At 68.1% G+C, this 47,278-nt stretch carries 37 protein-coding genes and 1 tRNA gene; 17 read left to right on the top strand and 21 right to left on the bottom strand.

Annotated features, from left to right (window positions below):
- Positions 1-156: 156 nt before the first annotated feature.
- Positions 157-561, bottom strand: a complete 405-nt coding sequence (locus ON23_RS06735; RefSeq protein ID WP_030512691.1) for a globin — start codon at positions 559-561, stop codon at positions 157-159.
- Between the two features lie 344 nt (positions 562-905).
- Here ON23_RS06735 and ON23_RS06730 point away from each other — a divergent pair, with 344 nt between their 5' ends.
- Both ON23_RS06730 and ON23_RS06725 read left to right on the top strand, forming a co-directional pair.
- Complete coding sequence (locus tag ON23_RS06730; protein WP_174372269.1) at positions 906-1,625, top strand: HNH endonuclease; 720 nt, start codon at positions 906-908, stop codon at positions 1,623-1,625.
- A gap of 116 nt (positions 1,626-1,741) precedes the next feature.
- Entirely contained in the window at positions 1,742-2,683 is a 942-nt protein-coding gene (locus tag ON23_RS06725) for an NAD-dependent epimerase/dehydratase family protein (protein WP_039776981.1), read from the top strand.
- A 15-nt stretch (positions 2,684-2,698) separates the two neighbouring features.
- Here ON23_RS06725 and ON23_RS06720 read toward each other — a convergent pair whose 3' ends face one another.
- The 7 genes from ON23_RS06720 to ON23_RS06690 all read right to left on the bottom strand — a co-directional run bounded on the left by ON23_RS06720 (position 2,699) and on the right by ON23_RS06690 (position 14,555).
- Positions 2,699-3,352: a DUF8185 domain-containing protein gene (locus ON23_RS06720; RefSeq protein WP_039776980.1), complete on the bottom strand. Its 654-nt coding sequence runs from the start codon at positions 3,350-3,352 to the stop codon at positions 2,699-2,701.
- A gap of 32 nt (positions 3,353-3,384) precedes the next feature.
- Positions 3,385-3,858, bottom strand: a complete 474-nt coding sequence (locus ON23_RS06715; protein WP_262985033.1) for an acyl-CoA thioesterase — start codon at positions 3,856-3,858, stop codon at positions 3,385-3,387.
- A gap of 143 nt (positions 3,859-4,001) precedes the next feature.
- Positions 4,002-8,903: an NAD-glutamate dehydrogenase gene (locus ON23_RS06710; protein ID WP_039776979.1), complete on the bottom strand. Its 4,902-nt coding sequence runs from the start codon at positions 8,901-8,903 to the stop codon at positions 4,002-4,004.
- A gap of 247 nt (positions 8,904-9,150) precedes the next feature.
- Positions 9,151-10,827: an energy-dependent translational throttle protein EttA gene (gene ettA, locus ON23_RS06705; RefSeq protein ID WP_036499326.1), complete on the bottom strand. Its 1,677-nt coding sequence runs from the start codon at positions 10,825-10,827 to the stop codon at positions 9,151-9,153.
- Between the two features lie 75 nt (positions 10,828-10,902).
- Positions 10,903-11,412 carry a single-stranded DNA-binding protein gene (locus tag ON23_RS06700; RefSeq protein ID WP_051042141.1) on the bottom strand — a complete coding sequence of 170 codons (510 nt, stop codon included), beginning with the start codon at positions 11,410-11,412 and terminating at the stop codon, positions 10,903-10,905.
- Positions 11,413-11,571: 159 nt separating this feature from the next.
- Positions 11,572-12,522, bottom strand: a complete 951-nt coding sequence (locus ON23_RS06695; RefSeq protein WP_039776978.1) for a threonine/serine dehydratase — start codon at positions 12,520-12,522, stop codon at positions 11,572-11,574.
- On the bottom strand, positions 12,519-14,555 hold the full coding sequence (locus ON23_RS06690; protein WP_039776977.1) for a bifunctional copper resistance protein CopD/cytochrome c oxidase assembly protein: 2,037 nt from the start codon (positions 14,553-14,555) through the stop codon (positions 12,519-12,521). The genes ON23_RS06695 and ON23_RS06690 overlap by 4 nt, the downstream gene beginning before the upstream one ends.
- A gap of 181 nt (positions 14,556-14,736) precedes the next feature.
- On the opposite strand from ON23_RS06690, the gene ON23_RS06685 reads away from it, so the two are divergent.
- The 3 genes from ON23_RS06685 (at position 14,737) to ON23_RS06675 (ending at position 18,089) form a co-directional block, all read left to right on the top strand.
- A tRNA-Arg gene (locus tag ON23_RS06685) sits at positions 14,737-14,810 on the top strand.
- A gap of 317 nt (positions 14,811-15,127) precedes the next feature.
- On the top strand, positions 15,128-16,954 hold the full coding sequence (locus ON23_RS06680; RefSeq protein ID WP_039776976.1) for a glycoside hydrolase family 15 protein: 1,827 nt from the start codon (positions 15,128-15,130) through the stop codon (positions 16,952-16,954).
- Positions 16,955-17,273: 319 nt separating this feature from the next.
- Positions 17,274-18,089, top strand: coding sequence for an enoyl-CoA hydratase/isomerase family protein (locus ON23_RS06675; RefSeq protein ID WP_039776975.1), 816 nt, complete (start codon positions 17,274-17,276; stop codon positions 18,087-18,089).
- Here ON23_RS06675 and ON23_RS06670 read toward each other — a convergent pair.
- From ON23_RS06670 to ON23_RS06660, 3 genes are all read right to left on the bottom strand, one after another.
- Positions 18,071-18,490 carry a PPOX class F420-dependent oxidoreductase gene (locus tag ON23_RS06670; protein WP_039776974.1) on the bottom strand — a complete coding sequence of 140 codons (420 nt, stop codon included), beginning with the start codon at positions 18,488-18,490 and terminating at the stop codon, positions 18,071-18,073. The genes ON23_RS06675 and ON23_RS06670 overlap by 19 nt on opposite strands.
- Positions 18,491-18,539: 49 nt before the next feature.
- A complete protein-coding gene (locus tag ON23_RS06665) occupies positions 18,540-19,100 on the bottom strand; it encodes a DUF2165 domain-containing protein (RefSeq protein ID WP_039776973.1) in 561 nt (186 codons plus the stop codon).
- Positions 19,101-19,211: 111 nt separating this feature from the next.
- On the bottom strand, positions 19,212-20,441 hold the full coding sequence (locus tag ON23_RS06660; RefSeq protein WP_039776972.1) for a cytochrome P450: 1,230 nt from the start codon (positions 20,439-20,441) through the stop codon (positions 19,212-19,214).
- A 171-nt stretch (positions 20,442-20,612) separates the two neighbouring features.
- Here ON23_RS06660 and ON23_RS06655 point away from each other — a divergent pair, with 171 nt between their 5' ends.
- Positions 20,613-22,112 (top strand): aldehyde dehydrogenase family protein, encoded by a 1,500-nt coding sequence (locus ON23_RS06655; protein ID WP_039776971.1) that lies wholly within the window; start codon positions 20,613-20,615, stop codon positions 22,110-22,112.
- Between the two features lie 102 nt (positions 22,113-22,214).
- On the opposite strand, the gene ON23_RS06650 is transcribed toward ON23_RS06655, so the two are convergent.
- A complete protein-coding gene (locus ON23_RS06650) occupies positions 22,215-23,855 on the bottom strand; it encodes an N-acyl-D-amino-acid deacylase family protein (protein ID WP_039776970.1) in 1,641 nt (546 codons plus the stop codon).
- A gap of 43 nt (positions 23,856-23,898) precedes the next feature.
- Positions 23,899-25,056 carry an aromatic ring-hydroxylating oxygenase subunit alpha gene (locus tag ON23_RS06645; RefSeq protein WP_039776969.1) on the bottom strand — a complete coding sequence of 386 codons (1,158 nt, stop codon included), beginning with the start codon at positions 25,054-25,056 and terminating at the stop codon, positions 23,899-23,901.
- Positions 25,057-25,277: 221 nt separating this feature from the next.
- Between ON23_RS06645 and ON23_RS06640 the strand changes: the two genes are divergently transcribed.
- On the top strand, positions 25,278-25,988 hold the full coding sequence (locus ON23_RS06640; protein WP_223273172.1) for a TetR/AcrR family transcriptional regulator: 711 nt from the start codon (positions 25,278-25,280) through the stop codon (positions 25,986-25,988).
- Complete coding sequence (locus ON23_RS06635; RefSeq protein ID WP_039776968.1) at positions 25,972-26,400, top strand: nuclear transport factor 2 family protein; 429 nt, start codon at positions 25,972-25,974, stop codon at positions 26,398-26,400. The genes ON23_RS06640 and ON23_RS06635 overlap by 17 nt, the downstream gene beginning before the upstream one ends.
- A gap of 10 nt (positions 26,401-26,410) precedes the next feature.
- Here ON23_RS06635 and ON23_RS06630 read toward each other — a convergent pair whose 3' ends face one another.
- A complete protein-coding gene (locus ON23_RS06630; RefSeq protein ID WP_039776967.1) occupies positions 26,411-27,589 on the bottom strand; it encodes a thiolase family protein in 1,179 nt (392 codons plus the stop codon).
- 111 nt (positions 27,590-27,700) lie between these two features.
- Positions 27,701-29,407 carry an N-acyl-D-amino-acid deacylase family protein gene (locus ON23_RS06625; RefSeq protein WP_039776966.1) on the bottom strand — a complete coding sequence of 569 codons (1,707 nt, stop codon included), beginning with the start codon at positions 29,405-29,407 and terminating at the stop codon, positions 27,701-27,703.
- A 180-nt stretch (positions 29,408-29,587) separates the two neighbouring features.
- Between ON23_RS06625 and ON23_RS06620 the strand changes: the two genes are divergently transcribed.
- Together ON23_RS06620 and ON23_RS06615 are read left to right on the top strand one after the other, a co-directional pair.
- Positions 29,588-30,388, top strand: a complete 801-nt coding sequence (locus ON23_RS06620; protein ID WP_210743813.1) for an SDR family NAD(P)-dependent oxidoreductase — start codon at positions 29,588-29,590, stop codon at positions 30,386-30,388.
- A 25-nt stretch (positions 30,389-30,413) separates the two neighbouring features.
- Complete coding sequence (locus ON23_RS06615; protein ID WP_039776964.1) at positions 30,414-30,602, top strand: ferredoxin; 189 nt, start codon at positions 30,414-30,416, stop codon at positions 30,600-30,602.
- A 103-nt stretch (positions 30,603-30,705) separates the two neighbouring features.
- Here ON23_RS06615 and ON23_RS06610 read toward each other — a convergent pair whose 3' ends face one another.
- Positions 30,706-31,914 (bottom strand): amidohydrolase family protein, encoded by a 1,209-nt coding sequence (locus tag ON23_RS06610; RefSeq protein WP_039776963.1) that lies wholly within the window; start codon positions 31,912-31,914, stop codon positions 30,706-30,708.
- Between the two features lie 123 nt (positions 31,915-32,037).
- Positions 32,038-33,117, bottom strand: a complete 1,080-nt coding sequence (locus ON23_RS06605) for a Zn-dependent alcohol dehydrogenase (protein ID WP_039776962.1) — start codon at positions 33,115-33,117, stop codon at positions 32,038-32,040.
- Between the two features lie 265 nt (positions 33,118-33,382).
- Here ON23_RS06605 and ON23_RS06600 point away from each other — a divergent pair, with 265 nt between their 5' ends.
- The gene (locus ON23_RS06600) at positions 33,383-34,558 is read left to right on the top strand and encodes an amidohydrolase family protein (protein WP_039776961.1); all 1,176 of its coding nucleotides are present in this window, start codon (positions 33,383-33,385) and stop codon (positions 34,556-34,558) included.
- A 69-nt stretch (positions 34,559-34,627) separates the two neighbouring features.
- On the opposite strand, the gene ON23_RS06595 is transcribed toward ON23_RS06600, so the two are convergent.
- Both ON23_RS06595 and ON23_RS06590 read right to left on the bottom strand, forming a co-directional pair.
- Positions 34,628-36,907 carry a CaiB/BaiF CoA-transferase family protein gene (locus ON23_RS06595; protein WP_039776960.1) on the bottom strand — a complete coding sequence of 760 codons (2,280 nt, stop codon included), beginning with the start codon at positions 36,905-36,907 and terminating at the stop codon, positions 34,628-34,630.
- Positions 36,908-37,061: 154 nt separating this feature from the next.
- Positions 37,062-38,015, bottom strand: a complete 954-nt coding sequence (locus ON23_RS06590; RefSeq protein WP_039776959.1) for an LLM class flavin-dependent oxidoreductase — start codon at positions 38,013-38,015, stop codon at positions 37,062-37,064.
- 119 nt (positions 38,016-38,134) lie between these two features.
- Here ON23_RS06590 and ON23_RS38780 point away from each other — a divergent pair, with 119 nt between their 5' ends.
- From ON23_RS38780 to ON23_RS06560, 6 genes are all read left to right on the top strand, one after another.
- Complete coding sequence (locus tag ON23_RS38780) at positions 38,135-38,554, top strand: Zn-ribbon domain-containing OB-fold protein (protein WP_039776958.1); 420 nt, start codon at positions 38,135-38,137, stop codon at positions 38,552-38,554.
- Entirely contained in the window at positions 38,551-39,732 is a 1,182-nt protein-coding gene (locus ON23_RS06580) for a thiolase C-terminal domain-containing protein (RefSeq protein ID WP_039776957.1), read from the top strand. The genes ON23_RS38780 and ON23_RS06580 overlap by 4 nt, the downstream gene beginning before the upstream one ends.
- A 36-nt stretch (positions 39,733-39,768) precedes the next feature.
- Positions 39,769-40,641 (top strand): SDR family NAD(P)-dependent oxidoreductase, encoded by an 873-nt coding sequence (locus tag ON23_RS06575; protein ID WP_039776985.1) that lies wholly within the window; start codon positions 39,769-39,771, stop codon positions 40,639-40,641.
- 110 nt (positions 40,642-40,751) lie between these two features.
- Complete coding sequence (locus ON23_RS06570; RefSeq protein WP_051042139.1) at positions 40,752-41,954, top strand: amidohydrolase family protein; 1,203 nt, start codon at positions 40,752-40,754, stop codon at positions 41,952-41,954.
- A gap of 83 nt (positions 41,955-42,037) precedes the next feature.
- Entirely contained in the window at positions 42,038-43,498 is a 1,461-nt protein-coding gene (locus ON23_RS06565) for an aldehyde dehydrogenase (protein ID WP_210743815.1), read from the top strand.
- A 50-nt stretch (positions 43,499-43,548) separates the two neighbouring features.
- Positions 43,549-43,896 carry a hypothetical protein gene (locus tag ON23_RS06560; protein ID WP_143859862.1) on the top strand — a complete coding sequence of 116 codons (348 nt, stop codon included), beginning with the start codon at positions 43,549-43,551 and terminating at the stop codon, positions 43,894-43,896.
- 20 nt (positions 43,897-43,916) lie between these two features.
- On the opposite strand, the gene ON23_RS06555 is transcribed toward ON23_RS06560, so the two are convergent.
- Positions 43,917-44,609, bottom strand: coding sequence for a hypothetical protein (locus tag ON23_RS06555; protein ID WP_039776955.1), 693 nt, complete (start codon positions 44,607-44,609; stop codon positions 43,917-43,919).
- The coding region (locus ON23_RS06550; RefSeq protein WP_051042136.1) for an indolepyruvate ferredoxin oxidoreductase family protein at positions 44,606-47,278 on the bottom strand (2,673 nt) is incomplete at its 5' end. The genes ON23_RS06550 and ON23_RS06555, both read right to left, overlap by 4 nt.

The following is a 47,278-nucleotide window of genomic DNA, read 5'->3' as shown; positions in this document are numbered from 1 at the left end:
GCATCGGCGAACGAGCGTGGATAGATCTGATAGAACACCGCCGAACGCCACCATGGCGGCGCCGATTCCTCCGTATGCCCGGCGGCGTCCCCCACTGCCGCGAGCTCAGCATGCTCCCTGGCCGACGACGCTGTCACAGTCGAATCCCCGGCCCGCTCACATGGGGGAATTCATCAGCGAATTCGCGGCCATCTCCAGGTAGTCGAGCAACGCACGCCGATGTTCGTCGTCGAGAACGTCCGGCTCGATCTCGGCAATCGCGATGTGCATACAGCGCAACCACGCGTCACGCTGGAGCGGTCCGATGCTGAACGGCATATGCCGCATGCGCAGCCGGGGATGTCCACGTTCGTCGGAATAGGTGCGCGGGCCGCCCCAGTACTGTTCGAGGAACATGCGCAACCGGCGCTCGGCCGGGCCGAGGTCCTGCTCCGGATACATCGGCCGCAGGATCTCGTCGGCGGCCACCTCCCGATAGAACGCCGCGACGATCCGCCGGAACGTTTCCGCCCCGCCGACCGCCTCGTAGAACGATGTCGCCGTCTGTTCGCCGGAAGTCATCGACCCTCTCGATCTGCTCGCCTGCCCGTATCCGCCCACCATTGTGCCCGCACCGCCCGCGGACGGCCCACCCGTGCGACAGCCGCCCGACGGTCACCGGCGGATCACGCGACGTTCAGACGACGGTCGCCGCGGGGACGGCAACACGGCAGATAATCGCCCCCGACACCGGTATCCGGGCACCGGATACCGAGCCGCACCGCGTCGACCACCGGCGATCCGTGCACCCGGCCCGAATTTCGGCACCGAAATCACTGTGCACACGGGCACGTTCCGTGGTCAACTTGGTGACAGTGTCTGCCGATCAGCACACGAACCGACCTAGCAGAATTCGGGGTCCATCCATGAAGCAGCGGCACGGCGCCCGGTCACACGAGGCGAGAACGCACCGACAACTCCAGCCCGCCGATGTCCACAATCGTGGGTCGGGGGCTACTCCGCTGCATATCCTCTCCGCATATTCCTCTCCGGGACATCCGTCCGCGTCACCGGGACATTCGTCCCCGGGTGCGATCACGCACCGAAATACCGAATCCGCAGCTACCGCCTGGTCCAAGAGCCGGGTACTGCTTCTGAATGCCACCTACGAGCCACTGACCGCACTGCCCGCCCGGCGGGCCATCGTGCTACTGGTCTGCGACAAGGCCGATACCGTTCATCACAATCCCGAGGGCCCGGTCGTCCACTCCGCCGGCGCCTCGGTCGCGCTGCCGTCGGTGATCCGGCTGCGCAACTACGTGCGAGTGCCCTACCGCGCTCGGGTCCCCATGACCCGCGCGGCACTCATGCACCGGGATCGTTATCGCTGCGCGTACTGCGGCGGAAAGGCCGAAACCATCGACCATGTCATTCCACGCAGTCGCGGGGGCGCGCATTCCTGGGAGAACTGCGTAGCCTCCTGCGCTCCCTGCAATCACCGCAAGGCCGACAAACTCCTGAGCGAGTTGGGCTGGACGCTCATGCATCCCCTGGTCTCGCCGACCGGGCCGCATTGGCGATTGCTGTCGACCACGTCGGATCTGGATCCGGTGTGGTTGCAGTACCTGGGCGAGGGCGCTGCCTGACCCATGTGACAGCGCTGATCACAATCGTGAGCGCTGCTCTTGAAATATTCACGGATGTGGGGCACACTCGTCCGTGAGCACCAGAGCAGTGCTCTCCAAAGTGATAGGAGCCCACCATGTCGGATCTGCATGTCGTCACCGGAGCCGGACCCGTCGGCACCACGATCGCCGAACAGCTCGCCGCCACCGGGGCGACGGTCCGCATCCTGACCCGGTCGGGCAGCGGACCGGACCATCCGCTCATCGAGCGACGCGCGGTGGACGTCAACGATCGGCACCAGCTCGCCGCCGCGGTCGACGGTGCCACCGCGATCTACCACTGCATCCACGCGTCGCAATACTCCGCGCGGACCTGGCGTGCGGAACTGCCCGGCGCCGAACAGACGATCCTGGACGTCGCGGGGCGCACCGGGGCAGTCGTCGTGTTTCCGGAGAGCCTGTACTCCTACGGCCCGGTCGACCGGCCGATGACCGAAAACATGCCGCGCACCGCCGATTTCGGCAAACCGGCGATCCGGGTGCACCTCCTGCGCGCTCGCGAGGCATCGCCGACGCCGACGGTCAGCGTGGCCGCCTCCGATTTCATCGGGCCGCATGTGCGCACCTCGCACGCCGGTGACCGGATGGTGCCGAATATCCTGGCCGGCAAGACCGTTCAGATTTTCGGCAAGGCCGATCTACCGCATTCGTTCACCTATATGCCCGATCTCGCCGCGGCCATGATCCGGGCGGCCGCGGACAGCACCCTGTGGAACACCTTCCTGCACGCCCCGACCGCCCCGGCGGTCACGATGCGCGAACTGGTGGCCGCACTGGCCGAGGCCGCTCGGATGCCGATGCCGAAAGTTGTTGCGCTGCCGGGCTGGACACTGCGCACGGCCGGCGTCGTGAGCTCGATGATGCGGGAACTGGCAGAGATGAACTACCAGTTCGAGCGGCCCTTCCGACTCGATTCCACCCACAGTGAGAGACTGCTCGGCCTGGCGCCGACACCACTGCCGGAGGTTGCGGCAGGCACCGTCGCGTGGTGGAAAACCGCTGTGGCGGAAGGGAAGTGACCTACCGGGCGCCGGTCATCCGGCCAGTAGCGGTCCACTGCGGCGTCGGGCGACCGAGCCGTACCGGGCATCCAGCCGCAGCCAGCTGCGGGTGGCCCGCACCCGCACCGTCTCGCCGGGCGCGATACGGCGAGAGTCGGCTTCGCCGCCGGCGTGCGGAATGAAATCCATTGCGGTGAGCGCGAAGACGACGCGCATCGGGACCTCGACCCGTTCGTCGCCGCCGGTGACGGTCAGCACGGTCTGCTCCAGCAGCGAGGCAGGCGGACCGTGGCCGGCACCGTGTTCGGCTGCCACCTGAGCGCCGCGTTCGGCGAGTTCGACCAGGCTCCGGGCCGGAACATCGTCGATATGCATGAATCCCACAGCCGGCGGCAGGGCGGTACGCCAGGCCGAATCCATCGAATACCCCACCTCGATGCGCCCGTCGGCGCCGGGCCGTTCGAGTCCGGACAACGCGGCGTCGCCGGCGACGGTGACGTCCACGACGTCCAGTTCGCCGACCACCGTGCGCGCGGCCAGTACCTCGAATCCGGTGGCCGTCCACGCGGTGACGTAGCGGTCGCCGCGGCGGTGCAACCGCACCACGGCAGCCGGATCCAGCCGGATCGCATGGGTGAGGAAGGTCGCGAGGTTCTCCCGCTCGGCGGGATCGGATATGCGCAGCATCGAACCGAGGTCGTCCGTAGGTGTCGTCGCCGCTATTCGGCCCGCCACAGGCTCAGATATTCGCGCTCCTCGTCGGTGAGCCGGCGCAGCCGCTGGGTGTCGATATCGAAGGCCGCGATCTGAGTGCTGGCGACCACTGCCGGCGGCGAATCCAGTGCCACGCCGTTCGCGCGGACCTCGTAGCCGATGGTGAAATCCACCGCGCGCAACTGTTCGATCCACATCGCCACATCCAGCGGCGTGTCCTCGTGCCGGAGTTGGCCGCGGTAGCGAACGTGCAGATCGGCCAGGACACAGCCGGTACGCAGCCCGGCAGTGGGCCGCTCCCCCTCGAACAGCCACGGAATACGCGCCTCCTCGAGCAACGTCACCATGCGGGCATGGTTGATGTGCTGAAAGACGTCCATATCCGACCACCGGACATCGACCTTCGCGTGGAAACGCTTAGGCAGGACGACGGTGCCTCCTGCCTTCACAGCCCCGTTCACCGAGCCGACACTGGTCACGCTGTTCACCTCCGATCGGATTCCGCCCGCGCACATCGTGCGGCGTGCCTGCGCGGGCGGACGAGCAAGCCGAAGCGGCGTGCGACTCCGATGTCGGGACCGCTTCGGCTAACCAGTATGCAGGTTCGGGGCTCGACCGCCGTTCAGCGAGGCACCTCCGACTGCGCTCCCACACCGCTGACCATGCTGCGGACCTGCCGCGCCGCGACCGAGAGCGTCGCCAGATCGTGTGCGCCGGAGGCGAACAGTTCCGACAGCGCCGCCCGCGCGCGGCCGAGCCGGGACTGGTTCTTCGACTCCCAGTACGCGATCTTCTCCTCCGCGGTCTCCTCCGGATCACCGGCGGACAGCACGTCGAGGGTGAGCGACCGCAGCGACCCGTACATATCGTCGCGCAGCGCGAGCCGGGCCAGGGCGTGCCAGCGATCGCCGCGCTCCAGATGGCTCACCGCCTGCAGCAGCCAATCGATCTTGAGGTGCTCGTTGAGCGCGTAGTAGAGCGCGCCGACTTCTTCGCCACTGCGGTCGGTGATATCCGCGATATCGACGACGTCGAGCAGCGGGAACAAGTTGAGCAGACCGAAGACCTCGGTGGCCAGATCCTCCGGTACACCACGCGAGACGATCTCGGCCGAGGCTTCGGTCAACGTGTCGAGGTGGTGGCCACGCAACCATCCCGGGACCTTCGGCGCGAGTTCGCGGACCGAACCGCTGTAGCGGTGGATTTCGGCGCCGACCGCGACCGGCTGCGGCCGGTTGCTCAGCAACCAGCGCGACGCGCGGTCCAGGGTCCGCTTGGTCTCCAGCTCCAATTCGTCCTTCACCGCCGTCGGGACGTCGGCGGCGCGAATGCGCTGCCACAGCGAATGCAGGTCGAAGATCTGGCTGGTGGCCGCGAAGGCGCGCACCACATCGGTTGCGCTGGCGCCGATTTCCTCGTTGAGCCGGTGCGCGTAGGTGATGCCACCGAGGTCGACCATCTCGTTCACCACCATCGTGGTGACGATCTCGCGGCGCAGCCGGTGACGTTTGATGGCACCGCCGAAGCGCTGGCGCAACGCGGCCGGAAAGTACTTCGGCAGCCGCGCGGCGAAGTACGCGCTGTCGGGCAGATCGCTGTCGAGGAGATCGGCCTTGAGCGACAACTTCACGTGTGCGAGGAGATTCGCCAGTTCCGGCGAGGTGAGACCGGTCCCGGCCTCCGCGCGGCGGGCGAGTTCCTTCGTCGACGGCAGGGCTTCCAGTTCCCGGTCCAGGCCCCGCCGCTGTTCCAGATCCTCGATCACGCGCATGTGCACGTTGAGCATGCGCGGCGCCTCGGTGCGCGACATCCCCATCAGGTAGTTCTGGGAGACGTTGTCCCGCAACACCATGTCCGAGACGTCGTCGGTCATCGAGGACAGCAGCGGGTTGCGGTCGCCGACCGGCAGTTCACCGGCGGAGACGACCCCATCCAGCAGCACCTTGATATTGACCTCGTGGTCCGAACAGTCGACGCCGGCGGAATTGTCGAGTGCGTCGGTATTGCATTTGCCACCGAGTTTGCAGAATTCGATTCGCCCCAACGCGGTGACGCCGAGGTTGCCGCCCTCTCCGATGACGCGCACGCGCAGATCGCTCGCGTTCACGCGCACCGCGTCATTGGACTTGTCGCCGACATCGCCGTTCGACTCGGTACTGGCCTTGATATAGGTACCGATTCCGCCGTTCCACAGCAATTGCACCGGTGCCCGCAGAATGGCCCGGATCATATCCGGCGGAGACAGCGATACGACATCCTCGTCGAGGCCGAGGGCGCGCCGGATCTGCGGGCTCACCGGAACGGCTTTCACGGTGCGATCCCACACACCGCCGCCTTCGCTGATCAACGAGGTGTCGTAATCCGCCCACGACGACCGCGCCAACCCGAACAACCGCTTCCGCTCCGCGAACGACGACGCCGCCACCGGATCCGGATCGATGAAAATATGCCGATGATCGAACGCCGCCACCAACCGAATATGCTCCGACAACAACATCCCGTTACCGAACACATCCCCCGACATATCCCCCACACCCACCACCGTGAACTCCTCACGCTGGGTATCGACATTCATCTCCGCGAAATGCCGCTTGACACTCTCCCACGCACCCTTCGCGGTAATCCCCATCGCCTTGTGGTCATACCCCGCCGAACCACCCGACGCGAACGCATCACCCAACCAGAAACCGTATTGTTTGGCGACATCGTTGGCGATATCGGAGAATGTCGCCGTCCCCTTGTCCGCCGCGACCACGAGATAGGTGTCGTCACCGTCGCGCCGCACCACCCGCGCCGGCGGAATCACCTCACCACTGGCGTGATCGACATTGTCGGTCACATCCAGCAGACCGCTGATGAAGGTGCGATAGCACTCCACCCCTTCGCCCTGCAGCGCCTGGCGGTCGGTCGCCGGATCGCCACTGGGCGCCGGCGGGCGCTTCACCACGAATCCGCCCTTCGCGCCCACGGGCACGATCACCGCGTTCTTCACCGCCTGTGCCTTGACCAGACCCAGAATCTCGGTCCGGAAATCCTCCAGCCGATCCGACCACCGCAGACCACCCCGCGCCACCGGGCCGAACCGCAGATGGACGCCCTCGACCCGCGGCGAGTACACGAAGATCTCGAACTGCGGCCGCGGACGCGGCAGCTCCGAAATCGCGTGCGGCTCAACCTTCATCGACAGATACTCACGCGGCCGGCCATCGGCGTCGACCACGTAGTAGTTGGTGCGCAGCGTGGCGGTGACGACACCGAGAATGGCTCGCAGAATGCGGTCGGCGTCCAGGCTCACGACCTCGTTGATCCGTTTCCGCACCGCGGCGCGCAGCTCGTCTGCACGGTCCGAGGAGGCCGAATCGGGATCGAACATCGCCTCGAACAGTCCGACGAACAGCTGCGCGATATCCGGTGAGGCGAGCAGAACGCGAGCGATATTGGCCTGACTGTACGGAAAGTCCGCCTGCTGCAGGTACTTCGAGTAGGCACGCAGAATCGACACCGACCGCCATGGCAGTCCGGCACGCAACACCAACTCGTTGAGCGGATCGCTTTCCGCCCGGCCGTGCCAGAGGGCGTCGAACGCCTCGGTGAAGCGCTCACGCAACCCGCGTTCCTGTGCGTGGAGGACATCGAGCCGGTCGGCGGTTTCCACCAATTCGGCGTCCATGTTGCGATCCAACGACATTCGCAGCAGATCGGGTCGCGCCTGCAAGCCGAAGTCGTAGATCCACGCCATCCTGCCGTCGCCGAATTCGACCTCGTAGGGCCGTTCGTCGACCACCTCCACACCCAGGCTCTGCAGCAGCGGCAGCACCTGGCTCAGCGAGATACCGCCGCCGACGTACAGGGTGAAGCGCCAGGACCCGGGCTCGGCACCCGGCCTGCGATACAGATGCTGATCGATGGCCCCGCCGTCGAGGCGCTCCAGCCGAACGATATCGGCCAGCGCCCGGGAGGGCTCGAAATCCTCCTTGTACCCGTCGGGCAGCGCGGCCGCATATCGTTGCACCACAGCGGGATCCAGCACCGTGGACCGGGCCACCTCGTCGCGCAGATGATCGTCCCAGGTGCGACTGGCCTCGGCGAGCAGATTCTGAATCCGCAACCGATTGGTTTCGGATGTATCCACCCGCGTCCCCGGTTCGGGGAGGTGCACAGTGAAATACACACTGGCGAGCTCGTTTTCGGACACCCGCGCGGAATAGTCGATCGATTCGCCGCCCAGTTCGCGCACCAGGATGTCCTGGATCTCCAGTCGTACCCGGGTGGTGTAGCGGTCGCGCGGCAGATACACCATGGCGGCCACGAAGCGGCCGTAGGAGTCCTGGCGGAGGAACAACCGCACCTGCCGCCGAATCCCCACGCTGAGTACGGCGCTGGCGGTCCGGCGCATCGTGTCGATATCGGAGGAGAACAGTTCGGTGCGGGGGAAGGACTGGATCACCTCGAGCATCGCCTGGCCCGAGAACGATTCCAGATCGAATCCGCACTGTTCGATCACGGTGCGCACCCGCCGCGCGATCACCGGGATGTCGAGCACGTTCTCGTGCAGGGCGGCGACGGTGAACACGCCGATGAACAGATGTTCGCCGACGACCGTGCCCGAGGCGTCGGATTCCGCGACGCCGACGAAATACGGATAGACCGAGCGGTGCACGGTCGCCGGTACCAGCCCCTGGGTGAGCATCAGCAGCGGGCGCCGGCCGCCGTTGCCCGGAACCTGGAAGTCGGTACCGACATTGGGCCGCAGCACACCGAGGCAACTGTCCGGCACGACAACGGATTTCGTTTCCGCTCCGGCCGCGGGGCGACGCTGGTAGCGGGCGTAGCCGAGGAGGGTGAAATGCCCGTCGGCCAGCCACTCCAGCAGATGCGCGCAGTCGACCAGGTCGACGACCGGATACGGCGAGGTGCCCGCGTCCGCCGTGCGGATCAGATCGTGGGCGAGTCGATCCTGTACCGCGCGCATCGCCTCGGTATCACCGATGACCTGCCGCACGTCGGTGAGCACATCGGGCACCTCGGACTCGATGCGTTCGAGAACGTCCCGGCTCGTGGACGGGTGCAGCTGTACGTGAATCCAGGATTCCCGCAGGCCGGTCACGCCGTTGCCGTCGACCTCGTGCGGTGCCGCGGAGTGCAACCGCCCTTCGTCGTCGCGCATCACCTCGAAGATCGGGTGGATCACTTCGCTGACGGTGACACCGATCCGGGTCAGGGCGGACGCCACCGACTCGACGAGCAGACGCATATCGTCGGTGACCAGTTGCACGGCCGCCCCGATACCGCTGCCGTCGTCCGGGTGGTAGACCCGCACGCGCGCCGTGCCCGCAGGACGCTGCAAGCCCAGTTCGAGATGCCTTCGGAAGACCAGCGCCGAACTTCCGGTGATCGCACAGTCCACGTCGCCGGCATCCACGTGACGGAAGTACGCCGACTCGAGCGTTGCGAGTTCTCCCCGCAGCGGCTCCGGCAGACTCTCCGCCCACGCGTTACTGGACAATTCGGACGAGACCGTCATTTTTTTCGCCAACTCCCTCGGATTCGGTTCCGCAACAAAGTGACGCCGGAGTCGAGAGTAGCTGCGCAGCCGAGGCGCCGGGGTGGATTCCTTCTAAACCCTCGGCGACGCTCAGCTACCTCGAACGGGCCGGTTGGTACGCCCGCGCTCGCAGCCTACGCCGGGACCGGGGTAGGGCGCGATGACGTTGCGCCCCAGAATGATTGACGCACGTCCGGGTGGTCGGCCGACTACGCGAGCCGCAAGATCAGTCGCGAGTCAGCTTACGGTGAGTAACGCGATGCGGACGGGCCGCCTCCGGGCCCAAGCGCTCGACCTTGTTGGCCTCGTAGGCCTCGAAGTTGCCCTCGAACCAGAACCACTGGGCCGGATTCGAGTCGTCGCCTTCCCACGCCAGGATGTGGGTGCAGGTGCGGTCGAGGAACCACCGGTCGTGGGAGATGACCACAGCGCAGCCGGGGAAGTTCTCCAGCGCGTTCTCCAGCGAGCCGAGGGTTTCCACATCGAGGTCGTTGGTGGGCTCGTCGAGCAGGATCAGGTTGCCGCCCTGCTTGAGGGTCAGCGCCAGGTTCAGGCGGTTGCGCTCACCACCGGACAGCACACCGGCCGGCTTCTGCTGGTCGGGGCCCTTGAAGCCGAAGGCGGAAACGTATGCGCGCGAAGGCATTTCCTGGTTGCCGACCTCGATGTAGTCGAGCCCGTCGGACACCACCTGCCAGACCGTCTTCTTCGGATCGATCCCCGCGCGGTTCTGGTCCACGTAGCTCAGCTTCACGGTGTCGCCGACCTTGACCTCGCCGCTGTCGGGCTGCTCGAGTCCGACGATGGTCTTGAACAGCGTCGACTTACCGACACCGTTCGGGCCGATCACGCCGACGATGCCGTTGCGCGGCAGGGTGAACGACAGATCCTTGATCAGCTGCCGGTCGCCGAAGCCCTTGTCCAGGTGCTCGACCTCGACGACCACGTTGCCCAGGCGCGGACCGTGCGGAATCTGGATCTCCTCGAAGTCCAGCTTGCGCATCTTCTCCGCTTCGGCGGCCATCTCCTCGTAGCGACCGAGACGGGCCTTGTTCTTGGCCTGGCGGGCCTTGGCGCCCGAACGCACCCAGGCCAGCTCCTCCTTGAGCCGCTTCTGCAGCTTCTGGTCCTTCTTGCCCTGCACCTCGAGCCGTTCGGCCTTCTTCTCCAGGTAGGTGGAGTAGTTGCCCTCGTAGGGGTAGGCCCGGCCGCGGTCGAGCTCGAGGATCCAGCCGGCGACGTTGTCCAGGAAGTACCGGTCGTGCGTGACGGCGAGGACAGCGCCCTGATACTGGGCCAGATGCTGTTCGAGCCAGTTGACGCTCTCGGCGTCGAGGTGGTTGGTGGGCTCGTCGAGCAGCAGCAGGTCCGGCTTGCTCAGCAACAGCTTGCACAGCGCCACCCGGCGGCGCTCACCACCGGAGAGGTTGCCGACCGGCTCGTCCGGCGGCGGGCAGCGCAGCGCGTCCATGGCCTGCTCGAGCTGGGAGTCGATATCCCACGCGTCGGCGTGGTCCAGGTCCTCCTGCAGCTTGCCCATTTCCTCCATGAGCTCGTCGGAGTAGTCGGTGGCCATGAGTTCGGCGATCTCGTTGAAGCGGTCCAGCTTCACCTTGATCTCGCCGAGGCCCTCCTCCACGTTGCCGCGGACGGTCTTCTCCTCGTTCAACGGCGGCTCCTGCTGCAGGATGCCGACCGTCGCTCCGGGCGCCAGGAACGCGTCACCGTTGTTGGGCTGGTCCAGTCCGGCCATGATCTTCAGCACGCTCGATTTACCGGCGCCGTTCGGACCGACGACGCCGATTTTGGCGCCCGGAAGGAAGTTCAAGGTCACATCGTCGAGGACGACCTTGTCGCCATGCGCCTTGCGAACTTTCTTCATCTGGTAAATGAACTCAGCCATGTAGGAAAGCCTATCGGTGTCGGAACCAGTGGGTCGAAACGGAGGACCGCGCGAGCGGAGCAGAGGTAACGGTAGTCATCCGGCGTCGGCGGCCGCCGCGGAGACCGGATCGACGGTAGTCGATACGACGCCCGCCGCGGGGCCGGACTCGCCCGGCGGCGCCTCGGGCACCGCGTCGTCCCCTCCGGGGACAACGTGTAGGTCCGGGCCGGAGTTCCGCGCACCGCCCCGCCGCATCACCGGAGCCGTGCAACGGCCCAGGTCGGGCCCCAGCGCGGCGGCTCGCATCTCGAGATCGTGGCGTTGCACACCTTCTCTGGTCCGGTACTCGTTGGTGCGCAGCTGACCGTAGGCGATGATCGGATCGCCGCGACGGATGGAGGCGTCGACCCCCTCCACCAGCCGCCGCCAGCAGGTCACCGTCAGGAACAGGGTGCCGCCGTCCACCCAGCCGCCGGTATCGCGATCGAAGCGGCGGGCATTGCTGGCCATCCGGAAACTGACCACCTGCTCCCCACCGGGCAGACTCCGCCGCACCGGATGTGTGACGACGGTGCCGATGACGGCGGTATTCGCCTCGTACATGGTTGTCCCCCTTCATGTTTCGACTGTCCCCGTCGTGGCGCCCGCGGCTGCCGTGACCTGTTCAGCGTCGCCGATTTCGCGGTTCGCCACCAGTGCCGAATGCGGATATGTGGACAACTCAGGTAGGTGTGAACAGATGTCGTTTCCGAATTCTCGTCGCTAGAGGTTGCTCACGTCCGTATTGGCGCCGCACAGCACGATCACCGGCCGCTCGCCGGGTTCGGGGACATAGGCCCCGCTCTGCACGGCGGCCAGTGCCACCGCGCCCGCCGGTTCCACGACCAGACGGAATTCGCGCCACAGATATTCGCGGGCCATCGCGATGGCATCGTCGCCCACCAAGAGCGAGCCGACGCCGTAGCGGATCGCGGTGTCGAGTGCGATGTCACCGATCCTGGTGGCACCCAGCGCGTCCGCCGCGATGCTGTCGACCGGCACGTCGACCGGGCGCCCCGCCGACAGCGCCGCGTACAGCGTCGGCGCGCCCTTGGGTTCGACACCGATCACTCGCGACCGTGGACCGAGCGCGATCGCGATACCGGCCATCAGTCCCCCGCCACCGACCGCCATCAGCACCGGCGGCCGCCCGCGCACCTGGCGTTCGATCTCGAGTCCGACCACACCGGCCCCGGCGACCACCGCCGGCAGATCGTAGGCGTGCAATTGCAGCGCGTTACGCTCCGCGGTCACCGCGTCGGCGTGGCGTTTGGATTCGGCATAGGTCGTTCCGTGCCACAGCACCTCCGCGCCGTATCCCCACATCGCCGCGACCTTGGTGTGCGGCGCGGTTTCCGGGACGACGACGGTACAGGGGCGCCCGCGCAGCGCACAGGCCAGCGCCGCGGCGATACCGGCATTGCCACCCGAGGCGATCACCACCGGACGGCCGTCGTCCGCCGACTGCAGCAACGCGTTCAGGCTGCCCCGCACCTTGAACGTGCCGCCGTGCTGCAGATGTTCGAGCTTCAGAGTGACCTTGACCGGCCCCTCGGGACCGGCCACCTCGGTGTGGAACACGGGCGTGACCCGCACGTCGTTACCCAGCCGCTCGCGCGCGGCCCGGATGTCGGCGCGAAAAAGGCGCGGAATCCGCGCGGGCGCCTCGGTCACGGTTTCACCTCGCGGTCGCGTTTCGCCAGTTCGGCGAACATGGCGTTGTGCGCGGCGAGTGCGGCGTCGTGGTCGCGGTCGGCGGCCCGGTCGAAGCGTTTGGCCGTGCGGTTGTCGCTGCGCGACCACTGCACCAGCAGGGCCAGCATCACGAGGACCAGGGGAATCTCACCGCTGGCCCAGGCCAGACCGCCGCCGGTGCGCTGATCACCGAGCAGATCGGTGTTCCAGCTCAATCCGAGCCCGCGATAGAACCACTCGCCCATCACCGTGGTCATGCTCATCAGCGCGACCCCGAAGAACGCGTGGAACGGCAGCGATCCGAACACCATGCCGACCTTCGTGAGCGGCTGCACCTGGCGTGGCTTGGGGTCGATACCGAGAACGACCCAGTAGAACAGGTAGCCCGAGACCAGGAAGTGCAGATTCATCGCCAGGTGGGCGCCGTGCTCGCCGACCACCGCATCGAAGATGCCGCCCAGGTACAGCGCGTAGAAACCGAGGATGAACAGCGCCGCGGCGACGGCCGGCTGAGTCAGGAAACGGGAGACCGGATTGTGCACCGCGGCCAGCACCCATTCCCGCGGTCCGGGCGGTGCGTCGCGACCGGCGGCAGGCAGCGCGCGCAGGGCCAGCAGCACCGGGCCGCCCAGCGCGAACAGCACCGGCGCCAGCATCGACAGCAGCATGTGCTGGGCCATGTGCACGCTGAACATCGCCGGGGCGTAGCGGCCCACACCGGAACTGGTGGCGATCAGCAGGACCGCACATCCGCACAGCCACGCCACGGTCCGGCCGACCGGCCAGGAGTCGCCGCGCGCGCGCAACCGCCGCACGCCCACCAGATACAGCACCGCCAGCACAATGGCGAGCGTGCCGAACATGATGTCGAACCGCCAGTCGAACAGGATGCGAGCGGCGGTCGGCGGCCCGGCGAGGTTGTACCCGAGTTCGACCTCCGCGGGCGAGGGCACCCGTTTCAGATCCGGCGGCGGGGTCCGGCCCAGCCCGACGGCCAGTCCGATCGTGGCCGCGAAGATCAGCACCTCGACTCCGGCATAACTGATCAGGGCGGAGCGGTCGCGGGGGTTGTCGGCCAGCGCCGGAACGGCGCGGCGGCGCTGCAGGAATCCGGCGACACCGAGCAGGCAGAGCGCGACCGTCTTCGCGATCACCAGCCGGCCGTAGGTGGTGGTGAACAGCTCGTCCCACGGCACCCGCACCCAGGCATTGAGCACGCCCGAGACCGCGACGACCGCGAACGCACACGTCGCCACCACGGAGAATCGCCGTGCGGCGAGACCGGTGTGTTTTCCGCCGCGCATCGCGTAGGCGAGGACCGCGAACAGGCCGCCGACCCACACCGCCATGCCCACCAGATGCAGGATCAGGCTGTTCGTCGCGACGTCGTGGGCGCCTCCCGAGGACGAATGTCCGGTCAGCGCAACCGGAATCAGGCACAGCAGCGACCAGGCGAACAACACCGGCGTCCAACCCCAGCGCAACGCCAGCCGGCAGCCGATGGCCAGCAGAATCGCCATGATCGCGGTGGCGCGCCAGGACCCCGCGACATCGACCTTGCCGATGGCATGCCAGATCTGATCGGGCCGCAACACCGAGCGCACCGGCTGGCCGGTGGTGTCCGACAGCGTCAACGGCACCAGCAGTGCCGAGGTCACCGCCCAGGCCAGCGCCGCGATACCGGCACGACGAAGAGCCCGGTAACCGCCGACATCCAGCAGGCCGTCGCGTTGCGGCGGGCACAGGAACGCCGCGAAGAGCAGCGATCCGACCGCGACCGCACCCGAGAAATCGGCCAGCGCCCGCACCGCGGGCAGGCCGTAGGTGGTCAGCGGTCCGGGGTCGGGAATGCCGAGCAGAGTCAGCGCCTGGGCCGCCGACAGACTGACCACGATCGGCGCGACCAGGGCGGTCAGACCGACAGCCACCACCGCCAGCACCGGGAACGCCGTCGCCTCCGGCCGCACGGCCTGGGGGTCGGAATCGGCGGGCGGGTCCTGCGGTGACGACATACTATTCAGCGTAGTTGGCGGCCCACCTCACAGCCTTCCGGCCCCGAATCGGCCCGCTCACTGTGACGAGGCCGACAGTCGCACACGGCGTTGTCGATGACCAGCACGGATCTGGACGCTCGCTATAATCAACTCGCTGGACACGCTGCCCCAAACCGGGCATGGTGTTTGGTACTGCCATGCCTCCGTAGCTCAGTTGGATAGAGCAAGGGCCTTCTAATCCCTAGGTCGCAGGTTCGATTCCTGCCGGGGGCGCTTTGTCGGTCCAACCTGCGCGCATTTCGGGTTGGGCTGTGGTTACCCAAACGGTTCAACGCTCAAACACAGAAGTTTCGTGCCGGATTCGGGACACACAGGCCGCGTCGGGCAGCTCGCCCCCGAGACCGTCGACACCCGGTCCGCGATCCCCCCGCGGCGCCTGCGACCACCGCTGCGTTTGCGTTAGCCAGCCGAGTGACAAGCTCGGCATTTCGAGCAGATATCGGCCGCTCGGTTCCGCTTTCCGAGCGGATGCCAGCTGATAGCCTCCCCTCTAGTTGTCGCCGGGCGTTCCATTCGTGGAAGGGGATGGCGTGCACGATCCCGATCCACCGTTCCGGCCGATCCACCGGAACGAGGGGTATCTCCCGCTGGAGGACTACGGGCTGATCGGAGACGGTACGACGGCCGCGCTGGTCGGGGTGGACGGTTCGATCCCGTGGCTGTGCCTGCCGCGCTTCGATGCCCAACCACTGTTCTGCGGGCTGCTCGACCGTGCGCGCGGGGGTCATTTCACCGTCGCGCCGATCGATCCGCTGGAAGGCCGCCAGCGCTATCAGCCGGACACCGGCGTGCTGGAGACCGAATTACGCAGCGCCACCGGCGTTCTCCGAGTGACCGATGCCATGGTGGTGCGCCCCGGCTCGGACCTCGGCGACGACGCGCCCGCCGATCGCTCGGAACTGGTTCGCTCCGCGATCGTCGTGAGCGGGCATGTGCGGGTGTCGGTGGAGATCGCCCCGCAGGGCGGTGCGCAGTTGCGGCCGGTGCTCAGCGGGCTGGAGATCCGGGTCGCGTCCCAGCCGAACCTGCGGCTGCATCTGCGCGCCGACCGGCCGCTGGACGGCGTGCACACCACCGTCGACCTGGCGCAGGGCGAGCGGCTGGAGCTGGTGCTGTCGTGGGGACGCTTCCACCGTCACCATCGCTTCGACGCCGAGGCGATGCTGCGCCACACCGCCGATGCATGGCGGTCGTGGATGCGGACGTGCACCTACGACGGCCCCGAACAGGCACTGGTCCGACGGTCCGCGATCACCCTCAAACTCTGCGATCACTGGGTGAGCGGATCCGTCGTCGCGGCACCCACCTCGTCGCTGCCGGCGCCGATCGGCGGGGTCCGCAACTGGGACTACCGCTACGTGTGGATCCGCGACGCCTCGTATGCCGTCTACGCCCTGCGCCGCATCGGTTTTCGCAACGAGGCCGACGCCTTTCTCGGCTGGGTGCTCGACGCGTTCGAGCGCAGCGGCGAGCCGCGCATCATGTACGACATCGACGGTGATCCGGTACCGGACGAGTTGGTCGACACCGGCCTGGAGGGCTACCGCGCGAGCGGCCCGGTGCGCTGGGGCAACGGCGCCACCGATCAGCGCCAGCACGACGTCTACGGCGAGATCCTCGATTGCGCCGACCAATGGCTGCGCACGGGCGGGGAGTTGCAGCCGGTGCTGTGGTCGAATCTGTCCGATCTGGCCGAGGCGGCGGGCCGATCGTGGCAGGAGCCGGATCAGGGGATCTGGGAAGTGCGCAGCGCGGGGCGGGTTTTCACCTATTCCGCGGCGCTGTGCCAGGTGGCACTGCATCGCGCCGCGTCGATCGGGGAACGATTCGACCTGCCCGGCCCCGTCGGGATGTGGCGCAGCACCGCGAACGAGATTCGCGAGGCCATCCTGAAGAACTCGTGGGACGAACGGGCCCAGACCCTGAGCGCCCATCTCGACGGTGGCGGCGAACTGGATGCGAGCCTGCTGGCGCTGCCGTTGCGCCGCGTCGTTCCCGCCGATCACCCTCGTATGACGGCGACGACCGCCGCGGTGGCGGATCGGCTGGGCGCCGGCGACGGTCTGCTGTATCGCTATCTGCACGAGGAATCACCGGACGGCCTGCCCGGAAACGAGGGCGCGTTCCTGCTGTGCAGTTTCTGGCTGGTCGACAACCTCACCGCTCAGGGACGGCTCGAGGACGCCGAGCGGCTCTACACCTCCCTGTGCGCCCGCGCGAGCACCGTGGGCCTGCTCGCCGAGCAGATCGACCCGACGACCGGCGCGTTCATGGGTAACTTCCCGCAGGCGTTCAGTCATATCGGCATCATTTCCAGCGGGGTGAAACTCGCGCGAGCGAAGGCGGGTGCGTCATGATCCCGCGTCTGGTTCTTCCTGACACGTGACGATCCAGCGTTCGACGCACGCCCCTCGAACGCCTGCGGCCCACCACATCCGTGATGTGGTGGGCCGGGGTGTGTCGTGATGGGTGGTCAGGCCGCGCTACCGCTGGCCCCCAGCGCAGCCAACATGTCCACGAGCACAGTCAGAAAGTCCATTCGGGTTCTTACCTTTCGATTCAGCGGAGGGGCCCAGCATGCATGTCGAATGTTGCCGCAAGGTTATGCGCCGGTGAAGTCGAATCGGCCCCGGCAAGAATCGGGTATCCGAAAAGGGAGATTGCTATTCTTCCACCATGAGCGACGATCTCGGGGCAGCGGGACTGCGATTCGAGCGTGACGGCGTGATCGGCTGGTGCGTGATCGACCGGCCCGCGGCGCGCAACGCGCTGACCCCGGCGATGTATTTCGGCATCAAACGCGCTGTCCACCTGGTCAATTCGGATCCGGACCTGGCGGCGTTGATCATCACGGGCACCGACGACGTGTTCGCGCCGGGCGGCGACCTGGGCGGGCGCGCCGAGCCCGGTGACGCCTTGCCGCCGGAATTGTCCGGCCAGGATGTGCTGCCCTTCCTCGCCATTCGGGACAGCCGCGCCCCGGTCGTGTCGGCGGTGAACGGCATCTGCCAGGCGGGCGGTCTGCTCATCGCGATGATGTCCGATATCGCGGTCGCCAGCGAGCGGGCGGTGTTCCGGGTGCCGGAGCTGTTGCGTGGCATTCCCGACGCCACCTACGCCGCGGTGCTGCCCGCCCACGTCGGTGTGGCGGTCGCTCGCGACCTGCTGTTGTCGGCGCGGCGGTTCGATGCCGCCGAGGCGCAGCGTCTCGGGGTCATCAGCCGGGTGGTGGCACACGAACGGCTGCGCGCGGAGGCCGTCGCGGCCGTCACCGAGATCCTGCAGACCGCGCCGCAGGCCCGCGCCCACGTGAAGCGCATGCTGAACGAGCGCTACGGCAGCATCGACTACCAGACCATGTTCCTGGCCCTGGAAACCTCGCCGGAACCGCGGGAGGGAATGCGCGCCTTCATGGAAAAGCGTGCGCCGCAATGGATTCCCGAGGCGCTAGCCACCTCCGGGGAACGCCGTCCTCAGGGCAGCATGCCGTAGGCGCGGGTGGGATGCAGACGCGCGATCACGCGGCGGTCGGCGACCATCGCGCGGCGGTAGTCCGCCCAGTCCGGGTGCTCGCCGCTGAGCGCGCGGTAGTACGCGATCAACTCCTCCACGGTGGCGTCGTCGGTGCTCGCGGCCACCGGGGTCAGTTCGACATCGGCCTCCAGGACGGCGTAGGCCCAGAAGTCGTCGCGCGTGACGTGCAGGGCCGCCCACGGCTCGCGGCGCAGATTGGCGTACTTGGCCCGATCCGCGGTGATGGAGATCCGGACGATGCCGTCCGGCGCGACCCAGTGCGTGACGTTGGACAGCTGCGGGCGGCCGTTGCGGCGCACGGTGGTCAGGACGGACCGCGAGGTCGTACGCGCGAAGTCGAGCGCGGTGTCGAGTTCCATACGGGCTGCAACCCGAGGTGGTGAGGCCCTGTTCCCGAACGGCCGCAGTTCATTCCGAGGGCGCAGCGGCCCGCGGCGGCGAGTCGGGCAGATGGACCAGCACCAGCCCGATCCCGGCGATCAGGAAGTTCTGCAACGCCGCCGACGAGGCGTTGACCTCCTTGTTCGCCCACATCCGGAACCACTCCCCGCCCACGGTCAAAAACGCCCCCGCGAACAGCAGCACCGCCATCGTCCAGCCGATACTGGACAACGTCGCCGCGGTGCCCGGCCGCACCGGCACCCGGCGTGGCCGACCGCTCAGCTCCCGCAGCCAGCAGGCCGCGGCGGCCAGCAGCACGAGGGCGATCGAGAATTCCCAGATCACCACGAGGATGTAGACGACGAGCGCGATGTTGCCGTTGGTGATCGCACGCCAGTCGGTACCCGGGTTGTGGATGGTGGCCCGCATCGACAGCACGGCGCCCACGCCCCGGCGGTTGGTGACGGTATCGGTGCAGTTGGTGATCGCGACGAACAGATAGTAGAAGCCGGTGATCGTCGCCAGCACCGCCACCGCCGTCCGGCGGCTGCCGAGCACATCGAGGATTCCCGCACCACCGATTCGCATGTTGCTCACCTAAACGGTTCGGCGAAACCGCGTCAACCGCACCGGCTTCCCATCGACGACCATGCGCGAAAGGGCTTTTCGCCACCTCGAACCATCGGCCGCCGGGCCGATCTAGCTCGCGGTGCGATCCGGTTCGCGGGCCACGAAGGTGATCGGCAGGCTGAGCGGCGAACGGGTGAGACCGGCGTGATATCGAATCTCCGCCCCGTCCCGGACGGCGATCCGATCCATGCGTTGCACGATCTCCTCCAGCGCCACCCGCAGGTTCAAGCGGGCGAGGTTGGAGCCCGCACAGCGATGCGGGCCCGCACCGAACGCGAAGTGGCGGTTGCGAGTCCGGTTCGGATCGAATCGGTCCGGATCCGGGAATTCGCCGGCATCACGATTGGCCGAGGCCCAGTGGATGAGCATCTTGTCGCCGGATTCGATGGTGTGTCCGGCCAATTCGGTCTCGCGGACCGCGGTGCGGCCCACCGAGACGAACGGTGAATCCAGCCGCAGCAGTTCCTCGACGGCCTTCGGCATGAGCTCGGGGCGTTCGCGCAGCAACTGCGGAATCTCGGGCTCACGGCAGAACCGCTCGACCATCAATCCGAGTGCGCCGGCGGTGGTTTCGAGCCCGCCGAGGATGAGAAGTTGTACCGCCCCGATGGTTTCGTCCTCGGTCAGTGGTACGCCGTCGATCTCGGCGGCCAGCACCGCGTCGACCACATCCCCGCGCGGCGGTTGTTCACGCCGGTCGGCGAGGAAACCTTTGACCCAGGCGTACAGGCCTTTCCAGCATTCACGCGACTCGGGATGGTTGGGGATCGACGACCGCGAAGCCAGCCGCGATACGGTGTCGAGTTCATCGGCGGGCGCGCCGATGGCGAGTTCGAAGAACGCCAGGCTGGGCAGCGGCCGGGCGAAGGCGTCCATGAATTCGCACTGCCCGTCGGCGAGGAAACCGTCGAGCAGGCGGGTGACCAGATCGCGCGTCGGCCGTTCCCAGTCGGCGACCGCGGCGGGTGTGAAGTACGGGGTGATGAGGCTCTTGTAGGCGCGCTGCTCGGGCGGGTCCACCTCGACGGGCAGGTTGCGCACCACGCCCTTGGTGCCGGTGACCGAGAGGCCGTGCGCGGAGCTGAACACCGACCAGTTCTGCGCGACGCTCAGCACCTCCTCGTATCCGGAGGCCACCCAGAATCCGCCGTATCGGTCGCTGTGGGCCACCGGGCACAGCTCGCGCATGCGGGCCATCGTCTCGGGCAGCGTGGCGGCGAGTTCGGGCGAGAGGTGGTCGAACTGGCGCAGACACCAATCATCGGGCAGGCGTACGCCGTTGGGCGTTGTCTTCTCCATGGTTTCCCCTGGCGGCTCGGGCACCGAGTGGGCGCCAACTCACACTAACAGGGTAAGTGATCACTTTCTAGCAGACGATCGAAAGCGGTGAACTACCATGTGTTAGTAAGTTCTTACTCACAACCTGTCCGGCCCGGCTCGCTCGATGCGCGGTGGTCAGGAAGGATCTCCATGTCGACAAGCACCGGAGCGCTCGCCTCGCTGCCCGCATTCCTCGACGGCCGCACCAAACGCCTGCTGATCGGCGGGCGGTGGGAAGCCGCGGCCGCGGGGCGCACCTTCACCAGCATCGATCCCTCCACCGGTGCGGTGATCGCCGAACTGGCCGCCGCCGACGCCGTCGACGCCGACCGCGCGGTCACCGCGGCCCGCGCGGCACTGGTGGGCCCCTGGCAGCAGTTCTCCCCGCGCGATCGCCAGGCCCTGCTGTGGGCGTTCGCGGACAAGGTTCAGGAGCACTTCGACGAACTGCGGCTGCTCGAATCGCTGGATATGGGGTCGCCGCTGGGCCGCCGCCGCCCGGGCTCGCGCGCCTGGGAGGCCGAGGTACTGCGGTACTACGCGGGCTGGGCGACCAAGATTCACGGTGAGACACTGCCGAATTCGATTCCGGGCTCGGTGTTCAGCTATACGGTCAAGGAGCCGGTCGGGGTCGTCGCCGCGATCGTGCCGTGGAATCGCCCGGTCGCGAACGCGGTGTGGAAGATCGCTCCGGTGCTGGCCACCGGCTGCACCCTCGTCCTCAAACCCGCCGAGGAGGCGAGCCTGGCCGCGCTGCGGCTCGGAGAATTGCTGAGCGAGACCGGAATTCCCGACGGCGTGGTGAATATCGTGACCGGCGAGGGCGAATCCGTCGGCGCCGCATTGACCACACATCCGGGCGTGGACAAGATCGCGTTCACCGGCTCGACGGCGGTGGGGCGCGAGATCATCCGCGCCTCCGCCGACACCCTCAAACGCGTCTCGGTGGAGCTGGGCGGTAAATCTCCCGATGTGGTCTTCGCCGACGCCGATCTGGACAAGGCGGTGCCGGGCGCGGGCATGGGCGTGTTCTCGAATTCGGGCCAGACCTGTTGTGCCGGAACGCGTATCTTCGTCGAGCGGCCCGTCTACGCCGAATTCGTCGATCGCCTCTCGGATTTCGCGAGTTCGCTCACCGTCGGCAACAGCCTGGACCCGCGGACCCGGATCGGCCCGCTGGTTTCCCAGCAGCAGTTGACCCGGGTGTGCGAGTACCTGGCGGTGGGCCCGGACGAGGGCGCGCGCACCACCGCCGGTGGGGCGCGAATCGCCACCGGCGATCTCGCCGCCGGCTACTTCGTGGAGCCCACGGTCTTCGCGGATGTGCGCGACGAGATGCGGATCGCGCGCGAGGAGATCTTCGGTCCGGTCGCCTGCGTGCTGCCGTTCGACACCCTCGACGAGGTGGCCGAGCGGGCCAACGACTCCGATTACGGTCTGGCGGGCGGAATCTGGACCCGCGACCTCGGCACCGCGCACCGGCTGGCGGGACGGTTGCGGACGGGCACCGTGTGGGTCAACACCATGCTGCTGTTCGATCCGGCGGTGCCGTTCGGCGGATACAAGATGAGCGGCTACGGACGCGAGATGGGCCCGCATTCGCTGGAGGAATACCTCGAGGTCAAATCCGTGTGGATCAACACCGATTGATCGTCCATGTCGGCTGATCGTCCATGTCGGCGCGAGTACCTAATGCCGAAGGGACCGCGCGTAATTCCGCGGTCCCCTCGGCGCGCCGGTCGGTCCGGTCGATCAGCTGCGCAGCAGCCGTCCCGCCGCCGTGTCGGCCATATCCACGCCGTCACGGCGCGTCTGCACGCCGTTGACCCACATGTGCGCGACTCCGGTGCTGCGCACGACGAGCCGATCCGCTCCGCCGGGTTGATCGTGCACCCGCTCGATCGGAGTCGTGCCGACGGTCGCGGAATCGAAGGCCACCAGGTCGGCGAAGTACCCCTCGCGGATCAGCCCGCGCTCGCGGATGCGGAACGCGTGGGCGGGCTGACCGGTCAGGCGCCACACCGCGTCCTCCAGTGCGACGGCCTTGCGCTCGCGCACCCAATGCCCCAGCAGGTGAGTGGAATAACAGGCGTCGCAGAGCTGACTGGCGTGCGCGCCGGCATCGGACAGGCCCAGGATCGTGCGCTTGTCGGCGAGCAGATCACCGATCTCGTCGTCGCCGTCGTTGTCCAGGACCACGCGGAAACGCGTCGACATCCCGTCGGCGAGCGCGACGTCGAGCATCAGGTCGAAGGCGGTGGTTCCGCGTTCGGCGGCCAAGCGGTCCAGGGGAATTCCCACCGCGTCCGGATCGGCGACGGTCTCCTCCACGGCGACCTTGGGCCACCGATGCGCCCATGCGGCCAGCGTCGCCGGGCGGGCCCGTTCCCGCCATGCCGCGTCGCGGTAGAGCTCGGCGCGCTCCGCCCGCGGCCGGGCGAGCACTTCCTTCCACTCGTCGATCTCCCCCAGCGGAGTGGGATCGGCGAGGCTGACCTGCATGACGATGGGCCGGCAGGCGATCTGCGGGTACACCTCGCCCGGCAGCGCACCGCCGCGCTCCACCGTGCGCATCGCCGCGCCGGGTTTGTCGGCGCGCGCCACCAGCGCGGTCCAGGTGACCGGAATGCCGTAGCGCACGGACAGATCCGAGAACTGGTCGACGAACATGCCGGGTCCGATCGACACCTGCAGGATGCCCTTGCCGACCGCTCCCAGTTCCGCGGCCAGCGCGTCGACCTCGTCCACCTCCGCGAAGCGGCTGGGCACCGGGCGGCCGAACGCACCCTGATGAGCCGGTTGGCGCGACGTGGACAGTCCGACCGCACCGGCCGTCACCGCCTCCCGCACCAGCGCGCGCATGGTGTCGAGCTCCGCGGGGGTCGCGGCGCGTTCCGCACCGCCCAGGACGAACAGCCGCAGCGGCGTATGCCCCAGGAACGCACCGACATTGAGCCGCTTGCGTCGCCGCTCCAGCGCGTCGAGATACTGCGGGAAGGTCTCGAAGCACCAGTCGATGCCGGCGTTCAGCGCCTCCATCGACATGCCCTCGACGTTTTCCAGTGTGCGCACGATGATTTCGCGATGCGGCGGCCGGGTCGGCGCCACGCCGAAGCCGCAGTTGCCCATGATCACGGTGGTGACGCCGTGCCAGCAGGAGGGGGTGAGATCACCGTCCCAGAGGATCTGCGCGTCGTAGTGGGTGTGGATGTCGATGAAACCCGGTGTGAGCGTGAGCCCGTCGAGATCGACGACGTGTGTGTCCGGTCCCGGTGCCAGCTCGCCGGGCGCGCCGACCGCGGTGATGCGGTCACCCGTGATCGCCACCTCGGCGGCCCTTCCGGGTGCCCCGCTTCCGTCGACCAGCCAGGCGCGGCGCAGCAACAGATCCATGGGTCCTCCCGGAAGTGCGAATCAGCTAGGTGGTCAGGCATTCTCACGCCCGGCGGGCGGCCGCCAGCGCGTCGTCGAAACCGCGGTGCAGATGCTGCGGCGCGGGCTCGTTGCGGCCGAAGACGATGGTGTCGAGCACGCCGGCCCGGATGCCCGGTTCGGTCCGGGCCGCCACCCAGAAGTCCTCCCCGTCCACCACGGTCTCGCAGATCCAGGGGGCCATCTCCACCGCCTTGGCCCGTTCGGACTCGCTGAGCCCGGGGCGCAGATACGTGCTGTGCACGACCTCGGAGGAGTTCGCGTCGACCGGGACGATCTGCCACAGCTCCACGTGGCGGCTGTCGAAGGTGAGGCTGGTATTCGGAAACAGCGCGTACTGCAGGCTGATATGGCCCATCACATCGCCCCACTGCTCGTCGGGCACCTCGCGCAGTTCGTCGATCGTGCGCAGTGCCGAGCAGTTGCGCAGATGCCGGCCGAACGGGTCGAAGGTCAGCACGCCGCCGTAGGCGTATTTCGCCAGGGTCCGGCGGTGCAGGAAGCGGAAGTGGTAGTTCTCGCGGAAGGTGTCGAGCGTGACCTTCCAGTTGGCTCCCACCGGGTGGACGTGCGGCTCGCCGTACAACTCCCAGTCCGCGAACTCGAGCACCGCGAGTTCGTCGGCCAGGCCGGGGCCGAGATATTCGTCGATGTCCACGGTGGGCCCCGGTTGCAGCGATCCGACGATCAGCCCGTACCCCTCAGCGACGGGCAGTTCGACAAGTCCCTTGCGCTCCAGGCACATTCCGGTGAAGGCGTCCTGAACGGGAACGGCGACGAGGCGGCCGTCCAGATCGTAGGTCCACGAGTGGAACGGACAGGCGAATCGGCTGCGGGCGCCGCCGCCGTCGACCACCCGCACGCCGCGGTGGCGGCAGGCGTTGGCGAAGGCGCGAACGCGGCCTTCGTCGTTGCGGGTCAACAGAATCGGCACGCCGCACAGGTCGACGGCGCGGTAGGTGCCCGCATGCGGGAGCGCGCCGGACAGGCACAACACCAGCGGGTGGCCGCGGAACAGAACGTCGAATTCCTCGGCGTGCCGCTGCGTCGAATAGATATCGGTCGGCAACTCGAGGATGTCCGGCGCCAGGTCGGTGGTGCCCGCGTCGATGTGGTCGAGCAATCGGCGCGCGAGGCTGTGTTCCAGCGCTTGCCTGTCCATAACACACTCCACCCGAAACTCCGGCCCCGAAGGACGGTCCTTTGCGAGCTTAGTAGGTGATTACTTACTCTGCAAGGAAATGCGAGAACCCGGTTCTACCTGGAGAGATCGGCATCATCGCGCCGATCCGTGGATGCCGTCGCGGACGCACTAGGATAAAGTGTGTACCCACTAACAAACGCCGATCGGCACCGGCGCCGGCCCGGAAACGAGGAGGACTCGTGGCCAGAACCACGACGACCGGGAGTTCCACCATCCCGCCCACCCCTGCCGACGGCGCACCACCGGTGCGACGCCGGCTCACCGCCGAGGCCCGCAAGAGTTCGATTCTGGCCGCCGCGCGCCGCGCCTTCAGCGAAACCGGCGATATGAACGGCACCACGGTCAAGATGATCGCCGAGCACAGCGGTATCAGCGAGGGAATCATCTACCGGCACTTCGAGAGTAAGGATCAGCTGTTCTTCGAGGCGGTGGTGGAACCGCTCAAATCGGCCGTCGACGATCTGGTGGCCGCGACCGCCGTGGTCGACCGCGATCAGCCGCTGACCCCGCAGCGCCAGCTGGAGACGCTCAAAGGTCTCTACCGCCAACTGATTTCGACGCTCGACGAGGTACTGCCACTCCTGGGACTGGTGCTGTTCGGCGACCCGCAGGTGGCCCGGCGGTTCTACCGCGAGAATTTCGCGGTCGCCATGGACCGGCTGGCCGAGGCGTGGCGCGAGGTCGAGGATCGTTACGGTTTTCCCTTCGAATCGCCCGACATCTCCGCCCGCGCGGTGATGGGTATGGCACTGATGCAGGCGTTGGAGACCCGCCACGGCACCGCCAAGAAAGCCGACCGCGACCGGGCGATCACGTTGATCAGCGAAGGCACGGTCAAGGGATTCTTCCCGGTGATCGAGGGAGCCGAATCCGATGACCGCACAGCCTGATTCGTCGCACGACACGCCGTCGCGCGACGGCCTGGAGATCGTGACGGAGTTGTCGCGCCGTTTCGCCGCCGGTGACGGCGCCGGTGCGCTGGCGCTGTTCCACCCCGAGATCCGGATCGAACAGCCGGCCTCCCTGCCGCACGGCGGCAGCTACCACGGCCATGCCGGGGTGGCCGCCATGGGCGAATCGTTCGGGCGCTACTGGGAGCGCAGTATCGACAATCCGCGCATCTTCGGCTCCGCGGAGTCGGTGGTGCAGCTGACCACCCAAACCTGGACGGCCAGGGAATCGGGGCGGCACGCCACGGTCGACGTGGTGGAGCTGTTCTCCTTCGCCGACGGGCTGGTCCGCGAGATCCGGGTGTTCCAGCAGGACACCCACGCCCTGCTGAAAACCCTCGAACCTCGGTGAGAACCTGACCTCAGCGCACGTCGACCACGACCGCGGTACCCATCCCACCTCCCGCGCACATCGCCGCGACGCCGACCCCACCGCCGCGGCGCCGCAGTTCGTGCACGAGGCTCAACACCATCCGGGTTCCCGTCATCGCCACGGGATGTCCCAGACTGCAACCACTTCCGAGGACGTTGACCTTCTCCTCGTCGAGTCCCAGCGCGCGGGTCGCGGCGACCGCGACCGAGGCGAAGGCCTCGTTGATCTCCCACAGCGCCACGTCGGCCACCGACAGCCCGGCGCGCGCGAGCACCTTCTCGATCGCGGGGGCGGGCGCCAGTCCGGTGTCCGCGGGCGGAACGCCGACCGAGGCCCACGCCCGGACCACGGCCAGCGGCTCGATCCCGCGCTCGCGGGCCACCTCACGATCCGCGATCACCAGCGCACCCGCGGCGTCGTTGATGCCGGCGGCGTTTCCCGCGGTGATGCCGAAGCCCTCGATCTCGGGATGCAGCGGTTTCAACGACGACAGCTTCTCCAGCGACGAGGTGCGCCGGGGATGTTCGTCGACGGCGAAGGTGACCGTACTGCCGTCGCGACGGGTCACCTCGATCGGCACGATCTCCTCGGTGAAGCTGCCGGCGTCGATCGCGGCCACCGCGCGCTGATGGGAACGTAACGCCCACTGGTCCATCTGCGCGCGCGTGATCCCAGCCTTCACCGCGGCATTCCACCCGACCGTGATCGACATATCGCGCACGGGTGCGTCGGGGGATTCGCGGTGGCTCGGTGCGAGCCAGTCCTCCTCCCATTCCTCCGACCCCGGAATGCGCCGGTTCACCTTCGGTGCGGTCGAACTCGACTGCGCACCGCCGGCCACCACGATCCGGTCCATCCCGGCGATGATCGAGGCGGCCGCGCTCTGCAGCGTGGACAGCCCGGAGGCGCAGTGCCGGTTGTGCGCGATGCCGGGCGCATTCACCAACCCGGCCTCGATGGCGACGTAGCGGCCGATCGCCCCGCCGCCGTACAGCGATTCGCCGAGAATGACGTCGTCGACCAGTTCCGGTTCGACCCCCGCGCGGCGCACCGCCTCGGCGACGGCCGCCGTTCCCAGTGTGAAGGCGTCGGTGTCGGTCAGCGATCCCTTGTATGCCGTCCCGATCGCCGTGCGCGCGCCCGAAATGATCACGGCCTCATGGCTCATGGGGGCCACCCCGATTCTGAACTAAGTAAGTGTTCTCTAACTTCGCCATCGTAACGGCGGCTCGGCGCGGGAGCAACGGCCCACGTCGACGGCGTCGAGCACACCAGGTTCTCAGCGCGCGGTGACCAACCGCCCGGGAACCGCACCGGTCGTTTCGTCGTGGTCGACCAGTACGCGTCCGTTGACCAGCGTGTAGTCGTAACCGCGCGCCCGCTGCACGAATCGCTGTGCGCCCAAGGGGAAGTCGGCGACCATCTCCGGGGCGAACAGATCGAGATTCGCCAGATCGATGACGTTCACGTCGGCGTACGCGCCCGGCGCGAGCACGCCGCGGTCGGCGATCCCGAACAGGTCGGCGGCATCGACGGTCAGCCGCCGGATAGCCGCACCGATCCCCAGCAGCGCCCGATCACGCACCCAGTGCCGCAGGAAATAGGTCGAATTGCCGGCGTCCATGGTGAGCGCGACATGCGCACCCGCGTCCGCGACCCCCAGCACGACGTCGGGATTGGTGATCATTCGCGCGACCGCGTCCAGATCCTGGTTGAGCACCGGGTAATACAGCAGCCCTCGCCCCTCCGTCTCGAGCGTGTAGTCGAGGAACGCGGCCGCGGCACCGCCCCCGCGCCGCCGCGCCTCGGCGGCCAGGCTGTTGTCCGCCCCGACGTCGTAGGCGGCCGAACCCGGCGGCAGCAGATACATTTTCGCCGGATCCTTCGGCGCCAGCGGACCCGATGCCTGCGAGGGCAGCTCGGCCTCGGCGATCAGACGGTCGCGAACATCTCCGCGCGACAGCATCCGGAGCCGCGCGTCGGGCGGTTCGGCCATCACTTCGGACCAGGTCGGCAGCGCGTCGTACGGGGTGCGCCCGGCGATCCCGTAGACGATCGCGCTGCCGCGCACCGCGGTCATCGGGCGCAGATCGGCGCCGCGCGCCCGCGCCTCGGCCGTCTGTTCCATCACCCAGGACCACAGCCCGGGTCGCCGGTCGCTCTGCATGATCGAAAAGGTCAGGGGCCGCGAGGAATTCAGGCTCACCTGTTCCATCCACGCCATCTCGGCGCGGGAATTGGCACGGTCGGCCCCGTCGCGCTCGCCGATGCGCGGGACCACCTGGAAGGTGCCGCGCCCGCGTCCGGCGAGAACGCCGGCGATCGCCGACAGCTCCTCGACGTCGGCGAAGGTGCCCGGTACCGGCCGCCCGTCCGGCACGGTGTGCATATAGGTCCGGGAGGTCGAGAAGCCCAGCGCTCCGGCGTCGACGGCCTCGCCGACCAGTTCCGCCATCGCGGCGCGGTCCTCGGCGGTGGCGGGCGCCTCGTCGAGACCGCGCTCCCCCATCACGTAGTAGCGCAGGGCGGCGTGACCGACCAGTCCGCCGACGTTCACCCCGAGTTCGCGGTCGCCCAAGGTTTTCAGATAGTCGCCATAGGTCTGCCAGCCCCAGTCCAACCCGGCCATGATCGTGTCGGCGGGGATATCTTCCACCGACTCCATCATCGCCGCCAGGTAGCCCTCCTGCCCCGGCCGCACCGGCGCGAAGGTGACCCCGCAATTGCCCATCACCACCGTGCTCACCCCCTGATAACACGAAGGCGTGGCGAGCGGATCCCAGAACAGCTGAGCATCCAGATGGGTGTGCACGTCGATGAACCCGGGCGTCACATACCGGCCCGACGCATCGATCACCCGGCGCCCGGGGCCGACCGCCGGGCCGACATCGGTGATCCGGTCCCCGTCGATCGCCACCTCCGCCCGACGCGGCGGCGCACCCGTTCCGTCGACCACGTCCCCACCGCGAATCACGATGTCATGCATGGTTTTCCATCCTTCCCGGCGCGGGCTGCCCGAGCATAAATAAGCAGGTACTCACTCAACATAACCCTCGAAACGCTCGCATATCACCGGGTACCGTGAGAAAGTAGGTACTTACTTGCTAGACCGCATGCTCCGGCGGCCCGTTCCGGAGCGCACAGCGCAGGAGTCGACGTGGGATCGATGGACGGCCGGACCGCAATAGTCACCGGCGCGAGCCGCGGCATCGGGCGGCGGATCGCCGAGCGCTTCGCCGCCGAAGGCGCGGCAGTGGCGGTGGTGGCTCGCACCGCCGAACCGGGCACCTCGGCGCTTCCCGGCTCCATCGAGGAGGTCGTGGCGGATATTCGCGATCACGGCGGCCGGGCAGCGGCGATCCGCGCCGATCTGACGGTTCCCGCGGAAGTGGAGACGGTCGTGGCGCGCGCCGAAGCGCTGCTCGGCCCGGTCGACACCCTCGTCAACAATGCCGGGGTGAACTTCTACGGCCCCGCGCTCGACATCCGCCCCCATCGCTACGGCCTGATGTTCCAGATGATGGTGCACACACCGTTTCGCCTGTGCCAGTTGGCGATTCCCGGAATGATCCAACGCGGGCGCGGCTGGATCCTCAACATCACCTCCAAACAGGCGCGCCACCCCCTCGGCCCGCCCTATCCGGACTGGGCCGCCGACGGCTGCGTGCCCTACGGCATGTGCAAATCCGCGCTCGATCGCCTGACCACCGGCCTGGCGGCCGAGGTGTACGGCACCGGCGTGCGGATCAACTGCCTGGGCACCTCCGGTCTGGTCATGACCCCCGGCGTCGCCGTCGTCTCCCCGCACACCCCGGACAACACCCCGGTCGAACCGGACGACGCCATGGCCGAAGCCGCCGTGCTGCTGTGCAATTCGCGCGAGGACACCGGACGCATCGCCTACAGCATGGAGCTGCTGGGTCGTCCGTTCCCCGACGGCCCCTGGGCACTGTCGGCCACCTACTGAATCGCCCCGCACCCGGAGGACAGTCATGCACGTATCCGTCGACCCCGACCGCTGCCAGGGCCACGCCCGCTGCTGGGAGATCTGCCCGGAGGTCTTCGACCTCGACGACGAAGGCCACGGCCGCGCAACGGTTTCCGAGATACCGGCCGAACTCCGGGACCGCACCCGCGAGGCCGCCGACAACTGCCCGGAACGGGCGATCGTACTGAGCTGAGCCCCCGCTGCGTTCGCACGCGCAGGGACCCCGAAACGCGAAGGTCCGCCCACCATGGTGGGCGGACCTCGGCATCTGCGGACCGTCACCGGCCCGCGATAGGTCACGACTCGGGGATCGAGGCCGGATCGGCGGGGGTGAAGTTGTAGACCCGCGACGCGTTGCCGACGGTGATCTTGTCCTGCACGTCCTGCGGGAGATGCCCGAGCCACTTGCCGGCCAGCTGCACGGTATCCGGCCAGGTGGAATCCGAATGCGGGTAGTCGCATTCGAGCATCACGTTGTCCTCACCGATGATGTCCAGCAGCCGGATTCCCGCCTGATCCTCGATGAAGGTGCCGTACACGTGGTCGCGGAACAGGCGCCGGATATCGGTATCCAGATCGAAGGTCGCCGTGCCCTTCTGCTCGCCGCGTTCGTGCGTGGCGTTCATGCTGATGTCGAACCGCGAGGCCCAGAACCGCTGTTTGTCGACCACCTGCTCGGCACGTTCGAGGAAGTACGGCATCCAGCCGATGGACCCCTCGGAGAGTGCGATCTTCAGGTTCGAGTACTTCACGAAATTGCCGCTGAAAAGCCAATCCAGCAGCGTCCCCGCCTGATTCGCGGCCGCCGAGTAGGCCATGAACGCCAGCGTCGGCATATCCTCCGAGGTCCGGATCATATTGGAGGACGATCCGACGTGCATCGAGATCACGAATCCGGTGTCGTCGCAGGCGCGGAAGACCGGGTCCCAGAAGTCGGTGTGGATCGACGGCAGGCCGAGTTTGGTCGGATTCTCCGAGAAGGCGATGGATTTCGCGCCCAGCGCGGCAGTGCGTTCGATTTCGGCCGCGGCGGCGACCGGATCCCAGAGCGGAATGATCATCATCGGGATGAAGCGGCCGGGATAGGCCTGGGCGAATTCCTCGAGGATGAAATCGTTCCAGGCCCGCACACACAGCAGGGCGAGTTCCTTGTCCTTCGCCTCGTGGAAGATCTGGCCGCAGTAGCGCGGGAGCGAGGGGAACAGCATCGACGACAGCACATGTCCCTGGTTCATATCGGCCACGCGCGCCGCCGGGTCGTAGCAGCCGAGTCGCATCTCCTCGTAGGTGATGGGTTCGGGGGAGAATTCCTCACGCTTCTTACCCGCGACGGCGTTGAGGCCGGTGGTGACGATCTGGCGATCCTCGTAGACCCAGAATTCCGACTTGTCCTCGCGGACGATCCGGGGCCCGGTCTCGCGCCACTTCTCCGGCAACCGCTCCTGCCACAGCCGCGCCGGCTCGATGAGATGGTCATCAACCGATATGAACCAGCTGAACGACATGGGATCTCCCAACTCCGGTAACAAAGCGAATACTTACATACAAGGTAGCCGCATGCCGGGGCGGGCGCCAGGGTTGCCGGCGATTCGTTGCGAGGTCGAAGCGGGTCGGCCGCGTTCACCGCGTCATCCGACGATGACCGTGCGCACCCCCTCGGCCCGCGAGAGCAGGTGCACACCCTTGTTGATCTCGTCGAGCGAAATGCGATGGGTGATCATCGATTCCAGATCCAGACGTCCGGCCTCGGCGAGCCGGATGAAGCGCGGGAAGTCACGCAGGATCTGCGCCCCGCCGACCACCGATCCGGCGATCCGCTTGCCGGAGAACACCGTCGAGATCGCGGGCAGGGTCAGCACATCCGTGGTCGACGGCATGCCGACCAGCGTCACCACCCCTTCCACCCGGGCCATATCGATGGCCTGGGTGACCAGTTCGGGACGGCCGACCACCTCGAAGGTGAAGTCGGCTCCGCGCCCGCCGGTCAACTCCCGCACCTGCGCGACCGGATCGCCGGCCTGCGGGTCGACGGTATGGGTCGCGCCCACCCCGATGCTCGCCTCCCGGCGACCGGGCACGGGATCGACGGCGACGATCGTGGCGGCCCCGGCGATATGCGCGCCCTGGATCACCGATTGCCCCACCCCGCCGCAGCCGATCACCGCCACCGACGAGCCCGGCGTGACGCCGGCGGTGTTGAGCGCGGCGCCGAGGCCCGTGGTCACCCCGCAGCCGAGCAGGGCGAGCTGCTCATCGGCCAGATCGGTCCGCACCGTGACCACCGACGCCTCGTGCACGACCATCGCCTCGGCGAAGGTTCCGCAACCACATACCGCCGCGGCCGAGCGGCCATCGGCGAGGCGGAAACGTTGCCGCCGTTTGACTTCCGCGTTCAGTTCACAATGGTTCGACATACCATTGACGCACGACCAGCACTGTCCGCAGGCCGGTGTCACCGAGGCGAGCACCCGGTCACCCACGCGCACCCGGCGCACCTCGGCGCCCACCTCCTCCACCACCCCGCAGCCCTCGTGGCCGGGCACGATCGGCAGCGGCAGCGGCGAGAGCCCGTTGATGACGGTGAGGTCGGTATGACAGATGCCGCTGGCGCTCAGCCGCACCACCACATCGTGGGGGCCGGGTTCCGGCAGGGGCAGATCTTCGATTTCGAGGGGCCGGCCGACCTCGTAGGCGACAACAACTTTCACTGCGTACCTCTATCGATTCGGATGCGTCGCGGATCGAACCGCCGCGCCATCCCGGTTGTCAAGCGAGTGCTTACTCATATTAGAAGCGCACCCGGGGTCCCGGCACCGATTCATCACACCTCCCCTCAGCCCTCCGCGGAACACCGCACGACCTTGACATCCTCTACCGCCGATGCGAAGTTAGTAACTATGCGCTCACTTACTCAAGTGCCACTGCCCGGAGCGCACGGTCCTGTCCGCGGGCGATCCCGGAGGTAGCGCAGCGATGGAATACGGGTTGATCGACGCCGACGGGCACTACTACGAACCCGACGACTGCTTCTCACGCCATATCGAGTCGCGCTTCGCCGATCGCACCATCCGAGTCGAACGCGGCACCGACGGACTGGGCCGCATCTTCCTGCGCGGGCAGCGCACCTTCATGAGCGTGATGCCCGGCGACTACGCCTCGGCGCCGGGTGCGTTGCAGGGACTGTTCGTCGGAGGCGTCGCGGACGGATTCACCCATCGCGAGGTGGTGACCTCGCGGGACCATCCGGAATTCGCCGACCGCAGTGCACGTTTGGCGGTTCTCGACCGGCAGGGCGTGGAGGCCACGATCATGCTGCCGACGCTGGGTGTCGCCGTGGAATACGACCTGCGAGACGACGTGGAGCTCACCTACGCGAGCCTGCGGGCCTTCAACCGCTGGCTCGAGGAGGACTGGGGGTACGGCGCGGACGGGCGGCTGTTCGGCGTACCGATGCTGTCGCTGCTCGATATCGACCAGGGCGTGCGGGAACTGCACCGGGTGCTCGACGCCGGTGCGCGGATGGTGCACCTGTGTCCCGGTCCGATCGCGGGCCGTTCCCCCGCCGACCCCCTGTTCGATCCGTTCTGGGCCACCGTGTCCGATGCCGGAATCCCGGTGGCATTCCACGTATCCAACAGCGGCTACCAGCATTTCTACGGCACGCACTGGTCGGAGAATCCGGACAACCCGTCGCATCAGCAGTCACCGCTGCAATGGGCACTGTGCAATACCGAACGCCCGGTGGTCGACACCTTGATCGCGCTCACGCTGCACAACCTGTTCGGCCGCCACCCCGGCGTGAAGATCGTCTCGATCGAGAACGGCTCGAATTGGCTTCGGCCACTGTTCAAAACGATCGACAAGGCCGCCGCCCTCGGCCGCCGCGGCCCGATGATCGGCGGCAAGCTCCCGCCCCGCCCCAGCGAAGCGCTGGCCGAACACCTCTGGGTCTGCCCGTTCCCCGAGGACGATGTCCACGACCTGATCGACGCCATCGGCGCCGACCATGTCCTGTTCGGCTCGGACTTCCCCCACCCCGAGGGCTTGCGCGAACCGCGCGATTACCTCCCCCGGCTGGAATCCTGCGACCCCACGGTCCGCCACCAGGTACTGCGCGGGAACACCGCGGGACTCCTCGGATTGAACTGAAACTTCGGTACCTGCAACAACGCGGGCGGGCGCAACGCTCGTCGCTGCCAGAGGGCGGACCCGGTCGGGTCAGTCCATTTGGCGGGCGACCTTCGTCGCGAGCAACTCGTCCACCCGAGCTTCATCGAACCCCAACTCGCTCAACACCTCGGTGGTGTGTTCGCCGACGCCCGGAATCATCAGCCTCGGACCACCGATGACATCGGGGCCCGTGCGCAGCAGGGGGCCGATCTGTTCGAAATAGCCCCAGTCGGCGGTGCGGTAGCCGACAACGCGGCCGAGTTGGCGGTTGACCGGATCGTCCAGGACGGCGTGGCGGAAGCGGTTGCGGTTCATCGGTTCGATGAGTTCGGCGGGAATGCCGAGTTCGCGTAGCCGTCGCACCCATTCGGCGGCGGGGGCGGTGGCGAAGGTGGATTCGAGATTCGCCTCGGCGGCGCGGGCGGCGCTGTCGTCGTGGCCGTTGCGCAGCGGGACGTAGTCCCCCAACCCCGAGCCGCCGCAATCAGCGACGAATTCGTCCAGCTTCCACCAGGATTCGGGGTCCGCGACCACCAGGGCGAACCACTCGCCGTCGGCGCCCTCGTAGATGCGGTAGCCGGGACCGTAGCCGGTCTGCCGCTCGTCGAGTGCCGGCCCCGCGACGAGCTCGCCGTCGCGCACGAAAACACCGCAGTGCATGAGCATTCCGGCGCCGAGCAAGCTGGTGATCACCTGCTGGCCGCGCTGCTGAGTGGCCCGGGCGTAAAGACCCAGCGCGATGCCGGCGGCGGCGACCCAGCCACCGGCCATATCGATCGGTATCCAGGTCGCGGCCAGCGGCTCGTTGCCCGCGCCGCCGATCGCGCGCTCGACACCGGTCAACGCCTGCATCAAGGCGTCGTTGCCCGGATACGCCGCCCGCGGGCCGGTGGCGCCGAAGGCACTGGCGTGGCAGTACACCGCGTTCGGGTTCAGGCGGGCCACGGTGTCCGCATCGATGCCGAGCCGTTCCGCGACGCCGACGCGGAAGTTGTGCAGCACCACATCGGCAGAGGCGAGCAGTTTCTCGACCACCGGCTGCGCCTCGGGGGCGTTGATATCCAGTGCGAGACTGCGCTTTCCGCGTTGACAGGCCGCCACCGCATAGGCGGCGGCACGCATGGCCTCACCGCCCGGTGGTTCCACCTTGATCACGTCGGCACCCAGGTCCGCCAGCACCTCGGCGGCCAGCGGCCCGGCGACGAACGCCGAGAAGTCCACAACGCGCAGGCCCTCGAAAAGGCGTGCGGCAGAACGCGTGCGCGCGGCGACGGGCGCATCCGGCGCCGGCCGCAGCGGATGGATCTCGAACGGCGAGCCGATCATCAGATCCTCGTGGCCGTGCTCGGAACGCGTGACGGCCACACCGGTTTCGGCGCTGTGCGGATCACGCAGCACCTCCCCCGGACCCAGTACCGGCTCGCAGGCCACCCCGGCGGCGCGCAGCCGCTCCACCCACACCGCGCGCGGCCGGGTGGCGAAGAACGATGTCCACCGCTGGGCCCGGGCACGCAGTTTTCCGGTGGTCTGGTCGGTGTAGTACCCGTCCCGGCTGGGTTCGTCGCCGAGCACCTCGATCACCGCCTGGTACATGCCCTTACCGCCGAACCACACCTGCAGCAGTTCGCCGTCGGCGCAGCGGTAGAGGAAGTTCGGGAAGGTCGAGCCGTGCTCCCAATAGGATTCGACTTCGGGCGCGGCCCGTTCGGACCGGCCGATCATGCAGCCGAGGGTGGCCAGCATGCCGTCGTAGAGCGAGGTTTCGCTCCATCCGCCCGTGCCGGTGCCGACGCGGCGACGCAGCAGCGCGAACACCGAGGTGAGTAGCAGGAAGGCAGCCCCCATGCCGGACGCACGCACCTCGGGGAAGATCGGTCCCCGACGATGCCCGGGCAATTGTGTGCAGAAGCCGGCACGCGCCTCGACCAGCAGTCCGAAATCCTCGACCGTTCCGGCTTCGGTGCGGCTGGGCCGGCAGCGGCCGTAGACGAGCGCGGGATTCGTTGCGGCACAATCACGGAACCCCAGTCCGCGTGCCTCGACGAGTTCCTCCGGGCCGTAGACCAACGCGACATCGGCCGTTCGCAGCAGCGCGGAGATTTCGGCCACACCGGTGGTGGTGACGATGCGCTTGTCGCGATGCCAGACGCGACCCCACGGCACATCGGTGTCGATCGGCACGGCCTCCCCGACCACCCGGATCACGCTCGCACCGAGATCGGCCAGCAGCATGCCCGGCAGCCCACCGGCCAACCCGAGCCCGAGATCGCTGACCCCCACCGCGATTTCGACCACGGTCAGATCCGCGCAGGGACGTTCGCCACTCATCGTCGGAGTCCTTTCGCCGAACGATCCGAAGTCGCCGTTCCCGCCGGGCAGGCCCCTGCAGGCTGGTGTCGCGCCGCTGTCGCAGAGATCCGACGCACTCGCAGTGACTGCCCGTCGCGGACCGGAAATCCCTCGGTACCAGCACATTCGGAGTTCATTGCCCGACCCGGACCGGAAGTTCCAATCTCGGCAACACCTCTTCGGCGGCCAGCCGAACCACGTTCAGCGTGTCCGACCGCGTAGCGGGTGCGATGACGAAATGCCGCACGCCGGCATCGACGTATTCCTGCAGCCGCACCGCGACTTCGTCCGGCGTGCCGGCCGGCGCGATGCGCCGCAGCATGTCGCCGGGTTTGTCGCCGTAGGCGCCACCGAGGAATTCGGCCACCTCGGCGCGGGCGTGATCACCGTCGCGGCGGATCGAGCAGTACAGATACATCGCCCATTCGAATCCGGTGAGATCGCGGCCGATAGCCGCCGCCTCCTGCCGGATCGCCGTGACGGAGCGGGCATACGCGGACGGCGACATCAGGTACGGCATCCAGCCGTCGCCCCGCCGGGCGGCCCGACGCATCGCGGGGCCGGCGCGTCCGGACACGATCAGCGGCGGCCCGCCGGGCCGCATGGCGGAACCGTCCAGGCCGCGGACCGGGCGCAGGTGCAGATCGCGCAATCGGAAGAACCGGCCTTCGTGATCGACCGGTTCGTCGCGCCACAGCGCACGCAGTACATCCATCGCCTCGTCGGTGCGCGGGCCGCGTTCGGACAGCGGCACACCGAGGGCCTCGAATTCGTGCCGGAACTCCCCGCCGACCCCGAGACCGACCGACACCCGCCCACCGGAGCGGGCATCCAGATCGGCGAGCTGTTTGGCCACGATCACCGGCTGATAGAGCGGCAGCAGCAGCGTCGCGGTTCCGACCCGGACGCGTTCGGTCCATGCGACCATCAGCGACAGACGGGTGACGGCCTCACCGGTAGGACTCGGCGGCAGGATGTGGCCGCCCTGCCAGACGGATTCGATGGGCAGGCGTTCGGCAGCGGCCAGCCAGTCCCGATCCGGTTCCGGCATCGCGGCTGCCCCGAAGACGATGCGGTCGGCGGACATCCGACTCCCTCGGCGAGCAGTGCGCCGGTGCCCGATCGGCACCGACCACACGAAGATAGCAAATGCTCACTTATCATGATAGTGGTTATAGGCAGCAACGACTCGCTCCTGGAGGCCGGATGAACGCGATACCGGGTATCCCGCCGATGGTCACCGAGGAGACCGAGCCCTTCTGGACCGGCGCCGCCGCCGGCCGTTTGCTGGTCGAGCACTGCCCCGCGTGCGGCGCCGATTCCTTCCCGCCCCGCGGCATCTGCCGACGATGTCGGCGCCGCGATCCCGCGTTCGTCGAAATCGTCGGTCCCGGAACGATTTACAGCTTCACCGTGAACTACCAGCGCTGGCTCCCGGACCTCGAGGTGCCGTACGCGATCGTGCTGGTCGACTTTCCCGGCCACCCGGGCGTGCGGATCGCTGGGCGATTGCGCGGCTGCGGTCCGGAGGAGGTCGCGATCGGCATGTCCGTCGACATCGGGTTCGAGCCCGGTCCGGGCGGCTACGCGGTTCCGAGTTTCCTCGCTCACGAGGCGGACCGATGAGTGCGGACATCTTCGAACACCGGGCCGTCATCTCCGGCATCGGCCAGTCCGCGATCGCCCGCCGGCTCGACCGTTCCGGACTGCAATTGACGCTCGACGCCGTTCTCGCCGCCGTCGCGGACGCGGGATTGACCGTCGACGACATCGACGGCCTGGCCATGTTCCCCGGCGGCGGGGTCGCCAACCTTCCCGGCTACGCCAACGGCAATCTCTACGAGGTGCAGGACGCCCTGCGCATCGAGACGACGTGGCGACAGGGCCTGGTCGAAGGTATGGCGCTGCCGTTCTACGGCCCGGCTCAGGCGGTCGCGACCGGCCAAGCCCGGCATGTCGTCATCTGGCGGACCGTGAAGGAGGGCAGCGCCGCTCGCGACGCCGGTGGCCGCCCCGCCTACGGTTCGACCAAACCGCTCGCCGAGGGGCCGCAGGCGTGGCTGCTGCCGGTCGGGATGCTCTCACCGGTGTGCCAGATCGCGCCCTTCGCGACCCGCTACATGCACGAATACGGCCTGACCCGTGAGCGATTGGCGTGGATCGCGGTCGCCCAGCGCGCCCACGCCGCGCACAACCCCGATGCGGTCTACCGCTCGCCGCTGACCGTGGACGACTATCTGAGTGCGCGAATGATCTCCTCACCCCTGTGCCTGTTCGACTGCGACGTCCCCGCCGACGGCGCCACCGCGATCGTGGTGTCGGCGGCCGAAACCGCCGCCGATCTGCGCGCACCGGTCCGCATCGAGGCGATGGCCGGCGTGGTGGACGGGCGCCCGGCATGGGATCAATGGGAGGACATGGGCCGGGTGGGTTACGCGACGGCCGCGGCCCTGTGGGCGCGGACCGCGCTGACCCCCGCCGATGTGGACACCGCCCAGCTCTACGACGGTTTCAGTATCGAGGCGGTGTGGTGGCTCGAGGCGATGGGTTTCTGCGGCACCGGCGAAGCCGGGGATTACCTCGACGGCGGCACGCGCATCGCCCTGGGCGGCGAGCTGCCGCTCAACACCTGGGGCGGTCAGCTCTCGGGCGGACGGCTGCACGCCAGTTTCGGTCACACCGCCGAGGCGGTGCGGCAGCTGCGCGGCGAGGCGGGCGCCCGGCAGGTGGCCGGGGCCGAGGTCGCGGCGGTGACCAATGTCGGCGGAATCGAGTCCGGCGCAGCGCTTTTGACGCGCTGGTGAAGCAGCAGTACCGGTGACGGCGAAGGAGAGATGATCATGGTGGAGCGTCCGGGCCGCGTGGACGGCAAGGTGGCGATCGTGACGGGTGCGGGATCGACGCCCGGGCCCGGCATCGGCACCGGGAAGGCGACCGCGGTGGCACTGGCGCGGGAGGGTGCGGCCGTGCTGCTGGTGGACCGCTACGGCGAACGCGCCGAACAAACCCTGCGGATGATCGAGGAGGAAGGCGGTAAGGCCGCGGTCTTCGCGGCCGACCTGACCGAGGCCGCGGCGTGCGAGGCCATGGTGCGCACCGCCGTCGACTCCTTCGGCGGACTGGACATCCTCGTCAACAACATCGGCCTGGCCGCGGTCGGCACGGTCGTCGACGTCTCCGAAGCCGACTGGGACCGATCCTTCGACATCAATCTGCGCACCGCGTTCCTCGCCTCGAAGTACGCGGTGCCCGCACTGGCCGAACGCGGCGGCGGGTCCATCGTGAACATCTCCTCGATCTCGGCGCTGCGCGGCGACGGGACGGTCGCCTACTCCGCGGCCAAGGGCGGACTGCTCGCGATGACCGTCGATATGGCGTATTCGCACGGCCGCCAAGGGATTCGGGTCAACGCCATCGCACCTGGGCACATCACGACGCCGATGGTGCTCTCGGTGTCGGCGCCGGGGCCGCGGGCGGAATTCATGAACGCGATGCGGTCGGAGGCGGGTCTGCTCGGCAGCCCGGGCGACGGCTGGGACGTGGCGTGGGCGGCGACCTTCCTGGCCAGCGACGAGGCCCGCTGGATCACCGGCATCACCCTGCCGGTGGAATCGGGCGTGCTGAGTGTGACGCCGCTGATGATGGCGCCGCGCCTACGCGCGGTCCCCGAACCCGCCCCGGCCGAGCCACCGGCGCCGGAATCCGCGCACTGAACTCCGATCCGCCGCGGCAGACGGTTGTACATCGCGCGGCCGATCTCTAGAGTAAGTAAGTAAATACTCTCATATATTGAGTAATCTCCCTGGTACAGAAGGAGTTCGGGATGGCTGACCCCGATGGCGCCGGAGCCGCCCTGTGTGAGCGATATGCGGTCGCCGATGTCGACTCCCACATCATCGAACCCGCCGATCTGTGGACCTCGCGGATCTCGAAGAAGTGGGGCGATCTGGTTCCGCACGTCCGCTTCCACGAACGGCGGCAAGAGGATTACTGGTACATCGGCGACAAGAAGCTCTACGGCGTCGGCGCGTTCGCACAGGCCAAATGGCCGGAATTCCCGCCCTCCCATCCGAAGAAACTCTCCGAGGCCTTCCCCGCCGCGCTCGATGCCGAGGCCCGGCTCGCCTATATGGACGAGGTCGGCATCTACTACCAGGTGATGTACCCGAACATTCTCGGCTTCCACAGTCACGTCTTCCTGAATTCGATGCCGCACGAACTGGCCACCGAATGCGTTCGCGCCTACAACGACTGGCTGGCCGAGTGGTGTTCGGCGGATTCGCGCCGGCTGGTTCCGATGATGATGCTGCCCTTCTGGGATATCGACGAAGCGGTCACCGAGATGAAGCGGGCCTACGAATTGGGCCACAAGGGTGTACTTTTCGCCGCGCGCTACGACAAGGTCGGCCTGCCCCGCCTGGTCGACGACTACTGGGAGCCGCTGCTCGGTCAGGCCCAGGACATGGGACTGTCGATGAATTTCCATGTCGGCTTCCTCAACTCCCCCGACGATCTCAAGGGTGCGGTCGACCAATCGCAGAAACTCGACTTCACCCAGGAGAGCGCGCTGGTGCTGCTCGGCAATGCGCGCAACATCGCCGAGGTGGTGGTCAGCGGCGTCTGCCATCGCTATCCGGAGTTGAATTTCGTCTCGGTGGAGAACGGTGCCGGCTGGCTGCCGTTCCTGGGTGAGAGTATGGATTGGCAGTGGCTCAATGTCGGTGCGCACCACGAATATCCGGATCGGCTGCTGCCGAGTGAATATATGCGCCGCCAGATCTACGGCATGTACTGGTTCGAAAACCGTTCGCTGCGACCGGTGATCGGCGAACTGGCCGACAATCTGATGTTCGAAACCGATTTCCCGCACGCCACCAGCCTGTCGCCGGGGCCGGCCTCGGAATCACCGAGCCCGCGCGACATCATCGACCGTTCGCTGACCGGAATTCCGGACGAGACGGTCGCGAAGGTGCTGCAGCACACCGCGACCCGGCTCTATCACCTGGATCCGCCGCAGCGGAACTGACGAACGACACGATATCGGAGGGCGGCGTGCCGGCGACGGGTCACGCCGGCACGAATGCAGGAGGCGGCGTGACCGATCGGCTGATGTACCGGCGCGAGTTCTACGTCGGCGGCACGTGGGTGCCGCCGGCCGGTGACGAACGCTTCGCGGTGATCTCGCCGTCCACCGAGGAGGCGGTCGGCGAGGTGCCGGTGGCCCGCACCGCCGATATCGATCGGGCCGTGGCGGCCGCGCGCACCGCGTTCGACGACGGCCCGTGGCCCCGGCTGTCGCCCGGCGAGCGGGCCGACACACTGGCTCGCGCCGCCGAACTGCTCCGCAAGCGCGAGGCCGATATCGCGGCCGTGACGGTCGACGAAATCGGCTGTCCGGTCAGCCAATCCAGGCAGGCGCAGACCGGTATGGTCGCGGCCCTGTTCGACTATTACGCGGAGCTGATCCGCGGCTTCGACTTCGAGCACACCGTCACCGCCGGTGACCGGTCCGGCCTGGTCACCAGGGAACCGGTCGGCGTCGTCGCGGCCGTGGTGCCGTGGAACGCCCCGGTGACGCTGGCGGCGTGGAAGGCCGCGCCGGCGCTGGCCGCCGGATGCACCGTGGTGATCAAACCGCCGCCGGAGTCGCCGCTGAGCAACTTCGTCCTGGCCGAGGCATTGGACGAGGCCGGAATGCCCTCCGGCGCAGTCAATATCGTGCCCGGCGACCGAGAGGTCGGCGAGTATCTGGTCACCCATCCGGACACCGACAAGGTGGCCTTCACCGGTTCGACCGCCGCGGGTAAACGCATCATGAGCGTGTGCGGTGAACGGGTGCGGCGAGTGTCGCTGGAGCTGGGCGGCAAGTCCGCGGCGGTCGTCGCCGAGGACGCCGATATCGCGACCGTGCTGCCCGCGATCGTCAAGGGCGCGATGCATATGTCGGGTCAGGTCTGCGGTGCGCACACCCGGGTCCTGGTGCCGCGCACCCGCTACGCCGAGGCGGTGGACGCCGCAGCGGCGGCAGCGGCAGCGGTCCGGGTCGGTGATCCGCACGATCCGGCGACCCTGGTCGGTCCGCTGGTGGCCCAGCGTCAGCGCACCCGCGTCGAGCACTACATCGCGCTCGCCCGCGAGGCCGGCGCCCGGGTCGTGACCGGCGGTGGCCGCCCCGCCGGGCTGCCGCGCGGCTGGTACGTGGAACCGACGATCCTGGCCGAGGTCGACAACGCGATGCGGGTGGCGCGGGAGGAGATCTTCGGTCCCGTGCTGTGCCTGATCCCGCACGACGGCGACGACGACGCGGTGCGCATCGCCAACGACTCGCCCTACGGCCTCTCCGGCGGCGTGTGGTCCGCGGATGCCGAGCGCGGGCTGGCGATCGCCCGGCGGCTGCGCACCGGCAGCATCGCGATCAATGGCACCTATCCACCGTTCCCGCGGGTGCCGTTCGGCGGCTTCAAGGAATCCGGGCTCGGTCGCGAACTGGGCCCGGAAGGGCTGCACAGTTTCCTCGAACCCAGAAGTATCGGGCTGCCGGCCGCCTTGCGCCGGGATGCCGGAAACTGAACGGCCGCAGCGTCGTTCGGCAGTTGTTTGCGCGAAGGAAGTGGTATCCGATGCGAACCGGATCACGAGTGTGCGGTGCGGCGTTCGACCCCGAGTTGTTCGTCCGCGCCACGGTCGAATCGGTCGGGCCCTGTCCGGCGCGCGCGGACTACATCGAAATCTGTTTCTCGACCACCGAGGGCCGCTGGAAGTGGTGCTTCCCGGAGCCCGACCCGTCGGACTGCCCCGTGGAGCCCACCACCGACCTGGCGTTCACCCTGGACAACTACGGTGCCCAGGCACATCCGATCGTCGACGGCCGCATCCAGCCGGCGATCCTGAGCGCGGCCGCGCTACCGATGGTGCTGGCCGGGACCCCGGTGCACATCTCCCGCCGCCTCGTGGTCATGTGCCGCTGACCGATCCGCGCGCACCGCGCTCAGCCGGACAGCACCACCTCACGGGCGGCGAGAAACCACGAACGGTCGAACAGGCCATCCGGCCCGGAGGGTCCGTTGTCGCGGAACCAGTCGATGCGCGTGCGCAGGCCGGTGACGTCGTCGAAGTAGACCTCGTTCACCGCGTCGTAGGCGGTGCGGGTGGCCGCCACCGGATGATTCTGGACGTAGGCACGACCACGAGCGGCGTCGGGTATCGCCACCGTCGCGGCGCCCGGTCGCCGCACCGTACCCGCATGCGCCCTCCACCGTGTCGCGAACTCTTCGGCCGTCAGGCTCGCCGCCCGCACCGCGACCGCCATATGTTTGAGCCGATCGCCACCGTCGTCCCACCGGCGCTCCAGCCATTCACCGCCGCGCAGAACGTGTTCGCGGGCAATCACTTCCGCCGTGCTGTCCGGCAGCGTCACCACATCGGCCGCGTCGTCGCTGCCCGATCGCCAGCGGTCGTGGCGACGCAGATGCCGGATATCGCGAAACCACTCGGCGACCACACCGTCGTGGCGGGGTCCCGGCCCGGTGAGCTCGGGCAGGACGGTGCAGACCGCCACCCGCACCGGTCGCAGTCCGCTGGGCGCGTCCGCCGCCGCGGCACACAGCAGCGGCCATTGCCGGGCGAACGCGTCGAAGGACAGCTGCGGTGACCGGGTGGCGAAACGCAGACGTTTGATCACGGCAGCGCCCCACTCGCCTCGGACATCGGTTCTGCCGAGGTGTGTTCGAGCCGCCATGCCGCGATCCCGGCCCGCCACCGCTCGATGCTGCGTTCCTTGATCGGCCCGTACCCCGTGATCACGGCCGCCGAGGCCGCCAGCTCGACCTGCCGGTCGTAGGGCAGATCCGCGCCGGGATCGGTGATCTCGGTGACGAGCCGCGCGTACTCCACGATGACCGCGCGTTCGGTACGCCGGTCGCGGTCCCACCCGAACGGGTCGAACGGTGTGCCGCGCAGCCGTTTCATCCGCCGCAGCGCGCGGAAGGCCAGCGCGTAGGTCCGGCCCGCCGGCAGCTTCCGCGCCATCCCCAGGCGCCGCAATATCGGCGGATGCAGGTGATAGGTCAGCGTGTAGCCGCCGTCGAGACCGAGTTCGGCGGCCACCGCGTCGTAGTCCGCGGCCAGATGCAGACGCGCGACCTCGTATTCGTCCTTGTAGGTCAGCAGAGCGAACCACGACTCGGCCACGGTGCGGCTCAGTTCCCACTCCCGTGCGGCATCGTCGCGGGCGGCCACGTATTCGACGAGCTCGAGATACCGGCGCGCACGGCCCACGCTCTGATAATCGATCACCTGGGCGGTCCGGCGAACCAGCCGATCGCGGAGCTCGACCGGAACAGCCCGTTGCGCTACAAGCCTTTCCGCCGCCGCACCGGTCGCCACCGTCGGCTCGTACCCGCGTGCGGTCGATGCCACGCGCTCGTCCCCCAGAGCCGCCGCGACGGCCGCGGGGTCGTGCACGAGCCAGCGCCCCCATTCGAAGGCGAGCCGGTTGTCCGCCGCCGCCCGGCCGCGCCCGGCCAGCGCCCCCGCCATGTCGGCGGCCGACACCGGTACGCCGCCCAGCTGAAATGCCGCGCCCAGCACCACCACGTTCGCGGGCAGGTGATCGGCGAAGACCCGCTCGGCGACGCGTCGCGCATCGATCACCGACGTCCGCTGCGCACCGATCCGGTCGGCGATCGCGGCTTCCAGCGCCGCGACATCGGGGGCCGCGGTGTGGCTCTGCAACATCGCCGCCGTGGGTGTGACGTTCCGGTCGACCACCGCGATCGCCTGTCCCGCACGGGCTTTCGCCAGATGGTCGGCCGAGGCGGCCTGCAGGATATCCCCGGACAGGTACAGGTCCGCGCCGCCGCCGCTCACCGCCGCCGCGGTCAGTCCTGCGCGATCGGCCGCCAGGTGCAGATGGGACACCACGGCGCCCGCCTTCTGCGACAGCCCGGTCTGATCCATACCGCCGACCACCCAGCCCGCCGCCTCGGCGGCCCGCACGAGGATGCGGTTCGCGGTGACTATTCCGGTGCCGCCGATCCCGGTGAAGTAGATGCTGTAGCGTTCGCCGACCGCAGGCGGCACCGGCTCCGGCAGCGTTCCCGAAGGAAGTCGCGGACGCGCACGCCGCACTCGATTCCGCTGACGCGCACCGGCTTTCGGTTCGATCGTGACGAACGAGGGACAGTCGCCGTCCAGGCAGGTGTAGTCGCGATTGCACGAGGAATCGTGGATACGCCGCTTCGTCCCGAATTCGGTGTCCAGCGGCAGCACCGACAGGCAGTTGCTCTTGGTTCCACAGTCGCCGCAGCCTTCGCAGACGGCCTCGTTGATGACGACCCGCTGCGGCGGCTCCGGCAGCAGACCGCGTTTGCGCAGTCGCCGTGCCTCGGCCGCACACCGTTGGTCGTAGATGATCACCGTCACGCCGGACACCGTCCGCAGCCGCTGCTGCACCTGCGCCAGCCGATCGCGGCCCAGCACCTCGACCCCCGGCGCCCACCGCGCGCGCCGGCCGTAGCGGCCGGGATCCTCGGCGCACACAACGATCTCGCGCACCCCCTCGGCCTGCAGTTGCCGGGTGAGGGCGGGCACGTCCCGCAGTCCGGTCACCTCCTGGCCACCGGTCATGGCGACCGCCGCGTTGTAGAGGATCTTGAAGGTGATGTCGGTTCCGGCGGCCACACTCGCGCGGATGGCGAGCGTGCCGGAATGGGTCAGCGTGCCGTCACCCAGATTCTGAATCAGGTGGGGCGCCTCGACGAACGGGGACAACCCGATCCACGGCACCCCCTCGGCGCCCATCGGCGTCGGCGGCAACGTCGTCAGGTCGCGGTTGCGGGCCTCGAAATACATGATGCCGTGACAGCCGACCCCGCCGCCGACCAGCGCATCCTCCGGTGCGACCGTGGACCGGTTGTGCGGGCAGCCACTGCAATACGCGGGCGCGCGGGCCGGCGTCACCAGCAGGGGCAGCTCGAGCCGCGGGGGTGTCGCCGGGCGCAGCGCCGGAAGAACCCGGTCGAGTATCTCGCCCACGGACTTCGGATCGAGTACACCGGAACCGGGCACCAAGGGCGCCCTGTCACGATCTCGCTTGCCCAGCACCGGAATTCGACGCTCCGCCTCGTGCAGCACCGCGCGCAGCTGCGTCTCGACGAACGGCCGCTTCTCCTCCACCACCAGCAGCCGTCGCACCGAATCCGCGAATTCGACGACGGTCTCCTCGACCAGGGGATAGGTCATACCCAGTCGCAGGATGCGCACACCCGCCGCCGCGAGATCCGCGCGCCGGACGCCGCGCTCCGACAGCGCCTGCACCACATCGAAATACGTCGCGCCCGCGCAGACGAT

Source organism: Nocardia cerradoensis NBRC 101014, from assembly GCF_000308535.1.
GTDB lineage: Bacteria > Actinomycetota > Actinomycetes > Mycobacteriales > Mycobacteriaceae > Nocardia > Nocardia cerradoensis.
This window is presented reverse-complemented; position numbering and strand designations above follow the sequence as displayed.

What these genes read in the sequence shown, in the direction of transcription:
- ON23_RS06625 (WP_039776966.1), bottom strand. Translation starts at nt 29,407, where the DNA reads ATGCATGACATCGTGATTCGCGGTGGGGACGTGGTCGACGGAACGGGT.
- ON23_RS06575 (WP_039776985.1), top strand. Translation starts at nt 39,769, where the DNA reads ATGGTGGAGCGTCCGGGCCGCGTGGACGGCAAGGTGGCGATCGTGACG.
- ON23_RS06725 (WP_039776981.1), top strand. Translation starts at nt 1,742, where the DNA reads ATGTCGGATCTGCATGTCGTCACCGGAGCCGGACCCGTCGGCACCACG.
- ON23_RS06630 (WP_039776967.1), bottom strand. Translation starts at nt 27,589, where the DNA reads ATGAGCCATGAGGCCGTGATCATTTCGGGCGCGCGCACGGCGATCGGG.
- ON23_RS06710 (WP_039776979.1), bottom strand. Translation starts at nt 8,903, where the DNA reads ATGACGGTCTCGTCCGAATTGTCCAGTAACGCGTGGGCGGAGAGTCTG.
- ettA (WP_036499326.1), bottom strand. Translation starts at nt 10,827, where the DNA reads ATGGCTGAGTTCATTTACCAGATGAAGAAAGTTCGCAAGGCGCATGGC.
- ON23_RS06645 (WP_039776969.1), bottom strand. Translation starts at nt 25,056, where the DNA reads ATGGACAGGCAAGCGCTGGAACACAGCCTCGCGCGCCGATTGCTCGAC.
- ON23_RS06700 (WP_051042141.1), bottom strand. Translation starts at nt 11,412, where the DNA reads ATGTACGAGGCGAATACCGCCGTCATCGGCACCGTCGTCACACATCCG.
- ON23_RS06565 (WP_210743815.1), top strand. Translation starts at nt 42,038, where the DNA reads ATGTACCGGCGCGAGTTCTACGTCGGCGGCACGTGGGTGCCGCCGGCC.
- ON23_RS06590 (WP_039776959.1), bottom strand. Translation starts at nt 38,015, where the DNA reads ATGTCCGCCGACCGCATCGTCTTCGGGGCAGCCGCGATGCCGGAACCG.
- ON23_RS06595 (WP_039776960.1), bottom strand. Translation starts at nt 36,907, where the DNA reads ATGAGTGGCGAACGTCCCTGCGCGGATCTGACCGTGGTCGAAATCGCG.
- ON23_RS06660 (WP_039776972.1), bottom strand. Translation starts at nt 20,441, where the DNA reads ATGGAGAAGACAACGCCCAACGGCGTACGCCTGCCCGATGATTGGTGT.
- ON23_RS06580 (WP_039776957.1), top strand. Translation starts at nt 38,551, where the DNA reads ATGAGTGCGGACATCTTCGAACACCGGGCCGTCATCTCCGGCATCGGC.
- ON23_RS06665 (WP_039776973.1), bottom strand. Translation starts at nt 19,100, where the DNA reads ATGCGAATCGGTGGTGCGGGAATCCTCGATGTGCTCGGCAGCCGCCGG.
- ON23_RS06650 (WP_039776970.1), bottom strand. Translation starts at nt 23,855, where the DNA reads ATGGATCTGTTGCTGCGCCGCGCCTGGCTGGTCGACGGAAGCGGGGCA.
- ON23_RS06600 (WP_039776961.1), top strand. Translation starts at nt 33,383, where the DNA reads ATGGAATACGGGTTGATCGACGCCGACGGGCACTACTACGAACCCGAC.
- ON23_RS06615 (WP_039776964.1), top strand. Translation starts at nt 30,414, where the DNA reads ATGCACGTATCCGTCGACCCCGACCGCTGCCAGGGCCACGCCCGCTGC.
- ON23_RS06635 (WP_039776968.1), top strand. Translation starts at nt 25,972, where the DNA reads ATGACCGCACAGCCTGATTCGTCGCACGACACGCCGTCGCGCGACGGC.
- ON23_RS38780 (WP_039776958.1), top strand. Translation starts at nt 38,135, where the DNA reads ATGAACGCGATACCGGGTATCCCGCCGATGGTCACCGAGGAGACCGAG.
- ON23_RS06560 (WP_143859862.1), top strand. Translation starts at nt 43,549, where the DNA reads ATGCGAACCGGATCACGAGTGTGCGGTGCGGCGTTCGACCCCGAGTTG.
- ON23_RS06610 (WP_039776963.1), bottom strand. Translation starts at nt 31,914, where the DNA reads ATGTCGTTCAGCTGGTTCATATCGGTTGATGACCATCTCATCGAGCCG.
- ON23_RS06570 (WP_051042139.1), top strand. Translation starts at nt 40,752, where the DNA reads ATGGCTGACCCCGATGGCGCCGGAGCCGCCCTGTGTGAGCGATATGCG.
- ON23_RS06675 (WP_039776975.1), top strand. Translation starts at nt 17,274, where the DNA reads ATGAGCGACGATCTCGGGGCAGCGGGACTGCGATTCGAGCGTGACGGC.
- ON23_RS06720 (WP_039776980.1), bottom strand. Translation starts at nt 3,352, where the DNA reads ATGCTGCGCATATCCGATCCCGCCGAGCGGGAGAACCTCGCGACCTTC.
- ON23_RS06620 (WP_210743813.1), top strand. Translation starts at nt 29,588, where the DNA reads ATGGACGGCCGGACCGCAATAGTCACCGGCGCGAGCCGCGGCATCGGG.
- ON23_RS06730 (WP_174372269.1), top strand. Translation starts at nt 906, where the DNA reads ATGAAGCAGCGGCACGGCGCCCGGTCACACGAGGCGAGAACGCACCGA.
- ON23_RS06735 (WP_030512691.1), bottom strand. Translation starts at nt 561, where the DNA reads ATGACTTCCGGCGAACAGACGGCGACATCGTTCTACGAGGCGGTCGGC.
- ON23_RS06655 (WP_039776971.1), top strand. Translation starts at nt 20,613, where the DNA reads ATGTCGACAAGCACCGGAGCGCTCGCCTCGCTGCCCGCATTCCTCGAC.
- ON23_RS06690 (WP_039776977.1), bottom strand. Translation starts at nt 14,555, where the DNA reads ATGTCGTCACCGCAGGACCCGCCCGCCGATTCCGACCCCCAGGCCGTG.
- ON23_RS06670 (WP_039776974.1), bottom strand. Translation starts at nt 18,490, where the DNA reads ATGGAACTCGACACCGCGCTCGACTTCGCGCGTACGACCTCGCGGTCC.